At 64.6% G+C, this 57671-nt stretch carries 47 protein-coding genes, 2 CRISPR repeat arrays and 1 riboswitch (1 of these 50 running past the window's edge); of the genes, 33 read left to right on the top strand and 14 right to left on the bottom strand.

The window, feature by feature from the left end; all coding sequences use genetic code 11:
- From IE158_RS06315 to IE158_RS06305, 3 genes are all read right to left on the bottom strand, one after another.
- A protein-coding gene (locus tag IE158_RS06315; RefSeq protein WP_229838948.1) for a GGDEF domain-containing protein crosses the window boundary here: on the bottom strand, nucleotides 1-77 show its 5' portion. 1039 nt of this gene lie to the left of the window's left edge; only the first 77 of its 1116 coding nucleotides appear in the window; its start codon is at nucleotides 75-77; the stop codon falls past the left edge of the window.
- A 142-nt stretch (nucleotides 78-219) separates the two neighbouring features.
- Nucleotides 220-2592, bottom strand: a complete 2373-nt coding sequence (gene treY / locus IE158_RS06310) for a malto-oligosyltrehalose synthase (RefSeq protein WP_189642817.1) — start codon at nucleotides 2590-2592, stop codon at nucleotides 220-222.
- A gap of 63 nt (nucleotides 2593-2655) precedes the next feature.
- Nucleotides 2656-2883, bottom strand: a complete 228-nt coding sequence (locus IE158_RS06305; protein WP_189642816.1) for a hypothetical protein — start codon at nucleotides 2881-2883, stop codon at nucleotides 2656-2658.
- A 253-nt stretch (nucleotides 2884-3136) separates the two neighbouring features.
- Here IE158_RS06305 and hpaE point away from each other — a divergent pair, with 253 nt between their 5' ends.
- The 16 genes from hpaE (at nucleotide 3137) to IE158_RS06225 (ending at nucleotide 21575) form a co-directional block, all read left to right on the top strand.
- Nucleotides 3137-4699, top strand: a complete 1563-nt coding sequence (hpaE, locus tag IE158_RS06300; protein ID WP_189642815.1) for a 5-carboxymethyl-2-hydroxymuconate semialdehyde dehydrogenase — start codon at nucleotides 3137-3139, stop codon at nucleotides 4697-4699.
- Nucleotides 4696-5217 carry an SMI1/KNR4 family protein gene (locus tag IE158_RS06295; RefSeq protein ID WP_189642814.1) on the top strand — a complete coding sequence of 174 codons (522 nt, stop codon included), beginning with the start codon at nucleotides 4696-4698 and terminating at the stop codon, nucleotides 5215-5217. The genes hpaE and IE158_RS06295 overlap by 4 nt, the downstream gene beginning before the upstream one ends.
- The gene (locus IE158_RS06290) at nucleotides 5214-6029 is read left to right on the top strand and encodes an NAD-dependent epimerase/dehydratase family protein (protein WP_189642813.1); all 816 of its coding nucleotides are present in this window, start codon (nucleotides 5214-5216) and stop codon (nucleotides 6027-6029) included. The genes IE158_RS06295 and IE158_RS06290 overlap by 4 nt, the downstream gene beginning before the upstream one ends.
- Complete coding sequence (locus tag IE158_RS06285; RefSeq protein WP_189642812.1) at nucleotides 6026-6415, top strand: nuclear transport factor 2 family protein; 390 nt, start codon at nucleotides 6026-6028, stop codon at nucleotides 6413-6415. Before IE158_RS06290 ends, IE158_RS06285 begins: the two co-directional genes overlap by 4 nt.
- Entirely contained in the window at nucleotides 6412-7923 is a 1512-nt protein-coding gene (gene hpaB / locus IE158_RS06280) for a 4-hydroxyphenylacetate 3-monooxygenase, oxygenase component (RefSeq protein WP_189642811.1), read from the top strand. Before IE158_RS06285 ends, hpaB begins: the two co-directional genes overlap by 4 nt.
- A gap of 164 nt (nucleotides 7924-8087) precedes the next feature.
- Nucleotides 8088-8423 (top strand): hypothetical protein, encoded by a 336-nt coding sequence (locus tag IE158_RS06275; protein ID WP_189642810.1) that lies wholly within the window; start codon nucleotides 8088-8090, stop codon nucleotides 8421-8423.
- Between the two features lie 166 nt (nucleotides 8424-8589).
- Nucleotides 8590-9570: a 3,4-dihydroxyphenylacetate 2,3-dioxygenase gene (gene hpaD / locus IE158_RS06270; RefSeq protein WP_189642809.1), complete on the top strand. Its 981-nt coding sequence runs from the start codon at nucleotides 8590-8592 to the stop codon at nucleotides 9568-9570.
- A 402-nt stretch (nucleotides 9571-9972) separates the two neighbouring features.
- Entirely contained in the window at nucleotides 9973-12735 is a 2763-nt protein-coding gene (locus IE158_RS06265; RefSeq protein ID WP_189642808.1) for a G8 domain-containing protein, read from the top strand.
- 163 nt (nucleotides 12736-12898) lie between these two features.
- Nucleotides 12899-14182 (top strand): SWIM zinc finger family protein, encoded by a 1284-nt coding sequence (locus IE158_RS06260; protein WP_189642807.1) that lies wholly within the window; start codon nucleotides 12899-12901, stop codon nucleotides 14180-14182.
- Nucleotides 14179-15495, top strand: a complete 1317-nt coding sequence (locus IE158_RS06255) for a DUF5691 domain-containing protein (protein ID WP_189642806.1) — start codon at nucleotides 14179-14181, stop codon at nucleotides 15493-15495. Before IE158_RS06260 ends, IE158_RS06255 begins: the two co-directional genes overlap by 4 nt.
- Nucleotides 15492-15659 (top strand): hypothetical protein, encoded by a 168-nt coding sequence (locus IE158_RS06250; RefSeq protein ID WP_189642805.1) that lies wholly within the window; start codon nucleotides 15492-15494, stop codon nucleotides 15657-15659. The genes IE158_RS06255 and IE158_RS06250 overlap by 4 nt, the downstream gene beginning before the upstream one ends.
- Nucleotides 15656-16768 carry an ATP-binding protein gene (locus IE158_RS06245; protein ID WP_189642804.1) on the top strand — a complete coding sequence of 371 codons (1113 nt, stop codon included), beginning with the start codon at nucleotides 15656-15658 and terminating at the stop codon, nucleotides 16766-16768. Before IE158_RS06250 ends, IE158_RS06245 begins: the two co-directional genes overlap by 4 nt.
- A 34-nt stretch (nucleotides 16769-16802) precedes the next feature.
- Nucleotides 16803-17612: a hypothetical protein gene (locus IE158_RS06240; protein ID WP_189642803.1), complete on the top strand. Its 810-nt coding sequence runs from the start codon at nucleotides 16803-16805 to the stop codon at nucleotides 17610-17612.
- Nucleotides 17609-19855, top strand: coding sequence for a DUF5682 family protein (locus IE158_RS06235; RefSeq protein WP_189642802.1), 2247 nt, complete (start codon nucleotides 17609-17611; stop codon nucleotides 19853-19855). Before IE158_RS06240 ends, IE158_RS06235 begins: the two co-directional genes overlap by 4 nt.
- Nucleotides 19852-20361 carry a hypothetical protein gene (locus IE158_RS06230; protein WP_229838947.1) on the top strand — a complete coding sequence of 170 codons (510 nt, stop codon included), beginning with the start codon at nucleotides 19852-19854 and terminating at the stop codon, nucleotides 20359-20361. The genes IE158_RS06235 and IE158_RS06230 overlap by 4 nt, the downstream gene beginning before the upstream one ends.
- Nucleotides 20358-21575 (top strand): VWA domain-containing protein, encoded by a 1218-nt coding sequence (locus IE158_RS06225; protein WP_189642801.1) that lies wholly within the window; start codon nucleotides 20358-20360, stop codon nucleotides 21573-21575. Before IE158_RS06230 ends, IE158_RS06225 begins: the two co-directional genes overlap by 4 nt.
- 59 nt (nucleotides 21576-21634) lie before the next feature.
- Here the strand turns inward: IE158_RS06225 and IE158_RS06220 are convergent, their stop codons facing one another.
- The 6 genes from IE158_RS06220 to IE158_RS06200 all read right to left on the bottom strand — a co-directional run bounded on the left by IE158_RS06220 (nucleotide 21635) and on the right by IE158_RS06200 (nucleotide 27894).
- Nucleotides 21635-22819 (bottom strand): mechanosensitive ion channel family protein, encoded by a 1185-nt coding sequence (locus IE158_RS06220; protein WP_189642800.1) that lies wholly within the window; start codon nucleotides 22817-22819, stop codon nucleotides 21635-21637.
- Between the two features lie 150 nt (nucleotides 22820-22969).
- The gene (locus IE158_RS06215; RefSeq protein WP_189642799.1) at nucleotides 22970-23263 is read right to left on the bottom strand and encodes a hypothetical protein; all 294 of its coding nucleotides are present in this window, start codon (nucleotides 23261-23263) and stop codon (nucleotides 22970-22972) included.
- Between the two features lies 1 nt (nucleotide 23264).
- Entirely contained in the window at nucleotides 23265-23696 is a 432-nt protein-coding gene (locus IE158_RS13690) for an alkaline phosphatase PhoX (protein WP_268248062.1), read from the bottom strand.
- A complete protein-coding gene (locus IE158_RS06210; protein WP_268248061.1) occupies nucleotides 23672-25003 on the bottom strand; it encodes a PhoX family protein in 1332 nt (443 codons plus the stop codon). The genes IE158_RS13690 and IE158_RS06210 overlap by 25 nt, the downstream gene beginning before the upstream one ends.
- Nucleotides 25004-25102: 99 nt before the next feature.
- Nucleotides 25103-26710, bottom strand: a complete 1608-nt coding sequence (gene serA, locus IE158_RS06205; protein ID WP_189642798.1) for a phosphoglycerate dehydrogenase — start codon at nucleotides 26708-26710, stop codon at nucleotides 25103-25105.
- A 35-nt stretch (nucleotides 26711-26745) separates the two neighbouring features.
- Nucleotides 26746-27894 carry a phosphoserine transaminase gene (locus IE158_RS06200; RefSeq protein ID WP_189642797.1) on the bottom strand — a complete coding sequence of 383 codons (1149 nt, stop codon included), beginning with the start codon at nucleotides 27892-27894 and terminating at the stop codon, nucleotides 26746-26748.
- Between the two features lie 130 nt (nucleotides 27895-28024).
- Between IE158_RS06200 and serB the strand changes: the two genes are divergently transcribed.
- The 4 genes from serB (at nucleotide 28025) to IE158_RS06180 (ending at nucleotide 33240) form a co-directional block, all read left to right on the top strand.
- The gene (serB, locus tag IE158_RS06195; protein ID WP_189642796.1) at nucleotides 28025-28903 is read left to right on the top strand and encodes a phosphoserine phosphatase SerB; all 879 of its coding nucleotides are present in this window, start codon (nucleotides 28025-28027) and stop codon (nucleotides 28901-28903) included.
- Between the two features lie 13 nt (nucleotides 28904-28916).
- A CRISPR array of direct repeats spans nucleotides 28917-29860; the repeat unit is 29 nt; unit sequence CGGAACATCCCCGCCTACACGGGGAACAC.
- 163 nt (nucleotides 29861-30023) lie between these two features.
- The gene (locus tag IE158_RS06190; protein WP_189642795.1) at nucleotides 30024-30344 is read left to right on the top strand and encodes a hypothetical protein; all 321 of its coding nucleotides are present in this window, start codon (nucleotides 30024-30026) and stop codon (nucleotides 30342-30344) included.
- Between the two features lie 75 nt (nucleotides 30345-30419).
- Complete coding sequence (locus tag IE158_RS06185; RefSeq protein ID WP_189642794.1) at nucleotides 30420-32129, top strand: tetratricopeptide repeat protein; 1710 nt, start codon at nucleotides 30420-30422, stop codon at nucleotides 32127-32129.
- A 58-nt stretch (nucleotides 32130-32187) separates the two neighbouring features.
- The gene (locus IE158_RS06180; RefSeq protein ID WP_189642793.1) at nucleotides 32188-33240 is read left to right on the top strand and encodes a helix-turn-helix transcriptional regulator; all 1053 of its coding nucleotides are present in this window, start codon (nucleotides 32188-32190) and stop codon (nucleotides 33238-33240) included.
- Here IE158_RS06180 and cas3 read toward each other — a convergent pair.
- On the bottom strand, nucleotides 33222-36125 hold the full coding sequence (gene cas3, locus IE158_RS06175; protein ID WP_189642792.1) for a CRISPR-associated helicase Cas3': 2904 nt from the start codon (nucleotides 36123-36125) through the stop codon (nucleotides 33222-33224). The two genes, IE158_RS06180 and cas3, sit on opposite strands and share 19 nt — an antisense overlap.
- Nucleotides 36126-36889: 764 nt before the next feature.
- Between cas3 and casA the strand changes: the two genes are divergently transcribed.
- From casA to IE158_RS06135, 8 genes are all read left to right on the top strand, one after another.
- Entirely contained in the window at nucleotides 36890-38602 is a 1713-nt protein-coding gene (gene casA / locus IE158_RS06170; RefSeq protein ID WP_189642827.1) for a type I-E CRISPR-associated protein Cse1/CasA, read from the top strand.
- Nucleotides 38589-39224 carry a type I-E CRISPR-associated protein Cse2/CasB gene (gene casB / locus IE158_RS06165; RefSeq protein WP_229838945.1) on the top strand — a complete coding sequence of 212 codons (636 nt, stop codon included), beginning with the start codon at nucleotides 38589-38591 and terminating at the stop codon, nucleotides 39222-39224. Before casA ends, casB begins: the two co-directional genes overlap by 14 nt.
- Nucleotides 39221-40378, top strand: a complete 1158-nt coding sequence (cas7e, locus tag IE158_RS06160; RefSeq protein ID WP_189642790.1) for a type I-E CRISPR-associated protein Cas7/Cse4/CasC — start codon at nucleotides 39221-39223, stop codon at nucleotides 40376-40378. The genes casB and cas7e overlap by 4 nt, the downstream gene beginning before the upstream one ends.
- Complete coding sequence (cas5e, locus tag IE158_RS06155) at nucleotides 40379-41086, top strand: type I-E CRISPR-associated protein Cas5/CasD (protein ID WP_189642789.1); 708 nt, start codon at nucleotides 40379-40381, stop codon at nucleotides 41084-41086. It begins immediately after the preceding gene.
- Nucleotides 41083-41739 carry a type I-E CRISPR-associated protein Cas6/Cse3/CasE gene (cas6e, locus tag IE158_RS06150; RefSeq protein ID WP_189642788.1) on the top strand — a complete coding sequence of 219 codons (657 nt, stop codon included), beginning with the start codon at nucleotides 41083-41085 and terminating at the stop codon, nucleotides 41737-41739. The genes cas5e and cas6e overlap by 4 nt, the downstream gene beginning before the upstream one ends.
- A gap of 3 nt (nucleotides 41740-41742) precedes the next feature.
- A complete protein-coding gene (gene cas1e, locus IE158_RS06145; RefSeq protein WP_189642787.1) occupies nucleotides 41743-42675 on the top strand; it encodes a type I-E CRISPR-associated endonuclease Cas1e in 933 nt (310 codons plus the stop codon).
- Nucleotides 42676-42687: 12 nt separating this feature from the next.
- Nucleotides 42688-43026 carry a type I-E CRISPR-associated endoribonuclease Cas2e gene (gene cas2e, locus IE158_RS06140; protein ID WP_189642786.1) on the top strand — a complete coding sequence of 113 codons (339 nt, stop codon included), beginning with the start codon at nucleotides 42688-42690 and terminating at the stop codon, nucleotides 43024-43026.
- A 66-nt stretch (nucleotides 43027-43092) separates the two neighbouring features.
- Nucleotides 43093-45012: a CRISPR direct-repeat array (repeat unit 29 nt; unit sequence GTTTTCCCCGTGCAGGCGGGGATGTTCCG).
- A 96-nt stretch (nucleotides 45013-45108) separates the two neighbouring features.
- Nucleotides 45109-46590, top strand: a complete 1482-nt coding sequence (locus IE158_RS06135; RefSeq protein WP_229838944.1) for a glucose/sorbosone family PQQ-dependent dehydrogenase — start codon at nucleotides 45109-45111, stop codon at nucleotides 46588-46590.
- 214 nt (nucleotides 46591-46804) lie between these two features.
- Here IE158_RS06135 and IE158_RS06130 read toward each other — a convergent pair whose 3' ends face one another.
- From IE158_RS06130 to IE158_RS06120, 3 genes are all read right to left on the bottom strand, one after another.
- A complete protein-coding gene (locus IE158_RS06130) occupies nucleotides 46805-48067 on the bottom strand; it encodes a glycoside hydrolase 5 family protein (RefSeq protein WP_189642785.1) in 1263 nt (420 codons plus the stop codon).
- Between the two features lie 10 nt (nucleotides 48068-48077).
- Nucleotides 48078-48180, bottom strand: a riboswitch (cyclic di-GMP riboswitch).
- A 158-nt stretch (nucleotides 48181-48338) separates the two neighbouring features.
- A complete protein-coding gene (locus IE158_RS06125) occupies nucleotides 48339-49526 on the bottom strand; it encodes a YdgH/BhsA/McbA family protein (RefSeq protein ID WP_189642784.1) in 1188 nt (395 codons plus the stop codon).
- Between the two features lie 104 nt (nucleotides 49527-49630).
- Nucleotides 49631-50758: an LCP family protein gene (locus tag IE158_RS06120; RefSeq protein WP_189642783.1), complete on the bottom strand. Its 1128-nt coding sequence runs from the start codon at nucleotides 50756-50758 to the stop codon at nucleotides 49631-49633.
- 162 nt (nucleotides 50759-50920) lie between these two features.
- Here IE158_RS06120 and IE158_RS06115 point away from each other — a divergent pair, with 162 nt between their 5' ends.
- From IE158_RS06115 to IE158_RS06095, 5 genes are read left to right on the top strand one after another with little or no spacing between them, the layout of a single operon-like run.
- A complete protein-coding gene (locus IE158_RS06115; protein WP_189642782.1) occupies nucleotides 50921-52240 on the top strand; it encodes a lipopolysaccharide biosynthesis protein in 1320 nt (439 codons plus the stop codon).
- Nucleotides 52241-53404, top strand: coding sequence for a glycosyltransferase (locus IE158_RS06110; protein ID WP_189642781.1), 1164 nt, complete (start codon nucleotides 52241-52243; stop codon nucleotides 53402-53404).
- The gene (locus IE158_RS06105; protein WP_229838943.1) at nucleotides 53401-54789 is read left to right on the top strand and encodes an O-antigen ligase family protein; all 1389 of its coding nucleotides are present in this window, start codon (nucleotides 53401-53403) and stop codon (nucleotides 54787-54789) included. The genes IE158_RS06110 and IE158_RS06105 overlap by 4 nt, the downstream gene beginning before the upstream one ends.
- Nucleotides 54790-54792: 3 nt before the next feature.
- Nucleotides 54793-55974: a glycosyltransferase gene (locus tag IE158_RS06100; protein ID WP_189642780.1), complete on the top strand. Its 1182-nt coding sequence runs from the start codon at nucleotides 54793-54795 to the stop codon at nucleotides 55972-55974.
- Entirely contained in the window at nucleotides 55974-57239 is a 1266-nt protein-coding gene (locus IE158_RS06095) for a glycosyltransferase family 4 protein (protein WP_229838942.1), read from the top strand. The genes IE158_RS06100 and IE158_RS06095 overlap by 1 nt, the downstream gene beginning before the upstream one ends.
- A gap of 76 nt (nucleotides 57240-57315) precedes the next feature.
- Here the strand turns inward: IE158_RS06095 and IE158_RS06090 are convergent, their stop codons facing one another.
- Entirely contained in the window at nucleotides 57316-57666 is a 351-nt protein-coding gene (locus IE158_RS06090; RefSeq protein ID WP_268248063.1) for a transposase, read from the bottom strand.
- Between the last annotated feature and the right edge of the window lie 5 nt (nucleotides 57667-57671).

The following is a 57671-nucleotide window of genomic DNA, read 5'->3' as shown; positions in this document are numbered from 1 at the left end:
CGCTGCACTTCAGTTTTGGGCGGCGCTGCGGTTTCACGCTGCGCTGTGATTTTGATACCAGCTTTGTTTTGGGACAACGGGCTTCTCCTGTCCCCCCCATTCGCAAGAGTGTGCCCTACAGCGTCACTCCAAACCTGAACATACCCCGCCGCCGCCTTGAAGATTCACTTATTTGAGGGGGGTATTTCGCTGTTCAGGAGAGTGCTTTTGTGTCCTCGCTCAGGCTGGCGTGGTGGAGTCTCCTTCTTGCCGTCGCAGCAGCGCGGCAGGGTAGACGGCCAGCAGGTCCGCCAGTGGCACTGCTCCCCTGAAGGACCGGCGGGTCAGGACCTCTTCCCACTCACCGGCAGGCAGGGTCAGGGCCGTCTCGCCCCAGCCTCCTGCCCGCTCCAGCCCCAGCGGCAGCCGGGTGACGGCAGCCACCACGCCGCCCCGGCTCAGGGCGAAGGCGTGCTCAGCGTGCTCACCCTGCGCCCACAGGGGCTGATACTCGCCAAACAGCTCCGGCTGGTCGCGCCGCAGCCGCAGCGCCCGTGAGGTGAGCAGCAATTTGGCGTCACCGCGTGAATCTACTGGCGGCTGGCCCCCGGCGTGTCCAGGGTCCGCCGCGTCCAGGGCCCGCAGGCGCTCTGCCAGCTCGGCGTAGTCCACTGGGCGGCGGTTGTCGGGATCGACCAGTGCGGGGGACCAGACTTCAGACCCCTGATACACATCCGGCACGCCAGGCATGGTCAGTTGCAGCAGTTTCTGGGCTAGCGCATTGCTGTAGCCCGCGCTCTCGGTGCGGGCCACGAACTCGGCCAGCCGTGCCCGCTGACTTCCTTCAGTGAGCGCCCCTGCCAGCCGGGCCAGCCGCGTTTCAAACTCCGCGTTGTTGTCCAACCAAGAGGTCTGCATCCCGGCCTCGCGGGCGGCCTTGACGGCGTAGTCGCGGGCACGCTCGGCGCTCAGCGGCCAGGCTCCCACCACCGCTTGCAAGACCAGATTCAGCAGGGGGCCGTCCTGCACGTCGGCGCCCGTGCCGCGCAGGTCCTGCTGCACTGCCCGGACCAGCTCGGCCCACTCCTGCGGAAGCTCGGCCAGCACGGCGATGCGGGCCCGCACGCCTTCAGACCGCTTGGTGTCGTGGGTAGAAAGCGCGGTCAGGCCATGCGGCCATTCACGCTCCCGGCGAGCGAAAGCCTCGTGCGCCTGCTCCGGCGTGAGCGCGAACTGCGACGGGTCGCCGCCCACTTCGTTCAGCGAGGTGAGGCGGGTATAGCGGTAAAAAGCCGAGTCCTCTACCCCTTTCGCCATCACCATGCCCGACGTCTGCTGAAAGCGCTGTGCCGTTTCGCCCAGGTCCTGCGCCCACTTCGCCTCCAGGCCCAGCAGCGGCCCCAGCTCACGCAGGGCTAGTTCCAGGTCGGGGCGTCGGCGGGCTGCCTCTGCCAGCGCCGCCGCCAGGTACTCGCGGCCCTGCGGCAGGTAAGAGCGGTACACACCGAAACAGGCCAGCACTTCACTGAGGGCGTCCACAGTCAACGCGTGGTCCAGCGTCAGTCCCTCTTGCTCAGCGCTGCGGGCCAGGCGCTGCACCTCGGCGTGCAGGGTGGTGTCGGTCACGGCCCGTTTGGTGTCATGGATCAGGTCGTGCCAGTCGGGGGCCGCGCCGCCGCGCAGATCGGTGTCCAGGGCGGTCAGGGGCGCTTCGCCCGCCGGGTCGGTCAGCAGGCGGTCAATCTCACCCAGCGCGTCGTAGCCGGTGGTGCCCTGGGTGGCCCAGTCGCGGGGCAGCGCTTCGCCGGGTTCCAGAATCTTTTCCACCACGGTGTACACGCCGCCGCTGAGCTGCTGCAAATCCGCCAGGTAGCCGCCGGGGTCGCGCAGGCCGTCGGGGTGGTCAATCCGCAGGCCATCCACCAGCCCTTCGCGCACCCAGCGCAGAATCTCGGCGTGCGACTCCTCCAGTACCGCGCGGTCTTCTACCCGCACACCCGCCAGCGTGGCGATGGTAAAAAAGCGCCGGTAGTTCAGCTCGCTGTCGCCGCGCCGCCAGTCCATCAGGCGGTAGTGCTGCCGCCCATGCACGTCGCGGGGGTCATCGCCCTCCTGCCAGCTGCCGGGAGCCAGGGGAAACCGCTGCTCGTAGTAGCGCAGCTCGCCGTCCTCTATCCTCAGTTCTCCCAGGTCGTCCTCGCTGCCCAGCACCGGGAGCAGCAGCTTGCCGCCGCCCGCCGCCCAGTCAATGTCAAAAGCGTGGGCGTAGGGGGAGTCCTGACCTTCACGCAGCACCGACCACCACCAGGGATTGCGGGCGGGCTCGGCCACCCCCTGGTGGTTGGGCACGATGTCCACCATGACGCCCATGCCGCGCGCGTGGGCCTGCCGCGCCAGTTGCTCCAGCCCCTCTGCGCCCCCGCGCGCTGCGTCAATCACGCTGGGGTCGGCCACGTCGTAGCCGTGCTGTGACCCTTCGCCCGCTTGCAGGATGGGGGAGAGGTACACCCAGTCCGCCCCCAACTGGTGCAGGTACTCCAGCGTTTGGGCAGCGTGGCCCAGGTGGGCTCCGGGGGTCAGTTGCAGGCGGTAGGTCGAAGCTGGAATCTTCACCCACTCAGTCTGGAGCATGCTGGGGTGAGCTGCCAGCGCAGAAGTCTCAAGAGAAGTGGGAGGTCAGCGCCCCTTCTCATTGCCGCGCTTGAAATTGCCCGTGACCCGCGCCATCACCAATTGAGCGGCGTGCGTGTCCAGGCCTTCTATTTTTGTCAGAAACCGCTGGGCCTCCTGGCCTGCCAGGGTGGTCACAGGCTTCCCGTACCACGTCACGACCACACAGCCGTTTTTCTGTTGGCGGTAGTCGAAATGTCCATCCTGCAGCTCTCCACGTGCATCCTCTGGCATGGGCCGAGCCTACAGCGGGGAAATGGTCCAGGCAAAGGCCAAATCATCTGATTTGCTTGTACGCGACGCCTCCTTACGCAGTGTCTCGCTTCTCCCGGAGGCCAGCGGCTGCGCTGAGCGCTGCGTCCTCTTGGCTGCATCTCAGCGCCGCTAGAGATGCCGTAAAATAACGTGTACACGACATCAACATTCGGGCCTCCACCGTGCCGCGCTCCAGCGTGACGCAGGTGCGGGCCGACCTGTAGGAGACTTTATGACCCAGGCCAATGCTGCTGCGGCAGCCAACCATGATCTCGTCCAGCAACTCAGAGACAGCCGCCTGAACAACGGCCTCAAGCACTTCATCGGCGGGCAGTGGGTGGACGGGCAGGCGGGCAAGACCTTCGACACGCACTCGCCGGTAGACAACGCATTTTTGGCGAAAGTGGCCGAGGGCGACGCACAAGACATCGACCGGGCCGCGCGGGCTGCCCACGATGCTTTCCAAACTTGGCGCGAAGTGAGCGGGGCCGAGCGCCGCAAGATTCTGCACCGGGTGGCCGACCTGATTGAGAAACGCAGCCAGGAAATCGCCGTGCTGGAAAGCACCGACACGGGGCAGGCCATCCGCTTCATGAAGTCGGCGGCGGCACGCGGGGCCGAGAACTTCCGCTTCTACGCCGACCGCGCCCCCGCTGCGCAGGACGGCCAGAGCCTGCCCGCGCCCGGCTTCATCAACTACTCCATGCGCCAGCCCATCGGCCCGGTCGGGGTGATTACGCCCTGGAACACGCCATTCATGCTGTCCACCTGGAAGATCGCGCCCGCTCTGGCCGCAGGCTGCACCGTCGTCCACAAGCCCGCCGAGTGGTCGCCCGTGAGCGCCACGCTGCTGGCCGAAATCATGGACGAGGCGGGGCTGCCGAAAGGGGTGCATAACCTCGTGCACGGCTTCGGCGAAAGCGCGGGCAAGGCGCTGACCGAGCACCCGCTCATCAAGGCCATCGCCTTCGTGGGAGAAACCACCACCGGCAGCCACATCATGCGGCAGGGGGCGGACACCCTCAAGCGCGTGCATTTTGAGCTGGGCGGCAAAAATCCTGTCGTGGTGTTCGACGATGCCGACCTTGACAAAGCGCTGGATGCCGTCGTCTTCATGATTTACAGCCTCAACGGGGAGCGCTGCACCAGCTCCAGCCGCGTGCTGATTCAGGAAGGCATCTACGACGAGTTCACCCGCCGCATTGCCGAACGCGCCGCGAAGATCCGCGTGGGCGATCCCCTCGACCCCGACACCGAAATCGGGCCGCTGGCTCACCCGCGCCACTTCGACAAGGTGATGTCCTACTTCGACAAGGCGAAGGAAGAAGGCGCGACGATTGCCGAGGGCGGCGTGCGCGTGGGCGACAGCGGCAATTTCGTGCGTCCCACACTGTTTACCGGGGCGCGCAACGACATGCGGATTGCCCAGGAAGAAATCTTCGGCCCGGTGCTGACCGCCATTCCCTTTGCCGACGAAGCCGACGCGCTGGCCCTCGCCAACGATGTGAAGTACGGGCTGGCGGGCTACCTGTGGACGAACGACGTGACCCGCGCCCACCGTTTCGCGCACGGGCTGGAAGCGGGCATGATTTGGGTCAACAGTGAAAACGTGCGGCACCTGCCCACCCCTTTTGGCGGCGTGAAAAACAGCGGCATCGGGCGCGACGGCGGCGATTACAGTTTCGAGTTCTACATGGAAACCAAGAACATCGCCATTTCGCTGGGCACGCACAAGACGGCGCGGCTGGGCGTGGGGCAGGCTCCGGCGGTGGGCCAGAAGGAGGCGGGAGAATGAGCGAGATTTCTGCTGTCTGGGAGCGCATCGAGGTGTGGTACGAGGCGCAGGGGCAGACCGAAACCTTGAAGCCGGGTGCGTCGCCCGAGGCCATTGCCCAGGCCGAAAAGGATATGGGACTGACCTTTCCGCCCGAGCTGCGCGAATCGTTGCTGCGACACGACGGCAGCGCGGACGGCGGTTGGCCCACCGGCGAACTGCTCTCGCTGGAGCGTATGGTCGATGAACGCAAAGTCTGGATGGATTTGCTTCAGGACGGCACGTTCGATGACAACGCCGACCACAACGAAGGCTCGGAAGCGTTGCAGCCCGGTTGGTGGAACCCCGCCTGGATTCCGCTGGATGCCGACGGCGGCGGCAACGGCGCGGTGATTGACCTGAATCCGGGGCCGCAGGGAACCGTGGGGCAAGTGATTGACATGGACCACGAAGTCGGCCCCAGCGGGCCGGAATATCCATCGCTGGCCGCCTATCTGGAAGCAATGCTTGGGCAGTTTTCGGAAGGGGACGAAGAATGACCCCCCAACGCCTTCTCATCACCGGCGCAGCAGGCGAAGTCGGCTCCGCACTGCGCTCGCTCCTGCGTGAGCATCTGCAAGGGCAATTTCCCGTCATCCGCCTGACGGACAACCGTGACCTGGGCGAGGCACAGCCCGGCGAGGAACCCATGCCCGCCGATCTGACTGACTTTGACGCCGTTTTGAACGTCATGCAGGGCGTAGACGCGGTGATTCACCTGGGCGGCATTGCCGATGAGGACACTTACGCCAACATCAGCAAAGTGAACATGGACGGCACTTACCACGTGCTGGAAGCGGCGCGGCAGGCGGGGGTGAAGCGTATAGCATTCGCGTCCAGCATTCATACCGTGGGCTTTTACCCGCGCTCCGAGACCATCTCGCCCACCGTGCCTGTACGCCCCGACACCTACTACGGTGTCAGCAAAGTGCTTGGCGAGGCGCTGGGCCGGATGTACTGGGAGCGCTACGGCCTGGAGTTCGTGGGTGTGCGGATTTGTTCGTTTCAGCCGCGCCCGAAAGACCGCCGCCACCTCTCCACCTGGCTTTCCCCGCGTGACGCCTCGCAACTGTTCGCCCGCGCTGTGACCACGCCGGACGTGGGCTTTCTGGTCGTGGCGGGCATCAGTGGCAACACCCGCCGCTGGATGAGTTCCGAAGGCTGGGATGTGCTGGGCTATGCGCCGCAGGACGACGCCGAAAGCTTCGCTGCCGAGGTGGAACACCTTCACGGTGACGAGAACGACATCACCGAGCAGCGGCAGGGTGGGGTTTTTGTGAATTCGGCGTATGTGGGGAGGGCGAGGAAATGAGTGAAACGGCACAGAAATATGTCACTGCCCTTGACCGACGGGACTGGGAAGGGCTTGCAGCGCTGCTCTCAGAGGATGTGGAATACGTGGTCGCCCAGACTGGTGAGCGGGTGTCGGGGCGGGCCAACGTGGTCAGTTTTAATCGGAGATTCCCTGGAGATTGGTCGCTTGAACTTGTTCGTTCGGTAGGTGACGCAGGGCAGACAGCGCTGGAAATGGATTTTACCGACGCTGGCGACACCCAGAGGGCGGTTGTCTGGTTGGAACATCCCGGTGGCGTCATCTTCCACATCACCGACTACTGGCCTGATCCCTATGATCCGCCCGCCTTCCGTGCGGATTGGCCGGAAATTACGCGCGCTTCTCTCCCCAAGGAGGCACCATGACCACCCACCACGCCAAATCCATCCCCCCCATGCACACGAATGGCACCGGAGCCGTCACGGGCGCACAGTTCCTTGACCGCCTGCGCCAGAACCCGCCGCGCCTCTATGTGGACGGGCAAGAAATCACCGACCCGACCACGCACCCGGCCACCAAAAACATGTGCAGGTCGCTGGCGGGCCTATACGACCTGCAATTTGCCGAGGAGTACAAGGACACGCTGACCTATGAGGAAGGCGGCAAACGCTACGCCCGCTCGTTCATGGTGCCGCGCACGAAGGACGACCTGCGGCTGATTGCCGAGTCGCACCGCATCCGCGCCAATTACGGGCTGGGCTTTCTGGGCCGCGCGCCTGACTACATGAACGCCAACGTGATGGCGGCGGGCGCGGGGGCCGAATACTTCAACCAATGCAGTGCGGCGATTCCGGGCGACCCCAAGCGCGATTTTGCTGCCAACATGCGGAAATACTATGAGTTCATCCGCGACAACGACCTGTGCCTGACGCACGCGCTGACCAACCCGCAGGTCAACCGCGCCAAGCTGGCCTCCGAGCTGCCCGACCCGTACATCGCGCTGGGCATCGTGGAGGAAACGGAAGAAGGCGTGATCGTGCGCGGCGCCCGCATGATGGCGACCCTGCCGATTGCCGACGAAATCCTGATTTTCCCCTCCACCGTGCTGAAGGAAAACGCCGACAAGAGCCGCTACGCGATGGGCTTCGGCATCCCCACCAACACCCCCGGCCTCAGCTTCCAGTGCCGCGAGCCGATTGACGTGGGCCGTGACCGCGAAGACCATCCGCTCAGCAGCCGCTTTGACGAGCAGGACGCCTTCGTGATTTTTGACGACGTGCTGGTGCCTTGGGAGCGCGTGTTCCTGCTGTACGACGTGGAACTCGCCAACAAAGCCTACGCGGGCACCGACGCCGTGCTGCACATGGCCTATCAGGTGGTCAACCTCAAGATTGCCAAGACCGAAGCGTTTCTGGGCACCGCGCAGAGCATCGTCAACGCGATTGGCAGCGGGCAGTTTCAGCACGTGCAGAGCAAGGTCGCCGAAATCATCATCATGCTGGAAATCATGAAGGCGCTGGAAGTCGCCGCCCGTGAGCAGGCCCAGGTCAACGAATACGGCGTGATGACGCCCGCCCGCGCCCCGCTCGACGCTGCCCGCAACTACTACCCCGCCAACCACGCCCGCCTGCCCGAGCTTTTGCAACTGCTGGGTGCCTCGGGAATCATCATGATGCCCAGCAAGGCCGACCGCGAAGGCCCACTGGGGCCACAAATCGCCAAGTACCTACAAACGGGCAACGCCAGTGCCGAAGACCGCCTCAAGCTCTTCCGCCTCGCCTGGGACATGTCCATGAGCAGCTTTGCGGGCCGCCAGGAACTGTACGAGCGCTTCTTCTTCGGTGATCCCGTGCGGATGCACTCGGCGCTGTACGAGGTGTACGACAGCAGCGAGGCGGTGGGGCGGATTCAGGAATTCTTGAAGAGGGGCTGAAAGCTAGGAACAGAAGGCTCAGCTTCGGCTGTGGAGGTTATCCGGAATTTCAGGAAGTGACTGAAGACAGTGATGTGCCGACTGGTATAGAGCTTCGTTGATTTGTTGCAATGCGGGGAGACTCCAAGCTGCTGGGATATTTTGAATATCTTTGAGGGATTTAAATGAAGAAACATTGGTATGCCATATACGGATCAGGAGAACCGAGAATACTTTCCATTGGTGAGAAGTTGCATAAAGCATTGGACTGTGAATTTCAAGAGCGTGATAGTAGTTATATTGGCGTATATCTTAAGGCGAATGTTGATTTATCAGGTAAGAGTGTTGCTTATGAGATCAAAATTCGCAGCAACTCTGATCCACAATTTGGGGGTTTGGAAGAGCCTGAATACCCTCAATTCCAGACTCTGGTGTACGTGAACCGCATTACTGATATTGCCTATTTTGAGCTGAAAGTAAAAGCAGTTGGTTTGGAACGTATATCACTACGTGAAATCTAAGCCTCCTGTTGCCGCTTAGCCGATTTTTCTTTAAGAAATCTCTATAAGTAAATGATTTGCTTTGTAAGCCTTCTCGAAGCCAATTGGTCTTCGCAACCGTACTATCGCCTTTGGGCACCATATGCCACCCGCTTTCTACCAATCGCCGGATTAGGAGAAATCAAACATGACCCACAAACCCGACATCATCCGCATCGCCCAGGCGATATTTACCGTCTCAGACCTGAACGCCAGCCGCGAGTTCTATGTTGACCTGCTCGGCATGAACGTGCTGCACGAGGAAAATAACGCCCTGTACCTGCGCGGCGTGGAAGACCGCGAGTGGACGCTCAAGCTGGAGCAGTGCGGTGAAGGCGAAACGCCCCGCGTGCGTCACCTCGGCTACCGCGTGCGCGACGAAGCCGCGCTGGACGCCCTCGTGGGGCTGGCCGACGAGCAGAAGCTGCCGCACCGCTGGGAGGAGGAACTTGACCGCCCCAGAATGCTGCGAATGCAAGACCCCTTCGGCATTCCGGTGGTCTTCTACCACGACGTGAAAACGCACCCCTGGCTCTTGCAGGAGTACCACCAGCACCGGGGGCCGGGTTTGCAGCGCGTGGACCACTGCAACGTGCGCGTGCCCGACGTGAAGGCCACGCTCGACTGGTACTGCGCCGAACTCGGCTTCCGCGTCAGCGAGTACACGGTGGACGAGCAAGGCGGGTACTGGGCCGCCTGGATTCAGCGGCGCGGCGGTGTGCACGACTTTGCGCTCACCAACGGCGCTGGCCCCTGCCTGCACCACTGGGCCTACTGGATGCCCGACGCCATGAGCATCATCAAGACCTGCGACATCCTGGCCGGGGCACGGATGCCCGAACGCATCGAGCGCGGGCCGGGGCGTCACGGCGTGTCCAACGCCTTTTTCCTGTACATCCGCGACCCGGACGGGCACCGCATTGAGCTGTATACGTCCGATTACATCACGGTTGACCCCGACTTCGAGCCGATTCGGTGGCTGCGCGACGACCCCCGCCGTCAGACGCTCTGGGGCGCAAAAACGCCGCGCAGTTGGTTTGAGGAAGCCAGCCCGATGGAAGCTTTCGGCGGTGGCATTCAAGAGGCTAAGGAAGGCCCGCTGACCGGGATTCCGGTGCACGTGATTTGAACGGCTTTCGGTGTGCTGCACGGAAGGTGGCGGATTAAGCGCCAGACATCTGTTTTGCCCCTTCCCTTGGCCCCCGCTCCACCACTTAACCCTCTCGGGGTTTGCGCCGGAACAACCTCTCTCTCAGGAAAGGGCTGGTAGCTCTTCTATCTCCGTCCTGGCCACTATTTTTCACGTGTTCTGCCTGATGATATCAAGGGACATCTTTTTGTGGCTCTCATGTGCCATCTGGCAGACATGGTGGCAGATATTGGGCCAGGTTCTGCCCTGGGGGGCGCTTTTCTGGCCCAGGACCGACTTCGGTCTGCCCCACACCACGCAGCGAATCAGATTAGTTCCAAATGAGTTCCAAATTTTGAAGTTCTTTTCTAAGTGTAGAGGGGCTTTGTTAATCTGAGCTTCATGGCCCTACGTCAACTGCTTCCCTGGTCCCTGGTGCTGCTCACGGCACTGAGTGGCTGCGGCTCACCTTCTACGCCTGCCCCCAATACTGCCGATACTGCGCCCGACCCATTCACCTTTACAGCGGTGCAGGGGAGTCCACCGAACAGCGAAGTCACCAGCAATGCTGTCAAGATCAGCGGTATCAACGCTCCCGCGCCCATTGCCGTGGCTGGGGGCACCCTGCTACTAGACGGCCAGGTCAGCACGGGCACCACCGTACGCAACGGGCAAAGTGTGGCGGTGCGGGTCCGTACGGCGGCGGCACCGGCAGCGGTGGCGAGTGCCACCGTCACCATCGGTGGCGTGAGTGGAACGTTCACTGCGGTCACGCAGTCGGGCCAAGGCACCCAGAGCGCCGCGAACTGGAGCGACCCCGCCACCTGGAACGGCAAAGTGCCCCGCGTAGGCGAGGCCGTCACGCTACCAGCGGGCAAGCACATCATTCTGGATGTCTCGCCCCCCGCCCTGGCTGGCCTCACCATTCCGGCGGGCAGCACCCTGGAATTTGCCCGCAAAGACCTGCGGTTGGAGACCGAGTGGCTGATGATTCACGGCAAGCTCCAGATCGGCACCGAAGAGCAGCCGTTTGCCCAGCAGGCCGAGATCGTGCTGACCAATACCGTCCCCGGTGAGAATGTCATGGGCATGGGTGACCGGGCTATAGGCGTGATGGACGGTGTTCTAGAACTGCACGGCGAAAAGCGCCTGCCCTGGACCCGCCTGGCTGCAACGGCTCAGGCGGGCAGCACCGTTTTGTCTCTGGAAACCGCCCCCGACTGGCAGCCCGGTGACGTGTTGACCCTTGCCAGCACCGATTTCAACTATCAGCAGACCGAGCGCGCCGTGGTGACGCAGGTCAGCGGCACGCAGGTGACCCTGGCCGAGCCCCTGAAATACATGCACTGGGGGCAGAATGTGAGCTACGCAGGCAAAACCCTGCACGAACGCGCCGAGGTTGGCCTGCTGTCACACCACATCCGCATCGGGGCCAGCGAAGATGCCAGCGCGACGGGTCTGGGCTCGCACCTGATGCTGATGGGCCAGAGTCAGGCCCGCATTGAGGGCGTAGAGTTCATGCGCGGCGGCCAGCGCAATGCCCTGCGGCGCTATCCGGTTCACTTTCACCTGCTGGGCAGCGCGGAGCACTCCTATTTCCGCAACAACAGCGTTCACGACTCGTTCAACCGCTGCGTGACGGTCCACGGCACCTCCAACCTACGCGTGCAGGACAATGTGACTTCCAATAGTGTAGGTCACTGCATTTTTCTCGAAGACGGCAACGAAACGGGCAACACCCTGAGCGGCAACCTGGTCACGCTGGTGCGCCGCCCCTCTCTAGAGCTTGGGGAAGAGCCGCTTCTGGAAAGCGACAGGACGCCCACTGGCTACTGGATCACCAACCCGGACAATACGGTGACCAACAACGTCGCGGCGGGCGTGGACGGCACGGGCTTCTGGTACGCGTTCCCGGAACATCCCACCGGCCTGGGGGCCAGCGGCGGAGCCAGCATCTGGCCGCGCCGCACTCCACTGGGTGAATTCAGCGGCAATGTCGCCCACAGCGGCCACCGGGGGCTGAATGTGGACGATGGCCCCACCAGCGACGGTAGTACCACCGAGGTGGTTCACTACAACCCGCGCAGCAACCCCGCCGACCCGGAATCTGCAGCGGTGCCAGCGGATTTCACCGATTTCGTGGCCTACAAGAATCGTGAGCACGGCGCTTGGTTCCGGGGCGAGAATCTGACACTGAGCGGCGCCATCCTGGCGGACAACGCGATTGGTGTCACCTTTGCTTCTCACAACGCTGGCCTTCAGCGCAGCCTGCTGATCGGCGAAACAAGCAATGTGGGACAGCCTGAATCCTGGGAACCCAGTGGCGAGGGTGGCCGCAGCTTGCCGCTGCCCTGGACTGCCGATTTTCCCATTCGCGGATTTCAGTTCTATGACGGCGAAGTGTTTGTGCAGGACACGGCTTTTGCGGGCTACAGGCCCAACAGCATGCGCAAAGCCAGCGGCCTGGGCTATCTGCTGGACAACGCCTTTGCCCTAGCTCCCACCAACAGGGCGCAGCGCCTGACCTGGCTGGATGACAGTCAGCGCGTGTACTTCCCCCCGGCTCAGCCGCAGCGCGACGGTGACCTGGCCGCCACCTTCCTTGACGCGGACGGCAGTGTGACCGGCAAAGCAGGCCAATCGGTGACGGTCAGTCCGCTGCTGCGCGGCCAACCCGGCTGCACTGTGCGCGGTGATTGGAACGCCAGCATCTGCCAGGGCCAATACACCCGGCTCTATATCGAGGCAGTGGACGGCATGCAGATAGCTCCGCTCACTATCCGGCAGTCGGGCGGCCCCGCAGTCGCGCTGACGGGCACGCCGGAAGACTTCACCGCTTTCTATACCAGCGTAGAGATTGGCAAGACCTATGCCCTGTCAGCCGCCGCCCTGCCCAGAGACCTGCGGGTGAGTTTTACGGCGCGCCAACCTGGCGACGTGCTCAATATCCAGTTGCCGTACTCCCGCGCAGCCAAGCCCGCCCTGTACCGCGACTGGTGGATTGACGAGCGCAACCGCCTCAAGCAAGTGCCGCTTTCGGAGCTGCCGCGTACCACCGGGGACAGCTACGCCCTGGAAAATGGCACCCTCCACCTGCGGCTGGTGGTTAGGCCCAATCAGGCCTACGCCACTGTGAATGTCTGCGCTGCAGCGCTCTGTGAGTAGGAGAGAGCAACCTGGGGCCTGGTGTGGATGGAAACGTCCACACCATTTTTTGTTGTGTTTCAGGGGGCATACTTCACCCTGCTCGCTCAGTCAGTTGGGGGGCTTCCATACCAAAAGTGAATATGCTACGATTATGTATATAACATAAAAAGGAAGCCGACCTATGTCTATTACTCCCGAAGCCGCCGCTGCTCTGGCCCCTGATTCGGCCAGTCTGAAGGCGGCCCAGAAACTGGCCACGCCCGGCAAGTGGCCCACCTTGTCGCAAGTGGGCGGCGTGCTTTGGGGCGAGGCCCAGGGCAGCGGAGCGCACCCCTATCTGGTCGCTGCCGACCTGCGGACCTCTGAGCTGGCCACCAAGTGCAGCTGCCCCAGCCGCAAGTTTCCCTGCAAGCACGCGCTGGCTCTGCTGCTGCTGCACGCTTCGGAGGCCGGTGACTGGAAAGCCCTCGCCGTGCCCGAGGAGCTGAGCAAGTGGCTGGAAGGTCGCCAGGCCCGCGCCGAGAAGCCGAAAACCGAGCCGAAGGAGGCCGACGCCGCGCAACATGCCAAAACGTGGGCCAAGCGCGAAAAAAAGATGGGGGCGGGCCTGGAAGCGCTGGAACTGTGGCTCACCGACCTGGTCCGCGAGGGCCTGTTGGCGGCCCGTGGACGCCCTTATAGCGAGTGGGACGCCCAAGCCGCCCGCCTGGTGGACGCGCAGCTTCCGGGCGTGGCGCGGCTGATTCGCCAGATTCCCGGGCTGCTGCATGAGGACAGCGGCGAGGCCCTGACGGCGCACCTGGGCCGTCTGTACCTGCTGACCCAGGCGTGGCAGGGCCGCGAGGCTCTCAGCAAAGGCGAACGCGCTGACTTGCTGGCAGTGCTGGGGGTGCCTCTGGACAGAGCCGCTTGCCAGCCCGCAGAAGGCGAAGAATGGCTGTGTGTGGGCAGTGTTATGGAAGAAGAGGGCCGCCTGTCTGTGCGCCGCACCTGGTTGCTGGGCCGTGCCGGTGAAGTGGCCCTGCTGCTGGACTTTTTTACCAAAGCGGCGGCGCAGGGCCAGGAGTTCTTGCCCCTTCACCAGTTGCGTGGGGCGCTGGCTTATGCGCCTGCGGCTTTTGCTCAGCGGGCGGTGTTCGATCTGGTGGAGCAACTGGGGCCTATGCCCCTACCGGCTCACCTCGCCCTGTCGCTCGCTGATCTGCCTGCCCACTGGGCAGCGGCCCTGGCGCTCAATCCCTGGCTGGAGCGCACCGGGGTTCTGCTGGGGCCGGTGTACTTTGCGCCGGGGCAACTGTGTAGCCCTGAGGGCAGCGCCCTCCCGCTGGCAGACGAGATACGGGGCAGTTATCTGTGGTATCTGAAAGCTCAGGCCAATACCGAACTCGCCTATGTGTTTGGCGAGTGGAATGGCGAGACGTTTTATCCACTCAGCCTCTCCCCAGCCAGTGAGGCCCGCCCGTGACCCTGAAGTCGTTGGCTGCTGCAGCTCTGCGCGGAACCGCCCGCTCCCCGCTCCCGGCGCTGCCCCCGTCCCCGCTTGGTGAGGCACTGGGCCGCATTCAGACCGCTTCTCCCGAGGCCACGCTGCTTGCCCGCGCCGCCCTGAGTGGACTGCACGCCCGCGCCGGTCTGGTGCTGGACGCCGCCACAGTCCTCCCGCCAGTCCAGCTGCCGCCGCCTGCCTGTCCACTGCCGCCTCAGCTGTGGGCCTTGCTACCTGCTCTGCTGGGCACGCCGCTCAGATCGGCGGTGCTGGACGACCTTGAGTTGGGGCGCTGGACGCTGAGTGCCGCACAGCTGCTGAGCCTCAAAAACAGTGGCGTCAGGAACCTTCAGGAGCTGTGGCCGCTGCTGGATGAACGCGGCCAAGCGGTGCTGGACGGACATCCTCTGCAGGTGGAGTGGCAAAAGGCCGACGCGCAGGCGCAGTGGCAAGCCCGCCTTCACGAACTGCAAGCGGTGCGCACCGCTGACCCCAGCGCGGGCGCGGCCCAGACCCTGGAACTGTGGCAGGCCGCGGATGCCAATGGGCGGCGCGACCTACTGGACCTGCTTGAAAAGGGGCTATTGGCCGACGACCTGCCGCTCTTGCAGCACGCTGAGACAGACCGCTCGGCGGAGGTGCAGCGGCGGGTGCGGATGCTACAGGGCCACTTGCCGGGGCCGCTGCAAGATGAACTGCTGGCGCTGGTGCCGCAGGTGGTGACGACCAAAGGCGACCAACTCAAATTCAGGCCCTTCCAGTTGCCTGAGGCACTCGGCACGCCCAACGTGGGCGCTGTAGATGATTCCGACCTTCACCGGCTGCTGGGAGCCTTGCCTTTTTCAGTGCTGCTTGGAGCGCTGGATGTGCGTGGCGAGCAGCTCGTGCAGGCCGCAGAGAAAAAATCCAGGTCTTTGGGGCAGCAACTCAGGGCGCAGCGTGAGCGCGAACGACCTGAGCGCAGCGCCGAAGCGCAGGCCCCCGTGACCGCAGCAGATGCGGCGGAGTGGCTTGCGTCTATCCAGCAACGGGGCCAACGCGACCCGGCCACCTTTGGTCGCTTGGCCCGGCAACTTGACCCTACCGCCGACATCGCCGTCCCCCAGCCGTTGCCCTTTGTCATGCCCGCCCGACCTGCCAGCCTCTCTGCGCGGCAACTTGCACTCTGGGAGGAACGTCAGCCCGCAGTCCACCACGAACGTCAGGCCGAAGCTGAGGCTGCGTGGCGCTCGCTCATGGAAGTTTTGCGCCTGCGGCGTGAGTGGGCGCGGGCGCTGGAGGAAGTGATATGACCGACCTCGCCGCCCTCAAGCGCGAAGCCCGCGCGGCTTTGGCCTTTGCTAGACATCCGAACCCTAACCTCCGCCAAGCCCTACTCCAAAACGCCAACAAAATTGATGCATCCGTCCGCCCTCAAATTCTCGCGCAACTTTCGACAGAAGGAGAGACTTCATGACCCAGAAAACCGTCCAGACCACCGACGCCACCCAACCTGAAGTCCTGCGCCAGCACGCCGAGCAGCAGTACGCGCACGAACTTGCCGCGCTTGCCGAGGCTGACAGTCATCCCCGTCCGCCCAGGTGGAACCTCTCGCCCCGCGCCGTGCTGACCTACCTGCTGGGCGGCATGGCAGGCGACACCGAAATCACGCCCAAGTACGTGGGCGAGCGCCGCTTGATGGAAATCGCGGTGGCGACGCTGGCGACTGACCGCGCCCTGCTGCTCATCGGCGTGCCGGGGACGGCCAAAAGCTGGGTCAGTGAGCATCTGGCGGCGGCCATTTCGGGCGACTCCACGCTGCTGGTGCAGGGCACGGCGGGCACCGACGAGCAGGCCATCCGCTACGGCTGGAACTACGCCCGCCTGCTGGCCGAGGGGCCGAGTGAAGCCGCGCTGGTCGAAAGCCCCGTGATGCACGCCATGCGCGAGGGAAAAATCGCCCGCCTGGAGGAACTGACCCGCGTGCAGAGCGACGTGCAGGACACGCTGATTACGGTGCTGTCCGAAAAGACTTTGCCCGTCCCCGAACTGAACACCGAGGTGCAGGCGGTGCGCGGCTTCAACCTGATTGCCACCGCCAACAACCGCGACAAGGGCGTGAATGAGTTGTCCAGTGCGCTGAAACGCCGCTTCAATACCGTCGTGCTGCCTGTGCCCGACAGCCTCGAAGACGAACTGAGCATCGTCATCCGCCGCGTGGACGCGCTGGGCCGCAGCCTCGGCCTCCCCGAAGTCCCGCCCGCGCTGGACGAACTGCGCCGCGTGGTCACAGTCTTCCGGGAGTTGCGCTCCGGCGTCACCGAGGACGGCAAGACCAAGCTGAAGTCCCCCAGCGGCAGCCTCAGCGTGGCCGAGGCCATCAGCGTGGCGGTGGGCGGCCTGACACTGGCCGCGCACTTTGGCGACGGCGAACTGACCAGCCGCGACATCGCCGCCAGCCTTGTCGGGGCGGTGGTCAAAGACCCCGTGCAAGACCAGCAAGTTTGGAACGAGTATCTGGAAACGGCGATTAAAAAGCGCGAGGGGTGGAAAGAGTTTTATCTGGCGTGCCGGGAGGTGAGTTGAGGTGATAGGCCGCCCACTTTCCGAACTGGGAAAGGTGGATTGGGCCAATTTGGAGCACGCTTACGGCAGCGCCGAGGACGTGCCCGCGCAACTTGAGGCCATTGCCGCAGGCGACGAGGAAGCCTATACCGACGCTTTCGGCAACCTCTGGCATCAGTGGACGACCTACAGCGCCACGCCGCACGCGATTCCATTTCTGATTGGGATTTTGGAGAAGGGCCAAAGTGGACTGGACATTCTCAGTTTGCTTTCGGTTATGGGTGGTGGCGATGGAGACGCGCAGGAAGCTGTACTGGCGGCGCTCCTCAAAGGCTTGCCCGTCTACTTGCCTTATCTGCACAGTCAGCAGCCTGAAGTCATTACTTCGGCGGCCCGCCTTTGCCGTGACCTGATTCTGGAAAAGAAGGACGCCGCCGCACTTGAGGCCATGCAGGCCGCCCTTCTAGCCCAGCCTGACCCAGATTTGCAGGCCGCCCTGCTCTACTTTCTGGGATGTGCGGCTCCGCTGAGTTCGGAGGCCGAAGCCTTCGCTATGGCGCAACTTGAGCGGGAAGATGCGCCCCTCCTATCGCTCTCAGCGGCGTTGGCGCTGGCTCATCACTTGGGAAAAGACGCGCCGCCCGAGGTTACGGAAGTCATCCTCTCCGCCCTTGCCGACGAAGAAATCGAGGAACGTGGTGAGGCTCTTTTCCTCGACCCAGACAACATTTTTGATGAGATAGCGAAGGCTGGCAAAGCCCTTGGGCAAGCTCAGGCTTTTGCGACAGCTTTCGGGAAACAAGCTGAAGTGACAGGCGACGAGCATTTGCTGGAATACTTGGACGAGTTGGAGGACTGGGAATGACCCTCCATCTCCTCCCCATCCGTCACCACGGCCCCGGCAGCGCCCGCAGCGTGCTGACCGCGCTCGAAGCCTTGGCCCCTGCCACGTTGCTCGTCGAAGGCCCGCCCGATGCCGACCCTCTGATTCCCTTTCTGGCGCACCAAGGCACCGTGCCGCCCGTCGCGGTGCTGGCGCATGTGCACCTGTCTCCCGAACAGTCCGTGTTCTACCCGCTGGCCGGGTTCTCGCCCGAATGGGTGGCGATTCGCTGGGCGCTGGAACGGGGCGTGCCCGTGGGGTTTATGGATTTGCCCGCTGCGGTGACGCTGGCGCAGGAACCCTCACCCCTTGCTTCGCAAGGCCCTCTCCCAGAGGTAGAGGGTCAGGCTCCCGCCGAGCCGCCAGCCACCGACGCCGAAGCAGCCCCCAACCCCGTCCGTGCCGACCCCCTCGCCCTGCTCGCTCAGGCGGCGGGCTACAGCGACTTCGAGCGCTGGTGGGACGCGCTGGTCGAGTCACGCGGCGAGGGCATTTTTGGCGCAGTGAACGAAGTCATGGCCGCATTGCGCGAAGAGGATGAAGGCCACACCTCAGAGCGCGACCTGCTGCGCGAGGCCCAGATGCGCGAAATCATCCGCGCGGCCCTGAAACGTGTTGGTCAGACGGGAGGCGACGTGGCGGTGGTCTGCGGCGCATGGCACGCCCCCGCGCTGACGCCCGAAATGCTGGAACGCGAGAAGAAGGCCGACCCTGTTCGCCTCAAGGGGCTGCCCAAAGTCAAAACCAGCCTCACCGTCACGCCCTGGACGCACGGACGGCTCACGCAGGCCAGCGGCTACGGCGCGGGCATCACCTCGCCGGGGTGGTACGCGCACCTCTTCCGCACGACCGCGCACGTTTCCGAAAGCTGGCTGACCCGTTCGGCGCGGCTGCTGCGCGAAAAGGGGCTGGACGCTTCGAGCGCACAGGTGATTGACGCGACCCGTCTGGCGGACGCTCTGGCTGCCTTGCGCGGGCGCAGCCTCGCGGGGCTGGACGAACTCACCGACGCGACGCAGGCCGTCTTCGCGTGGGACAGCGACACGCCGCTACGCCTGCTGTCCGAGCAGCTTTTTGTGGGTGAGGTGCTGGGCAGTGTTCCCGCCGAGGTGCCCGCCGTGCCCCTGGCGCAAGACCTCGCGGCAACGCTCAAAACATTGCGGCTCAAGCAAGAAGCGACCATTCGCGAAATCTCCCTCGACCTGCGCGAGGACGCGGGACTGAACAAGTCGCAATTGTTCCACCGCCTGAACCTCCTCGGCATCCCGTGGGCGCGAGAAAGTTACGCGAGCGGCACCGGCACCTTCAAGGAAGAATGGACGCTGCGCTGGGAACCCGAGTACGCCGTGCGCCTGATTGAGGCGAGTCGCTTCGGCAACACGCTGGTGCGGGCCGCCAACACCGCCGCCATTTCGCGTGCCCGCCGCGCCGACCTCGCGGAACTCTCCAAGCTGCTCGAAGTCACCCGCCTGTCGGGGCTGCCAGACGCCGCCCGTTTCACCCTCCAAAAACTGGACGAACGCGCCGCGAGTGCCGACACGCCCGCGCTGCTGGACGCCCTGCCGCCGCTGGCCCGTCTCGCCCGCTACGGCGACGTGCGCAGCCGCGAGGGAGACGACCCGCGCCCCGTCTTCCGCACGCTGACCGCCCGCGCCGCCGCTGGGCTACCGAACGCCGCCCACGCCCTGAAAGACGACGCCGCGCAGGACTTGCAAAAGCAGGTGGCCGAGGCTGACCGCGCCGTGCGGCTGCTCGACGACGCCGAAGCGACGGCGGAATGGGTGCTGGCCCTGCACGCCCTCGACGCCGAAGGCACCGCCCCGCTGCTGCGCGGGGACGTGGTGGCGCGGCTGCGTGACCGCTCACTGCTGGACGATGACACCGTGCGGGGACGCCTCGGCGCGGCGCTGGCCCCCGGTCAGGACGTGCCCACCGTGGCCGCATGGCTGGACGGGTTTCTGGGCGAAGGCGGCGTGACCCTGCTGCACGACTCCGCTGCATTGGGGCTGCTGGACGACTGGGTGGTGGCGCTGGACGAGGAGCAATTTGGCGAAGTGCTGCCCGCGCTGCGGCGTTCGCTGTCGCGCATCAGCCCGCCGGAGCGTCGGCGCTTGGGCGAAGATTTGCGTGGTCTGGAGCGGGAAACTGCGAGCGCCGAGGTGAATGAAGAACTGGGGATGCTGGCCGTGGCGATTGGGCTGCGGATGCTGGGGGTGGGGGAGTGAAGGAGATGCTACAGGAGTTTTTGAGGATAGCTGGTGCTTTAAATAGAGAAGGGATTGTACCTACACTGCTGGGTTCGTTGGGCCTTAGCCTAGTCACAGATAAGGATTGGAAACCTTCCGATATAGATATTCATGTTCCCGGTGACCCGCGAGGCTGGGAAGCTCCCGACGAAGCTCGCATCTACAACTGGGAAAAGATTTATGGCGTTATGGGTGGGCTGGGTTATGATCTAGTAGACCTGCACGAACACGAATTCAGAAAAGAGTTTTCAGTAGAGTTCGGAACCATTGATGCCTTGCCAGAGTTCGCAGATATTGAGCTTGGAGCATTGCAAATTAGAGGACAAGCAGCGGCTCTTTTTTACCTGCCTTCTGCTGAGCAGTTTTTGAAGATTTACGAGGCTTCCTCAAGAGATAGTTATAGGGCGGGAAATAACAATGCCAAAGACCTTGAAAAAATTAAGTTTTTAGAGACCTTTGTAAAGGCTTCTGGCGGTGTGAAATGACTGTTCCTCCCCAACCCCAAGAACGCCTCCGCCGCTGGCGACTCCTCCTCGGTGGCCCTGCCCGCAGCGGCCAGAGCGCCGACGGCATCGGCTGCGAACTGAATGCCCAGGATGCCCGCCTGGACGCCGCTTTAGCCGCCCTCTACGACGGCGCGGGTTTCAAGGTGCAGGGCGACAAGCCCACCAAGAAGGAAAGCAAAGGCGTGGGCCTGGGCCAATCCGCCCCCACCGTTGCCGCGTGGCTGGGCGAGGTGCGCGACCTGTTTCCGCAGTCCACCGTGCAGGTGTTGCAACGTGACGCCGTAGAGCGCCTCAATCTGCGTCATCTCCTGCTGGAACCCGAACTGCTGGACACGGTGGAGCCTGACGTGAACATGGCCGCCACCCTCATCAGCCTCAAGGACGCGATGCCAAGCGAAGCCAAAGCAGTGGCGCGGCAAGTCGTCCGCAAGGTGGTGGACGACCTCTCGGCACGGCTGGCCGAACCCCTGCGCAGCGCTGTGACGGGCAGCCTCAACCGCTCGCAGCGCAACCTTCGCCCCCGCCAGAACGAAATCGACTGGGGCAAGACGGTGCTGAAAAACCTGAAGACCTACGACCCCGAGCGCAAAACCGTCATCCCCGAAAAGTTGGTCGGCTACGGGCGGGCGCGGCGGCACCTCAAGTCGGTCACGCTCTGCCTCGACCAGTCGGGGAGTATGGCGAGCAGCGTGGTCTACGCGGGTATTTTCGGTGCGGTGCTGGCGAGTTTGCCGAGTCTCAAGACGAATGTGGTGGTCTACGACACGTCCGTCGTCGACCTCACCGAGCAGCTGTCCGACCCGGTGGACGTGCTGTTCGGCGTGCAACTCGGCGGCGGCACGGACACTTCACCTGCGCTGGAGTATTGCAAGACCTTCCTGAAATCGCCCGAAGACCACGTGTTCATCCTGATTTCCGACCTCTACGACTCGGACGGCCCGCAGATGATTCGCCGCCTCGCCGAGTTCCGGGAAGCGGGTGTGCGCGTTATCGTGCTTCCTGCGCTGGACGACGACGGCACGCCGAGCTATCACCACGAGTACGCCGCGCAGATTGCTGCCCACGACATTCCCGTGTTCGCCTGCACACCCGAACATTTCCCAGGGCTGATGGCGGCGGCTCTCAGCGGGCAGGACGTGGCCGCGTGGGCGTCAGCGCAGGGACTGGTGGCAGCCCGCGAAGCAGGTGAGTAGAGCGGGCCTGGGGGTAGCGCGGCGGGCACCGGATTCCACTCCGCCTGCTACCGTCTCTTTCAGCGCGATGGGTCCGGGTCGTGGGTCAACCCGGGCTCAACCGGCAGAGTGCGCCGGTCCTGTTCGGCGGGTGTGGTGGGCCGCTGGCCTGTGGGGGCGTCCTGCATCAGCCGGATTTCCAGGGGGCCGTCGCCAAAGCTCATGCGGCGCTGCGGATAGGGAATGCTGATGCCTGCCGTATCCATCGCAATCTTGATGCGGCGGTTGAACTCGCGGCCTACCGAATACTGGCTCTTGGGAGCGACTTTGAACAGGGCGCGCAGGGTAATGGCGTCGGTGCCCAGGGCTGTGACGCCCTGCACGTCGGGCTCGTCCAGAAAGTGGCCGCGCCATTTCTCGTCGCTGTACAGTTCACGGCTGACCTGTTCCAGCACGCGGATCGCCTGGTCCACATCGGCCTCGTAGGCCACGTCCACAGTAGCCACCACCCGCGCCCAGTCCTTGCTCTTGACGCTGATGGCGGTGATTTGGCCGTTTTGCATGATGTGCAGCGAGCCGCTGAGGTCGCGCAGCGAGGTGGTCCGCAGGTCAATGGCCTCCACCGTGCCCGACACCGCACCCAGATTCAGCTCAATGTCGTCGCCCACGCCGTACTGGTCGGAGAGCAGAATAAAAAACCCGTTGAAGATGTCCTTGATCAGGTTCTGTGCCCCAAAGCTGACCGCCAGGCCCAGCACCGAGGCGCTGGCCAGCAGACTGGTGGCATTGACCCCGATGGTCTGAAGTAGGGCAATCAGCGCAGTAAACAGCACCACTGCCTTGAGGGTGCTTTCCACCACGCTTTTGAGCGTCCGTACCCGGACCGTGCGGCGGTTGAACTCGTCGCTGGGCACGATACGCCCGGCGGCTTCCCCAATCAGCGACCAGGCGACCAGCGCCAGCGCCACGATCAGCAGCAGTTGCCCGCCGGTGGCCTGGAGGGCCTCAATCACCGATCTGCCCAGGCCAAACAGCGGGCTGGAGGTCAGATAGAAAGCCTGGGTGCTCAGTGCCAGCAACAGCAGCAAGGTGCTCAGCAGCAGCAAGGCGTGCAGCGCTGGATAAAAGCCCGCGCTCATGCGGGGCCGCAGCAGCCGCAGTACAGTCAGGCCCAGGCGGTACAGCGCTACGGCGACAATCAGGCTCAGCCCGAACTTGAACCAGGCCGCCGGTTTAACAATCTGAAGTTGAAGTTCTTCCCACATCCCGTCTTCCTTCGCGGCGCACCCCTGCGGAGCAGTGCAGCGCATTTTATCTTAGCGGCCAGATGCGGCTCAGGGCCAATGGGGAGGGGAAACGGCGCAACAAACAACCGGGCCCACTGGTGGCCCGGTTGACTGATAAGTGGAAACTTTTTAGACCCAGTGCCACTCACGCAGGTAGTCGTTGAACGCCCCCAGCGCTTCGGCCAGCAGTTCTTGCCCGGGCAGGGCGGCCAGCAGCGCGGCTGGGTCGGTGCTCAGGTAAGCGCTCAGCGTGGCGGGAGTGTCTGCGCTTAGCAGGTCATCCACGGCCTCCAGGGCTTCTTCGTAGCGGGCCTTGAGCCAGGGGCGCTGGCGGGTCAGCTCACCCACAAAGTCTTCCAGGGCGTGAATCATCAGCGGCTCGCCCTGCACAATGTGCTCCGCGCGGTAGGTCGGCAGCGTCATCTCAGGCCTTCCAACCGGGGAAGCCCTGAATGGCGACCAGGGTGGGGCGGGGCGTGCGGCTGCCGGGCGCGGCGGCAAAGTTGGAGGTCAGCTTGTCCAGGCTTTCGGAGTCCTCGCCGGGGTGCTGGATAGACACGAACAGCGTCTTGCCGTCGGGCGACCAGACCGGGCCGGTCATCTCGGCTTCGACTGGGCCCACAGCGAAGCGGTACGCCTTGCCCGCGTTGGGGCCTTCGGTGGGCATGAAGAACATGGCGTTGTTGCCGTGGAAGTCCTTGATGGGGTTGCTGCCCAGGTCGGAGTTGTCGGTCACCATCCACAGGTTGCCGTAAGGGTCAAAGACCAGGTTGTCGGGGCTGGCAAAGCCGGCGCTGGGGCCGCCGTAGGCGAACACGTCCCACTTGAAGCTCACGGCGGCGTGGTCACTGCCCACTTGAAGCTCACGGCGGCGTGGTCACTGCCCGCTTCGGTCAGGCGCACGATATGGCCGAAGTAGTTGCCGTGCTTGGAGTTGTTGGTCAGGGCAATGTACACGTCGCCGTTCAGCGGGTGAATCTCGATGTCTTCGGGGCGGTCCACCGGGGTACCGCCCACAGCCAGCGCGGCGGCGCGGGCGTCGGCCAGCACTTCGGCCTGGCTGCTGAACAGCGGCTTGTCGTCCTTCTTGGCTTCCTGCAGCTTCTTGTTCTTGTCGTAGTCCAGCAGAATCCAGCTGCCGTTGCCGAAGTTGGCGACATACAGGTCACCTTCGGCCAGCAGGTCACGGTCAGCGTTGCGGTCCCCGCTGATGGGGTTGCGGCTCACGAACTTGTACACACACGAATCCTGCATGTCGTCGCCCATGTAGCCCACGAAGCGGCCATCGGCGGTGCGGCCAGGAGCCACGTTCTCATGGCGGAAGCGGCCCATGCCGGTGCGCTTTTTGGGGGTCCAGGCGGGGTCAAAGGGATCGATTTCGGTGACCCAGCCCTGGTGCATGGCTTCGTAGCCACTGTCAGGCCAGGCTTTGGTGTAGCCGTCCACGTTTTCTTCGCAGGTGAGCAGGGTGCCCCAGGGCGTCTGGCCGCCCGAGCAGTTGCCCACGGTGCCCTTGACCGTGGTGGCTCCCTTCACGGCCTCCGAGCCGCGTACCGGGCCGGTCAGTTCGATGTCGGCCAGGCCGTCCACGGCGCGGTTTTTGGCGTCCTTGACCACTTTCCACTCGCCGCCCTGCTGGCGCACGCGCACCACGCTGACACCCATGGCCCGCTTTTCCTTTTCGATGTTGGCGGGGGTGCGCTCCTCGGTGCCCAGAAACAGCGAGTTCACGTACTCGTGGTTGATGGTGAGGTAAGCGTCGGTGCTGCTGTGGCCGCCTTCGAGCATGTCTGCCGGGAAGTAGCCGATAAAGTCATGGTTAAAGCCGATGGTGCGGCCATCTTCGGTAAATTCTTCGCCCCAGGGGGCCAGAATCTGGTAGCGGAAACCCGGCGGCAAGGTGATGGCGTCGGCGCGGGTCGGCTCGATGGGGCGGAAGGGCGGGTAGGAGCGGGCATTTTCGCGGGGCGTCACGCCCAGCGGTGCGCCGTTGTTGGCAGTGGTCACACCGCTTTGCTGGGCCTGCGCGAAGCTGACCGGCAGGCTGGCCGCAGCAGCGGTGGCCGCTGCACCCGCAATCGCCGTGCGGCGGCTGATTCGGGTCTCCAGCAACTGGTGCCAGAACGAGCGCTTTTCGTGGGGCTGCTCAGGGTGATGAGACATGCGCTTAGCCTGCGGGAACCCTGTCAGGCTGTGGTCAGCTGGCCGCCGCGCAAGAGGTGCGGGGGTTCAGCTGCCTCAGCCGGGGGGCCGCTGCCGCTGCTAAACCTCGAACGTCAGGGGCCGGACCTGCAAAAACTTGCCACTTTCCCGCAGAGCCTGGGCTGCCGCTTCGGGCAGGGGTGCGTCCAGATAGATGATGGCAATCGCGTCGTCCCCCTGCGCCGAGCGTCCCAGCGTGAAGTTGGCGATGTTCACGCCCAGGTCGCCCAGTGATGTGCCCAGCGACCCGATCACGCCCGGCACGTCGCGGTTGCGGGTGTAGAGCATGTGCTGGCCCACTTCAGCGTCCAGGTTGATGCCGCGAATCTGAATAAAGCGCGGTTTGCCGTCGCTGAACACGGTCCCGGCCACCGAGCGCTCGCCGCTCTCTGTGGTCACGTCCAGCCGGATGAAGCCCCCCAGGCTGCCTGCTTGCTGCGCGCCTGCCTGGTCCTGGGTGGTGGTGGCGACCTGGATGCCTTTCTCGCGGGCCATCAGTGGGGCAGAAACCATGTTGGCGTCAGGGTTGCTGGGCTTCATCAGGCCCGAAATCAGCGCGGCATTCAGTGCGCCCGTGTTCATGCCAGCCGCGACTCCGTCGTAGGTGATGTGGAGCGCAGACATCGGCTCCGCCACCATTTGCCCCACAAAGGCCCCCAGGTGACGTGCCAGATGAATCCACGGTCCCATCCGCGCCGCTTCCTCGGCGGTCACCGAGGGCATGTTCAGCGCGTTATGGACTGCGCCGCTCAGCAGGTAGTCGGACATCTGTTCGGCCACTTGCAGCGCCACGTTTTCCTGCGCTTCGGTGGTGGCTGCGCCCAGGTGCGGCGTCACGACCACGCCCGGCAGCCCGAACAGGGGCGACTCGGTGGCTGGCTCCTGCGCGAACACGTCCAGCGCCGCGCCAGCAATGTGGCCCGACCCAATCAGCTCGGCCAGGGCGTCTTCGTCAATCAGGCCGCCCCGCGCCGCGTTGATGATCCGCACGCCTGGCTTGGTGCGCTGCAAGTTCTCACGCGACAGCAGGTTGCGGGTTTTGTCGGTCAGCGGCACATGCAGCGTGATGAAATCGGCGCGGGCCAGCAGCTCATCCAGCTCTACCTTGCGCACGCCCAGTTCCAGCGCCCGCTCCTCGGACAGGAAGGGGTCATAGGCGATGACTTTCATGTGCAGCCCCCGCGCCCGGTCCGCCACAATGGAGCCGATGTTGCCCGCACCGATCAGGCCCAGCGTCTTGGCGGTCAGCTCCACGCCCATAAAGCGGTTTTTTTCCCAGCGCCCCGCGTGGGTCGAGGCACTCGCTTCGGGCAGTTGCCGCGCCACGGCGAACATCAGCGCGATGGCGTGTTCGGCGGTGGTCACGCTGTTGCCAAAGGGCGTATTCATCACGATGATGCCTCGCCTGGACGCCGCCGCGATATCCACATTGTCCACCCCGATTCCGGCGCGGCCAATCACCTTGAGCCGGGCCGCCCGTTCGAGCAATTCCGGGGTCACGCGGGTGGCCGAGCGAATCGCCAGGCCGTCATATTCACCGATGATTTCGGCCAGGCGGGCGGGGTCCTTGCCTAGCTCGGGCTGGTAGTCCACTTCTACGCCACGGTCACGGAAAATCTGAACAGCAGTTTCCGACAGGGCGTCGGATACAAGAACTCTGGGGGTCATAAGCACTCCTTTGGATGGGGAAGAGGGGCGCAGGCTCAGGCCTGGGCAGCCAGCTCGGTATGAAAGGCGTAGTCAATCCAGGGCAGCAGGGCCTGGACGTCTGACGTGTCTACCGTCGCCCCACACCAGATGCGCAGGCCCGCTGGGGCGTCGCGGTAAGACCCCAGGTCGTGGCCCACGCCTTCTGCGTCCAGCCGCTTGGCGATGGCCGCTGCAAAAGCGTCCGCGTCCCGGATGCGCTCATCGGTAAAGCGCAGGCACACCGAAGTGGTGGAGGCGGTGGCCGGGTCGGCGGCGAGATTGGCGACCCAGTCGCGCTCGGCGGCCCAGTCCGCCACAGCCTGCGCGTTGGCCTGGGAGCGGGCGATCAGCGCGGGTAGCCCGCCCACCGACTGCGCCCAGCGCAGCGCAGCCAGATAGTCCTCGACGCACAACATGGAGGGGGTGTTGATGGTTTCGCCCCGGAAAATGCCTTCTATCAGGCGGCCCCCCTGGGTCAGACGGAAGATTTTGGGCAGCGGCCAGGCGGGGGTATAGCTTTCCAGCCGCTCCACAGCCCGTGGTGACAGCACCAAGATGCCGTGTCCACCTTCGCCGCCCAGCACTTTCTGCCAGGAAAAAGTCACAGCGTCCAGCCGCTCCCAGGGAAGGTCCACCGCAAAAGCCGCTGAGGTGGCGTCGCAGATGGTGAGGCCCTCCCGGTCCGCAGGGATCAGGTCGCCATCCGGCACCCGCACGCCGGACGTGGTGCCGTTCCAGGCAAAGACCACGTCGTTGCTGAAATCCACGGCTGCAAAGTCCACGATTTCGCCGTAAGGGGCGCGGCGTATGGTGGCGTTCAGGCCCAGTTGCTCGGTCACGTCCGCCGCCCAGCCTTCACCGAAGCTCTCCCAGGTCAGCACCTCTACGCCGCGTGCGCCCAGCAAGGACCACAGCGCCATCTCGACAGCTCCCGTGTCCGACGCAGGCACGATGCCGATGCGGTAGTCCGGCGGCACGTGCAGCACGTTACGGGTAAGCTCTATCGCCTCGGCCAGCCGGGCCTTGCCAGGGGCCGAGCGGTGCGAACGGCCCAGTGGGGCACCGCTCAGCAGGCCCAGATGGAAACCTGGAAACTTGGCGCAGGGGCCAGAAGAGAAGTTGGGATTGGCGGGCCGCACGGCTGGGCGTAAAGGGTCTTCCATAGTCAGTTATAAACATACGCTCGCTATACGCGCAACCTGTCTCGTGGCCGGGTGACACCCTGTCAGGGTTGACAGAAGTTTGTTGCAGCCGGGACTTGTCTGACCGTCAGGCAGTAGGCTGGGCAGACTTATGTATACGGCCACCCTGCTGACCGCGCCTTCCCATCCTTCTTTGAGTGCCGAGCGGGCCGGGGCACTGCTGGACCGCTGGCAGGGCCACGGGCTGCGCTGGCTATCCCCTGGCGAGGCCGCCGAATTCGAGCTGGCGCATTTGCCAGGGGACTTCTGGGCGGTGTGGGCCGAGTTACAGGCCCAGGGCATAGACCTGGCCGCTCAGCCCAGTGAAGGCCGGCGCAAGCGCGTGCTGCTGGCCGATATGGACTCCACCATGATTGCCCAGGAGTGTATTGATGAGCTGGCCGCGGCAGCGGGTGTGGGACCGCAGGTCGCCGAGATTACGGCCCGCGCCATGAACGGCGAACTGGACTTTGGCGGGGCCCTGCTGGCGCGGGTGGGGCTGCTGCGCGGCTTGCCCGAAAGCACCGTGGCGCAGGTGCTGACAGAGCGGATTACCCTCACACCGGGCGGACGCGAGCTGGTCGCCACCATGCGGGCACACGGAGCTTATGCGGCGCTGGTATCGGGGGGCTTTGCGGCCTTTGCTGAGGGGGTTGCGGCGCAGCTGGGCTTCGATGAGTACCGGGCCAACACCCTGCTGACACAGTCTGGGCGGCTGACGGGCGAAGTGGCCCACCCCATTCTGGGCCGCCAGGCCAAAGTGGAGGCCCTGCTGGACATCACCGCCCGGCTGGGGCTGAGGCCGCAGGACGTGCTGGCCGTCGGTGACGGGGCCAACGACCTGGACATGTTGGGGCTGGCCGGCGCTGGTGTGGCCCTGCATGCCAAACCCGCCGTGGCGGCGCAGTGTGATCTCCGCATCCACCACGGCGACCTGACGGCGCTGCTGTACCTTCAGGGCTACGCCAAGAGCGAGTTTGTCTTTTCGTAAGTTGCACTTGATGGGGAAGACCCCCGCCTGCACGGGGAACACGCCTCCATTACGGTTTTGAATGCCCCGCTCAGCGGAACATCCCCGCCTACACGGGGAACACGGACAGCACCGGGTGGGGCACTCACTCGACACCGGAACATCCCCGCCTACACGGGGAACACACTTCCGGTGGAGTGGTTCTCTCGTGGTTGTACGGAACATCCCCGCCTACACGGGGAACACGGGGCGTGCCCTGGCGGCGGGCGGCACGGCCACGGAACATCCCCGCCTACACGGGGAACACCTCAGATTGCGCGAGGATTTCGCCGCCCGCCTCGGAACATCCCCGCCTACACGGGGAACACCCGTGACCCTGCGCTGGGCGAAATCGTCTCCACGGAACATCCCCGCCTACACGGGGAACACGTGCCAGGGATGTCTCCGCACCTGCCTAGGCCCGGAACATCCCCGCCTACACGGGGAACACGCCAGCGCACCGGGTAGCGCCGACAGCGCCGATGGAACATCCCCGCCTACACGGGGAACACATACCCTGGTGAGTCTGTAACTCACACCTGGTCGGAACATCCCCGCCTACACGGGGAACACCGCGACGCGGCGTTCGATCGCCTCATGTGTCTCGGAACATCCCCGCCTACACGGGGAACACTCTAGCTTCGGGGGCCCAGGGGATGGTGTGTGCGGAACATCCCCGCCTACACGGGGAACACCGTATCGAAATTCATCACGCGGGCGCGGACGCCGGAACATCCCCGCCTACACGGGGAACACGGACTGCTCACCGTGCACCTGGCCCTGCGTGACGGAACATCCCCGCCTACACGGGGAACACTTCTAGCTGGTCGGCTATCCAGTGGCGCTGCTCGGAACATCCCCGCCTACACGGGGAACACCGAGAAATCAGAACGATTGCCCGCAGCGTGGACGGAACATCCCCGCCTACACGGGGAACACACTTCACCAGCACGCACTTCTGGCCAGTTCTGGCCCTTCTGGTCTGACCGCAGGGCCTGGATATAGCACACATTTTCATAGAGCGCAGGCCTGGGCCTGAGGCGCAGTGTAGCGCCTTTGGTGCGGATGTCATGTTTAGACGCGGTGCGCCTCCAGAGTAACGGTGTCGCGAGAGAAAACCCCCACCACAGCGGGGTTTCAGCCCTCACCGGCTGCGCGGCTTACGCCACGACACCGTTTCGTCCTGGCCTTCCTCAGCGCAGTGCCGAGTGTCCTGCACGCTCCACACACCCCGGCGGGTGCGTGGGAGGGCGGCCTATGCGCGGCCACCGTGCCGCTGACCTCTGGAGGTCCACCCATGTTCCATGCCCTGTTCCGTTTTGCCCTGCTCGCCCTGTGCCTTTCCAGCTTGCCCGCTTCGGCGGCGGGAGACGCTGTTGCCCTGGGCGACGATGTCAAGATTACCGGCGGCGGCACCGGCTGAAGTTTGGTCGGCCCGCAGCGGCTCCCAAGTCCGGCGGTGTGCTGGGCGGGGGAGCCGCCGCTTTATGCTGAGCGTATGTCAGGGACAGAGGGGGAGCGGGACGCGGGCGTCAGCGCTGCGGAATGGGAAGCGTCGGTACAGGGGCTGCTGGAGGTAGGCCGGGCAGAAGAAGCGCTGCGGACCCTGACGCGCGCCGCCCGGCAGGTGCAGGGGTCCGCCCGAATCACGGCGCTGCTCGACTTGCTGGGGCAATTTCCCGATCAGGTTCGCCAGCAGCCCGAAGCCCAGAGCGTGCGGCTGCGGCTGCTGGGGAACCTGCCGGGTGGGGCCGGAAAGGTGCGCTGTGAGGTGCAAGCGGCGCTGGATCAAGGCCTGGACTGGCCCTGCCTGCACGCTTATCTGGCCTGGTCCCTCAGCCAGCACGAAGAAGACGGCGCGGCTCTGGCGGCCTCCGAAGCGGCGCTGGCACGGCAAGGCGAGCTGACCGAGTTCGAGCAGCTGCTGGTCTGGCGCTCACGCGGGCAGTCGCTGGCGCGGCTGGACCGGCCCGGCTGGGCCGAGGCGTTTGCTCAGGCCCTGACGCGCTGCACGGGCCGGGCCCGGGGCATCACCCTGATGGAATGGGGCGCCGTGCTGTCGCGGACCGGCGACCAGGCCGGAGCCATGACCGCCTTTGCCCAGGCGCACGAGCTGCTGCGCCATGATCCCTTGTGCCCCTGGCCACTGAACAGCATGGGCCTGATCTGCCTGCACGCCGCCCGGCTGGACGAGGCCGAGCGGTATTTTGCGGACATGGCGCGGGCGCAAAAGGGGAGCGCCGTCTTTCTGAGCCGCGCCCTGTCTGGGCAGGCAGCGGTGCGGCGGGTGCGCGGCGAGTGGGCGGCGGCCCGGCATCTGTACAGCCAGGCTGAAGAGGCGGCCCTAAGGGCCAGTGATGAGGATGATCTGCGTCAGGCGCGGCGTGGGCGGGGGCACACCTGGCGGCTGAGCGGCCACCCGCTGACCGCATTGGATGACCTGACCCGCGCCGCGCAGAGTGTAGAGCAGGAGCGGGAGCAGGAAGAATCTTGGGTGTACGCCGACATCGCCGCCGCCCTGGTCGCGCTCCCCTCCCTGGACAGTGCCAGGGTGCTGGACGCCCTGAGCCGCACCGGACCGCTGGGCCGGGAAGACCGCGACCGGGTCACGTTGGTCCGCGCCGAGTTGGCCCGGCGGCAGGGCGACGAGGGAGAAGCCCTGGCGCTGCTGGGCACGCTGGACCGGAGTCTGCTGTGGGTGCGCGAAGAAGCCCACGCCTTCCCGGACCTGTTTGGCCTCCTGGCGCTGGATCAGCGGCCTGCCCCGCTGCGCGACACAGGGCGGCTGCAGGTCAGCGTGCGGGCGCTGGGCCGCCCCGAAGTGCGCGTGGGGGCCAGACGCACCGAAGTGCCTCCCCAGGCCCTGTTGGTGTTGGTCGCCTTGCTCGAAGGCCGGGGCGAGTGCAGCAGCGACCTGCTGACCGAAGTGCTCGATGACCAGCGTCCCCGCTCACTGCGGCAGGCCAAGCAGCGGGCGTCCAAAGCGGTGGCGGCCCTCCGAACGGCGCTGGGCTGGCCGGACAGTGTGCTCTCGGCGCAGCGGGGCTACCGCCTCTCGCCGGATGTGGACTGGCACTACGACGTGGCGCAGGCCCAGGCGGCTGGGGAGTCGCTGGCCGACGCCGAGTTCCTCAGTGGCCTAGACTTTGCCTGGGTGACGGACCGTGAGCAGGAGTTGCGCCAGAAAGACGCAGATTTTCTGGCCTGAGTGGCCTGTGCGCTGTGGGGTGACAGCCGGGCGTCACCCGGCAGGCAAAGTGGCTGGCATGGGCGATCCACTCCCGACGCAGCTTCCCCCTGTTTCCGACAGCTGGGGTGATCCCGATCTGAGCCCCAAGCGCGCCAACCGCCAGGCCAAGACCTGGGATAAGGCCCGCCGCCTGACCGAAATCCCACGCGAGCTGGCGTCGCGGCACCGCACGGCGGCCCAGCTGGCTGAGCAGTTCGGGGTGGGTATCCGCAGTATTCAGCGCGATTTGGAAGCCCTGGAAGAAATGGGCCATGCCATCACCTTCAAGCCTCACAGCTCGCCACGCGCCTACTGCATTGAGGAGCGCGGCCAGGGGCTGACCCCACCCGAAGCGTTGGCCGCATTTACGGCGCTGCGGCTCGCCTACCATCAGTCGCCGGGCCAGAACCGGCACGTGCGCGAAACCCTGGACAAAATTGCGCGGATGTTGCCTGCTGAGCTGCGGCACACCCTGAATGATTCGGTGGTGGACAACGGCGCGGCCCAGCTCGGTGAGCGCGACTTGGAGCGGGTGTCACAGGCCTGGCTGGAGCGGCGGGTCCTGCGCTTTGACTATCAGCGGCCCAGCGGTGAACTGGAACGCGAGAACGAACTGTGCGTGTACTTTATCGAGATCAGCCGGACCAATCTGGCCCCCTACGTGATCGGATTGGAGCAAAAACGGCGGCGGGCAGTGCGCACTTTCAAGCTCTCGCGGATGCTGAATTTGCAGGTGCTAGACAGCGATTACCAGCCTGATCCCTGTTTTGACCCCCGCACTTTTCTGAGCGATGCTTGGGGCGTGATCGGGGGCGGAGCGCCCATCACGGTGCGCGTGCGCTTTACACCAGACGCCGCTTACCGGGTGCTGGAAGGTGGCTACCCCAACATGCAGTACTGGCAGCTGGCAGACGGCAGTGTCGAGGCTGAGTTCTGCGCCGGGGCCGATGCCAGCGGCCTTCCCCGCGAGCTGATGCCCTTCTTGCTGGGCTGGGGACCACGCGCCGAGGTGCTGTCGCCCCCGCATGTGCGCGAGCACTGGCTCGCGGAGCTGCGCGAGGCCGTGCGGCGCTACGGCAGCGACTCGTAGACCAGGCCGAGCTCGGGGTCAAGGCGCACACGCACTTTGCCGAAGTCGCGGTGCCCGGCGGTCAGGTCGAGCGGCTGCACATCACGCAGGAGGGGGTGCGTCTGCCAGCCCCTATGGCCGCTGCCCAGCCCGTGCGGCCACAGGTCGCCGCGTTCGGCGGCAGCCACCAGCTCCCAGCGCGCCACACCCAGTGAGCGCTGGTAGATGCGCTTGGCCGTTTCCGTGTCTCCCTTTTGAAGAGTCTGGTGCTGGGTGACCAGTTCCGTCCAGGGTTCATTTTTCGGCTGCATGGCCCCCGGCGGTGGGCACACCACCCAGACCCCATCGGCCCGCTGCCTGACCGGAACCAGTCGCACGCTCTTGTCGCCCAGCCGGGTGCGCGGGAAGTCATCTTCTCCGGCCAGGGCGTCGTCGTTCACGCTCTCGGTGTCGGGTTCTTCCGGGTGGCGGTGCAGGGGCGTGGACCAGAATTCGTCCGGCAGGCCGATGTGGGCAGACCGGCCCTTGGACTCCAGCCCCTCACGCACGCTGCGGAGTTGGGCCTCGGCGCGTTCAACCGCTTCGCGGCGCTCGTCAGGCAGGTCGTGCACCGAACCGGGCGCTCCGTACACCTCCTGCACCAGCGGGTCCAACTCGTCCGGGAGGGTGAGCCCAGCGCGGCCCTGAAGCGTGCGCCAGGTGCGGTACAGCAGCGCGGGGGCATAGACGCGGCCCCACGCTTCGGCCTGCATCGCTTCGGCGGGCCACGCATCCAGGCCGGAGACATACAGCACAGGCTGGGTGTGCCCACGCCGACTTTCGGGCGGGCGGGCATGTCGGTGCAGCCGCCCGGCCCGCTGGAGCAACAGGTCCACTGGGGCCAGGTCGGAAATCATCACGTCGGCGTCAAAATCCAGGCTTTGCTCGGCCACCTGCGTGGCAATCAGGATGAAGCGCTCCGGGCGCAGGCCGCCCTTGCCCAGGTACTTGAGCACGGCTTTTTCCCGGTGCTGCCGCTCGTCGGCGGGATAGCGGGCGTGGTAGAGCAGCACGCCCAGCTTCTCTGCGCCCTTCGGCCCGCCTGCTGTGCAGGTTTGTGCCGCAATTCCCTGTTCCCGGAGCAGCCGCACCACTTCGCGCTGCACCTGTTGTGCCCGCTGCACCGTGTTGACGATGATTGCCGCGCAGCCGCCCCCTACAGTGAGGTCCACCGCTTGCCGCGCCACCGCCTCGGTGCTGCTGGCAAGGGGCCGCAGAGCAATCTGCTGCGCAGGGCGGCTGCGGTTGCCTGCCGCGTCGGTGGCCGGGACAGTGCCTGACGTGACCGCGCCCGCCTGCGTCGCCACCATCTGCGTCGCCACCGTCCAGCGCGGGTAGGTCGCGGCGTCAGGAATATCTGCTGCGCCCCAGGCGGCCAGCAGTCGGCGGCGGCTTTCGTCCGGCAGGGTGGCCGACATGATGACCACGCTGGACCCCAGCGCCCGCAGCCAGGCCACCAGCGCGGCAATCAGTTCGGAGGTGTAGGTGTCGTAGGCGTGAACCTCGTCCAGCACCACCACACGGTTGCCCAGGCCCCACAGCCGCACGAACTGGTGCGACACCCCCAGTACCCCCAGCAGCGCCTGGTCCACTGTGCCCACGCCAAATTCGTCCAGCAGCGCCCGCTTGCGTGAGGTGAACCATTCCTCCACGCGAACGGCGGCCACCGAGTCGGCGCTCTCCGAGTCGGTATTGGTGCGGTAAAACAGCTGCGTATTTGTCACACGCTCCTGAAATTCGTCGTTCAGCAATGTGCCCCCGTGCGCGAGCTGGATGCTCACGGCTTTTTCGGACCCCTGCGCCCGCAGGAACTCCACCAGCCGCCCGAACATGGCGCTGCCGGTGGCCTGGGTCGGCAAGGCCACATACAGCCCCCGGTGCTGCGCTGCGTGCTGAAGCTGAAGGTAGGCGTACAGCGCCGCTTCGGTTTTGCCCTCGCCCATCGGCGCTTCGACCAGCACCAGTGCGGGGCCGCTGGCCTGCGCCAGAGCCCCGGCCAGTGCGGTTTGCAGCGGGCGCGGCCTGAAGTCGCCTCCCGCCAGATACCCGAAGGCCTCCTCCAGCGGCGGCAAGTGTGGGTGCAGGGTAGAGAACTGCGGCCAGTGGACCTGTTCGCGCAGCACTTCGCGGGCCTGCGCCCTGGCCCTGGCAAAGTAGGCGGCTGGGTCCACGTAGGCAGAAAAGTCCGTCTGTGTGGGCAGGGGAAAGCTGCTGCCCAGCCAGTCGGCAAAGCTGGTCAGACCTGCCAGGCGCATAAAGGCGGGGGCGGAGAGTTCGGTCACGGTGGGCACGGCAGTGTACTCGGCCCCGACGGCCCGGCACACCAGGCGGCACAGTTCGCGGCGAACTTTTTCCCAGCCCACACTGCCCTTTTGGGCTTCAGCCAGGTCAAGTTGCCGGGTATCTTCCACCCGGAACCCGTGGTGGCAGCCCACCGCATCGGCCACCTGTTTGGTCAGTGCTGCACTCCACCCGAGGGACTGGAGGAACGCGGGCAGCAGGGCCTCCGTTGCCACACCGTGCGGCGTATACGGCTCCCGGAGCAGTTCAGAAAAGTTTAGCCGTGTGTCTACCTCCGCCTTGCCGCCGGGCCAGAGCACCTGAAAGGCCGGACTCGCCTTGCCCAGGTCATGCAGCGCGATGAGTGCCAGCACCCAGGGCAGCCCCTGCTCCCGGCTCAGGCCCAGGTCGGCGGCCATCTGTGCGCCCACCTGCGGCGGTTCCAGTTCCAGAATCTCGGCGGCGCAGGCGGCCACATTCAGCAGATGTTCCAGCACGCCGAGCTTGACCTCGCCGGGCTGGCGCGGACTTTTGGCCCACAGAGAAGCGGTGACCTGCGTCACGGGCGGCAAATTGGAGAGGGTCATGCCGCCAGCCTAGACCGGAGCTGTCGTCAGGCTGTCACCGGATAATTGCTGGACAAAAGAGACTCATATAATTTGCGCTTCTCTAGCATCCGTCTGGAGGAATTGCTAGGGTGGAAGCTCCTCGCCAAGCGGGGATGACCCGTACCATAGCGGAGAACATAGCGCTGTGTATGATTTCCCCTTGCTGGAGGGGATTTTTTGCTTTATCCCAATCTCAAGGCCTAGGCGAGCTTTACTACTCACATAGTAGGACCAAGTACCAAAGCGCTGAACACAGCGCTTAACTTCTAGTGAGATTGTGCTTTTAATGTAGATGTAAGAAAGCCCTGCCCCGCGAGTACCAGTCGGGGGGCGATTAGGGGCCTTACGGCAACCGAATTGTGATTGGATTGCTCCGTCAGTTTATCGCATGGCGGGGGGTCCTACTCTCTAGAGCTTATGAGGTCAAAAGAGTGAGTGACATAGATGACTACGAGTTGAGACAGATGTTCACCTCTGCAACTCGCCGTGCGCGTTTACGCAAACCCAGATCTGTGGATGAGTTCATGGACTTCTTTGCAGAAGAAATGAACCTTGAATTTGCCGAGTTATGGGGTAGAAGACACGGATACTGCTGAAGTTCAGGACCAGGGAGGCTCGGAGTATATGGGCTTCCTTGAGTTCCATACACTCAAAAAATCCGCAAAACTTCCTTGCATAGGCAGTTGCGCGACGTACAGACGACACCCAGTTCCAATAATCCATCCCATAGGAGGTGATGGTTTCTGGCACATTTTTCTATACTGGATGAACCCTGGATTCCTGTCTTGAAGGCAGACGGCACGCAGGCAGAAGTGTCCCTGCGCGACACGCTGCTCCGGCCTACGCTGTACCGACGCATTGACGCGGGCCACCCGCTGCATACGGCGGCGCTATACCGCCTGCATCTGGCAATCCTGCACCGCGCCCTGGCTGGGCCAGCCGATGCCAAAGGGGCGGCGGAGTGGTATCTGCATGGCTTTCCCGCGGACAGGGTGGAAGCGTATCTCAGCCGGTATGCGGGCCGCTTCGATCTGTTCGGGCCGCAGCCGTTCATGCAGATGGCGGGCCTGAATCCCGCCGAGGTGGGCGAAAACTTCCGCAGCCACTGGACGCGCCTGAGCACGGAGGAAGGCAGTCCGAATACCACGGCGCTGTTCAACGTGGAAGCCCGGCCCGGCGGTGACCGCAGCGACACGCTCACGCCCGCGCAGGCGGCGCGGCAATTGCTGGCGCACCAGTCGTTTGCGCTCGGTGGGCTGATTAAACGGTTTACGACCTCAGCGCGGGCGGCCCCTGTCGCCACCGCTGCCCTCTTTCTGGCGGAGGGGAGCGACCTGCAGCAGACGCTGGCGCTGAATCTGACGCCCTACACGCCGTCCATGCAGGCCAAAGACCTGCCGGTGTGGGAGCAGCCGCCGCTCAGCGTGGCCGATATTCAGCGCATTTATGCAGGCAAGGAACCGTTGGCCCGCCCTGCCGAGGGGTACGCTAGCCGCTATGGGTGGCCCAGCCGCAGCGTGTTGCTGCTTCCCGAAGAGACGCCGGAAGGGGTGCGTGTGCGCAGCATCGGCTTTGGCGCGGGTGTGCCGCTGGCGGGCGCAGGTGAAGGCAGTGGCAGCAACACCGACCCGATGGTCACGCTGCGCCCCAGCCGCGATGACAAGAGCGAGCCTTACCCGTACAAGCTCAGCCGGGACCGCCTGCTGTGGCGTGACCTGACCGCCCTGCTGCCGGACCCCGCCGCTGCCGTCACCGAAGGCAAAAAGGGCAAGGTCAAGACCAAGCCCGGACGCGCCCCGGAAGTGCTGCTCCACGCTGCAGAGGTGATGGAGCTGGCCCACGCGCAGGCCCAACTCTCCCTCTCTGGGCGTCCCAGTCAGGACGAAGCCGAGGACTGGGACGCCCCCCTGCCCGATGCCCACGCCCGGCATCCGGTCATTCCGGTGCAGGTGTTCGGGCAACTGACCGACCAGGGCAAGGCGTTCGCCATGCGGCAGGAGTCGTACACGCTGCCACAGGCGTTCATCGAAAACCCGGACAAGTTCAGGAATTACGTCAGGCAGTCGCTGGACGACGCCACTACGGTGGGCGAGGCCCTGCGCCGCTCGGTGTTCGTGATGGCGCAGGAACTGCTGAGTAAAGGCGGTGACCGCAGCCCCGACCGCGCCGATATCACCAAGTTGGCTGACCAGATTCCCGCCACCCCGACCTACTGGCAGTCGCTGGAAACGCCTTTCCGCGCCTATCTGCTGGAGCTGGACCGTGACCCGGTGCAGGCCACGCGGCGCTGGCACGCGGCCCTGCGGCGCTCGGCCCTGCGCGGCTGGAATGTGGCCGAGGAAGCCGCTGGCCTGAATGCTGCCGGACTGCGGGCGGTGCAAAAGTCGCAGGGGCTGCTGCTTAAAGCGCTGGGCACGCTGCTCGGAGAAGAAGGAGGTCAAAGTGACCCAAATTAAAGAGAACAGGGCGGCGGATGACCGGGTTGCCCGCTTCGTAAATGAACTGGCGCGGCTGGAACGCGGCCCACTGGCGCAGCTCCGGCGCGGCCTGGGCGGTGACGAGCGCAGCGTGTACTGGCTGGAAGGACTGTACGCCCGTACCGGCTACGGCGCAGCGCCCAAGCACACCAAAGATGCGCTGCAACTGCTGGCCGGGCTGTACGCCCTCAAACCCCAGGCCCGCGACGAAGGTGAAGAACCGGACATCTCTGGCGAAGCCGAAGCTGCCGCCAAAGCCGAACAGGCCCCCAGCATTGGCCGATTGATGGGCCGCCTGTATGTGGCCCAAGGAGCAAGGCCCAGCACCGAAAAGCGCTTTCTGGCCCTGCTGGACGCTGACCGTGACGGTCTGAATTACCAGATGCGCCAGGCGGTGATGTTGCTCGCCACCGAAGACCTAACGCCCGACTGGGTGCGTCTGGCAAGCGACCTGCTGCACTGGGGCGATCCGGTCCGCCGCCGCTGGGCCAGGGAGTTTTACAGCGAGATTCACCGCGAACCGCCGCAAGGCAGCGCCGCCCCCACTGACGAACCCACCGAACCCGCCCAACCCTCTGCCCCGGAAGGAGCCACCGCATGAAAGCCATCCTCGAACTGCACTACCTCCAGAATTTCGCCCCCAGCAACCTCAACCGTGACGACACCGGCAGCCCCAAGGACGCTTTTTTCGGGGGTACGCGCCGCCTGCGGATTTCGTCGCAGTCGTTCAAGCGGGCGATGCGGCAGGATTTTGCCCAGCGCCAGATTCTGAGCGAAGCCGAACTGGGCCAGCGCACCAAGCGTGCCCACGAGGAGATTGCCCGCCGCATTCAGGCCCAAGGCAGCACCGACGCCGAGCGCCTGGCCGCCGCAGAACTGGCGCTGGGCGGTCTGGGTCTGCCTATCAAGGAAGGCAAGAGCCAGTACCTGCTGTTTCTGGGCCGCGACGAATTGCAGCGTGTGGCCGACATTGTCAGCAACAACTGGAGCGAGTTTCAGGCGGCTGCGCCCGAGCCTGAACCCGAGGGCGGCAAGAAGAAGAAAGCCAGCAAAAAAGCGGCGCTCAGCGGCGACCTCAACGCACAGCTCAAGGGTGCCCTGAACGGCTCCAAGGCGGTAGATGTGGCCCTGTTCGGGCGGATGCTGGCCGACCTGCCCGACAAAAATGCCGACGCTGCGGCGCAGGTGGCGCACCCCATCTCCACCCACGCGCTGCGCGAGCGGCAGTACGACTTTTACACGGCGGTGGACGACCTCAAGCCGCAGGACAATGCCGGGGCCGACATGCTGGGCACGGTAGAATTCGCCAGCGCGACGATGTACCGCTACGCCGCCATTGACCTGCAAAAGCTGCTGGACAACCTGCAAGGCGACCGCGAACTGCTAGAAAAGGGGCTGCGGGCCTTCCTGTACGCCAGCATTTTCGCTGCGCCGACGGGCAAGCAAAACACCTTCGCCGCGCACAACCTGCCCGCACTGATGGTGCAAGTCGTTCGCACCAACGCTTCGCCGCGCAACCTTGCCAATGCTTTTGAAAAAGGCGTGGTGGCCGAGCGGGGCAGCGGTTATCTGAAGCCCAGTACCGAGGCGCTGGCCGACGAGATGAAATGGCAAAACAGCGTTTTCGGGGATGCAGGACAGGCCCGGTTCATCGCCCGTGAGGGGGCGGCTGAAGTGTTCGGCACCGAGATGCCGTCGGTGGACGCGCTGATTGAGGGCACGGTTGCCGCAGCCATGAGTGCGCTGGAGCAGTAAATGGCGACCCTGCTTCTGAGGCTGGTGGCTCCCATGCAGGCGTGGGGCAGCCGCAGCCGCTTTGACGACCGCGACACCGAGGCCGAACCGACCCGCAGCGGTGTGCTGGGCCTGTGTGCGGCGGCCCTGGGCATCGACCGTGCCGCGCCGATAGACGACCTCACGCGCCTACGCTTCGGCGTGCGGGTGGACCGGGAGGGCGGCGCGGGCCGCGATTACCACACCGCGCAGCTTCACCCCGGCCACCCCAAGACCAAGACGGACGTGACCACCCGCTTTTATCTGTCGGACGCAGCCTTCTGGGCGGGGCTGGAGGGGCAGGACACCGAGTTTCTGCACCGCCTGTACGCGGCTTTGCAGGCCCCTCACTGGCCGCTTTCGCTGGGGCGCAAGGCTTTTCAGGCGAGCTTGCCGATTTTTGCGAAGCCGCCGCTGGAGTTACCGCTCTGGGACGCACTTCAGCAAGCGCCCAGCCTGCGCCGCCGCCAGGACGGGGAGCCGTACCGTTTCGTGCTGGACCGGGACGCGGTGCCACAGGCCCTGCATAAAGCGGCGTCTCCCTCGCGGCGGCAGGACGTACCGGACGGCCCCTTCGCGCAGCGCCGCTACCGCTCGCGGGAAGTGCTGACCGTCACGGGCGCTTTGGACGTTCCCGCCGACCCCTTCGTTCTCCGGAACTGGCCCGCACCAGAGGAGGCCAGCGCATGAGCCTTTATCTCTCCCGCCTCTTTCTGAACCCCCGTGACCGGCAAGCGTCAAACGACCTCCGCAGCGCCTACAGCCTGCACCAGACCCTGCGCTGGGCTTTCCCGAATGCGGGCGAAGTTCCCGGCCCGTTGCCCGAGGGCGAACGCCTGCTGTGGCGTGACGACGGCCCGCAGGGTCTGCTGGTGCAGAGCGTGTCCCGGCCCGACTGGGACGCCATTGCTGCGCGTTCGCCCGACTACTTTCAGGCCGAGCCGCATGTCAAACCCTTTGACCTGTCCGGCCTCCAAGCGGGCCAGACGCTGGCTTTCCGTCTGCGGGCCAACGTGACTGCGAACCGCTGGCGCGATGGGCAGGACAAGACCGCCGAACCGCGCACCAAACGCGAGGCCCTGCGCGGCGCGAAGGAGCAGGTGGACTGGCTCGAACGCCAGGGCGAACGCGGCGGCTTTTCGCTCATTGGGGCCGACATCGCCCAGAGCGGCAACGTGCGGCTGTACAAGGCGCGGGGTGGCCCGCCCATGACGTTCTTCGCGGTCACCTTTGAAGGACTCCTGCGGGTAGAAGACCCCGCCGAACTGGCTGCCACGGTTCAGGGAGGCATCGGCAAGGCCAAGGCACTGGGCTTCGGCCTGCTGAGCCTCGCGCGGGGGTAGCCCATGACCGAAGGCACCCCCATCATCTGGAAGCGGCAGAACCTGCGCGAGTTGCCCAAGTTCCGCGACGGCACATCGTACCTATACCTCGAACACACGGTGCTGGAGCAGAATGACCGCTCCATTCAGGCGTTTCACCCCGAAGGCATGATTTCCATTCCGTGTGCCAGCCTGGGCGTGCTGCTGCTCGGCCCTGGCAGCAGCGTGTCACACAGCGCGATGACCGCCCTTTCCCGCACAGGTTGCTCGGTGGTCTGGGTGGGCGAACAGGGCGTGCGCTTCTACGCAGCGGGCGTGGGCGAGGCGAGCAAATCACACCGCCTGATGCGCCAGGCCCGGCTGTGGGCCAATGAAAAGAGCCGCATGCGGATCATCCGCCAGATGTACACCATGCGTTTTCCCGAAGGGCTGCCGGATGACCTGAGCCTGCAACAGATTCGCGGGCGCGAGGGGGCGCGGGTCAAGGCGCTGTACTCGCGCTACAGCAGCACTTACGGCGTGCGGTGGGAGGAGCGCAAGTACAACCGCGCCAACTGGGACGACGCAACCCCTATCAACAAGGCCATCAGTGCCGGGAACACCTGCCTGAACGGGCTGGCGCACGCTGCCATCCTGAGCTGTGGGTACACGCCCGCGCTGGGCTTTGTCCACACCGGCAAGCAGCTGAGCCTGGTCTACGACATCACCGACCTGTACAAGATGGAAATCGTCTCGCCCATCGCCTTTCAGGAAGCGGCCAAAGGCGGCGAGGACATTGACCGCCGGGTACGCCTCGCCCTACGCGACCACATCCGGCAGTCGCGCCTGCTGGAGCGTATGGCGAACGACCTGCTCACCCTCTTTGACGACGAGTACAAGGACGACCCACAGGGAGAAGACGTGGGCGACCTCTACGACCCGGACGGCGACGTCGCTGGGGGTAAAAACTATGCCTGAGCAGGTGGGCGCATGGTGGTAATGACCCTGGAAAAGGTGCCGGACTCGCTGCGCGGCGAGCTTTCGCGCTGGCTGATTGAGGTGCAGACCGGCGTGTATGTCGGCGCGGTAAGTGCCACTGTCCGCGACCTGTTGTGGGACAAGGTCGTGCAGCACGCCCGCGCTGGCCGCTGCACCCAGCTGTTTCGCAGCAATGGCGAGCAGGGTTTCACCATCCGGATGCACGGCGAGGCTCGGCGGCAACTGGTGAACATAGAAGGCTACCAACTGGTGGCCGTGAAAGACGCCCGCTACGAGAAGCTTCTGCCCGACTTCATGGCACAGGACGAGGAGGAGTGGGAAACATTGTGATCTGTATCCAGGGTGTGTGAGGATACCAAACGGCTCCTTTGGGCCGAGAAGCATGACAGGAGAAGTGTTTTCCCCGTGCAGGCGGGGATGTTCCGTTGCGTATTCCATATTTACTCCTGCCACCTTAGTTTTCCCCGTGCAGGCGGGGATGTTCCGGCGACCGCGTGCCCCTGGAGGCCCTGGTGCCGGTTTTCCCCGTGCAGGCGGGGATGTTCCGGCGGGGCAAAAAGCGTCACCCCCGCCGGGTGAGTTTTCCCCGTGCAGGCGGGGATGTTCCGCTGTAGGCGTGGGTGTCAGCAACGGCATGACCGTTTTCCCCGTGCAGGCGGGGATGTTCCGCACCTGGCCCCGCTCCAGCTGGAGGTCATCCGGTTTTCCCCGTGCAGGCGGGGATGTTCCGTGGGACCGGGCTTTCGCGGCCCTGAGTCGGCTGTTTTCCCCGTGCAGGCGGGGATGTTCCGCAGCCGCGCTCAGCAGCAGCTCATCACACAGAGTTTTCCCCGTGCAGGCGGGGATGTTCCGGCCCTGGAGGTGAGTGAGGAGCTGAACGCGGCGTTTTCCCCGTGCAGGCGGGGATGTTCCGAGCGCCTGGTGGCCGTGAAGGGTGTAGGGGACGTTTTCCCCGTGCAGGCGGGGATGTTCCGGCCCACTTCACCATCTGGGGCCAGGATGCCCAGTTTTCCCCGTGCAGGCGGGGATGTTCCGCAAAAAATGAGCTTATGAGACATGGCTTATGGGTTTTCCCCGTGCAGGCGGGGATGTTCCGCCCGTGTGGTGCCGCCCACGCCGGAGGACCGGGTTTTCCCCGTGCAGGCGGGGATGTTCCGAGCACCCAAACCGCTGAACTGGTGTGGGTGCGGTTTTCCCCGTGCAGGCGGGGATGTTCCGTTTCTGACCCGGCAGACAGACCGCCCGGTGGCGTTTTCCCCGTGCAGGCGGGGATGTTCCGGCGCGGATTGAAACCGACTGGGCAGACCGGGTGTTTTCCCCGTGCAGGCGGGGATGTTCCGTGCGGGCGCTCTGGGGCGTCCATGTGGACCGGGTTTTCCCCGTGCAGGCGGGGATGTTCCGACCCCCAGTGCCCCCGCCGTCAGCATTGGCAGGTTTTCCCCGTGCAGGCGGGGATGTTCCGTGCTTTTCGTCATCGTCAGCGCGGGCGATTTTGTTTTCCCCGTGCAGGCGGGGATGTTCCGAAGGCCGTTCGGGAGCTGGATTATTCTGCAGGGTTTTCCCCGTGCAGGCGGGGATGTTCCGACGCCTCTGCTCCGTGATGTGCTGGTGCCACTGTTTTCCCCGTGCAGGCGGGGATGTTCCTATGTCCCCCTCACCACGGCCATGCTGGCAGGCGTTTTCCCCGTGCAGGCGGGGATGTTCCGGTGCTGAACGCGAATGCAGCCGGGGCGCAGTGGTTTTCCCCGTGCAGGCGGGGATGTTCCGGCCCCGACGAGGGCACCCAAGCCGCATGATTCGTTTTCCCCGTGCAGGCGGGGATGTTCCGCCCCGCTGTGCCGGATAGGCGGGCGGGGCGTGGTTTTCCCCGTGCAGGCGGGGATGTTCCGCGCTCGAACATCCCCGGCTCGGTGCGGAGGACGTTTTCCCCGTGCAGGCGGGGATGTTCCGCCCAGGGGCGGCCACGCGGGTTGTTCCTCCGGGTTTTCCCCGTGCAGGCGGGGATGTTCCGTCTGGGCATAGACTCACGTCATAGATCACCGTGTTTTCCCCGTGCAGGCGGGGATGTTCCGCGGATGAGTTCCGCCAGGACTTGCATCTGTGCGTTTTCCCCGTGCAGGCGGGGATGTTCCTGTCTCAATCAGAGACATCTACAGACATTGCTAGTTTTCCCCGTGCAGGCGGGGATGTTCCGCGGAGCGCAAGGAACTAGAGGATGAACGCCTGGTTTTCCCCGTGCAGGCGGGGATGTTCCACGCTGGCACAGGCTCAGGCTGAGAACGATGACGTTTTCCCCGTGCAGGCGGGGATGTTCCAGCCACAGTATCACTCAGCAATCTGGGTCAAATTGGTATGCCCTTTAAAAACCAAAGTACTTTTGAAAATCGAGAACCTTTAAGTTAGACTCCTGTCGTGAAACAAAAATTATTCGGCAGTTCCCTCCTCGCCTTGACCCTGCTGGCCTCGGCCAGTGCAGGCGGCGCAGGTCAGCCAGCTCGGCCTATCGTGGTTCCTTCTGCTCCGGCGCAACCAGGCGTACATGCGGCGCCCAATGCTGCCAAGCCCGTGTCCAGCGGCTACAGCATGCGCGTGGTCAGCACCGGCTTCGAAATGCCCTGGGAAATTTCTACGGGGCCGGACGGCTGGCTGTGGGTGACGGAGCGCCTCGGCAAGCGTGTTGTTCGGGTGAATCCTCAGACGGGCACCAAGCAAGTTGCCGTGAATATTCCCGAAGCCCTCGCTGGTGGGCAGCACCTGGGTGTGCTGGGCATGGCGCTGCATCCTGATCTGCTGCGTGGCGTGGGCCGGGACTGGGTCTATGTGACCTACACCTACGGCTCGGATGCCGATGAGAAACTGGTTCACAAGCGTATCGTGCGCTACACCTTTGACAAGGCGGCGGGCAAGCTGACCCAGCCCACCACCGTCATTGAGAACCTGCCTGGCGGTCTGGACCACAACGGGGGCCGTCTCAAGTTTGGGCCGGATGGCAAGCTGTACCTCAGCTTTGGCGAGCTTGGTCACAACCAGCTGGCCCACGTCTGCAAGCCCATTCGCGCGCAGGAAATGCCCAGCGCCGCGGATATCGCTGCGGGCAACTACGACCTGTATGTCGGCAAGACGCTGCGCCTGAATGTTGATGGCAGCATTCCCACTGACAACCCCAGCTTTGACGGTGTCCGGAGCCACATCTACACCGTGGGACACCGCAACACGCAGGGCCTGGCCTTCGGGCAAAATGGGCTGCTGTACTCCAGCGAACAAGGCCCCAACACCGACGACGAAATCAACATTCTCGCGGGCGGAAAGAACTATGGCTGGCCCCACATTGCGGGCTATCAGGATGACCAGGCCTACGCCTACGCCAACTGGTCGGCGGCCCCCAACTGCGAGACGCTCGAGTTCAACTACTCCAATCCGCCTGCCGAAGTGCCGGTGGTCAAGGAAAGCGAGTATGATGGGGCCGACTACACTGACCCCCTGATGACCTTCTGGACGCGCCCCAAGACCCACGATTTCAGTGACGTGGCCTGCGAAGGCTGGACAGGTTACCTGTGCAACCCCACCACTGCGCCCAGCAGCATTGACATCTACGAAAAGAGCTTTGCGGGAATTCCCCACCTTCAGAACTCGCTGCTGATGACCAGCCTCAAAGATGGCGCGGTCTACCAGATTCCTCTTAGCCCCAGTGGGCAGAATGCACGCGGTCAGGCTGTACCGCTGCCGGGCGTGACCACGGTCAACCGCTACCGCGACCTGGCCTTCTCGCCCGACCAGCGCACCATTTATGTGGCCACCGATAGCAGCGGCAGCATGCTGATGCCCAATGGTCAGCCCAGCAAGGCCCTCGCTAACCCTGGAGCCATTCTGGCCTTTACCTACACCGGCAACTGAGCTGAGCTGATATAGCAGCAACGCCATGAGCGTAGGGGGAGCTCCCCTTGCTCATGGCGGCTTCTTGATGTTGTGCGCTGCCAGGTAGACCAGGACAGAACTGCACCAGGACACAACTGGATCAGCGCACAGTGAGGGCCAGCCGGGGCAGGAGCTTTCTTTCTCCTGTTCATGGCTGGCCCTCAGGTGATCCCGGAGGTGGGGATGCTCTGACTCAGCGCAGTTCGTACCATTGGCTGGACAGCGGAGCCAGGGTGCCAGCGGCGGTGGTGCCCTGCAGGGTCAGGGTGTTCCTGCGCTCTGCAAACAGAGGCTGGAGGCTGCCCACGGTGCCGGGCAGCTGCACCTTGACCGACTGGCTCACGGTGTCGTCGAGACTCACGACCTGCACGTAGCGGCGGCTGCCGTAGGTCCACATGTGCGCTTTGACCTGGCGGTTGCTGGCGGCGGCGGGCAATTCGGTGCGCTGCCCTTCGGTCAGGGCGGGGGCCAGCACCTTCACTTCGCTGGCGAGGCGGCGCAGTTCGTCGTTCAGGCCAGTGTAGCTGGCGAGGTCGTTGGTGCGGTCCAGGTAGGTGTAGTACAGGATGCCCTTGACCCCAGCGGCAATCGCCTGGTTGGTCATGTTGTTCAGCTCGGCAGGCGTGGGGTAGCGGCCATTTTCCCAGCGGAAGCTTTGCAGGTTGGCGATGGGCAAGGTGCCTTTGGCGCTGGCCTCAGCCACCAGGCGGGTCATCATCGGGTACACCACGTTCAGGGGATCGCCGCCGTCCACAGGGTAGCTCTGGTTGCCCACGGCATCGGCGCGGCCAAAGTACTCGGTGTGGCTGCTGGCGTACGAAATCGCCATGCTGGTGTAGGTCAGGTGGTTGGGGTCCAGCTGCTTGACGCTTTCGCTGCGGCGTTGCAGCTCTTCAGGGCTGACGAGGCGGTTGCAGTCGTCGGCCACCATCCAGCCCAGCAGCGCGGGGTGGTCCTTGAACGTCCGGATGGAGGTCTCATTGAAGTCTTCGACCAGCATCTTCATGCCGCGGGCCTGCGCAGCGTCCAGCAGCTTGCGGTAGCCTTCCAGGTCGCCTTCCGGGTCAAACATGGTGGAGTTCATGGTATTGAATCCCAGGTCGGCAATGGCGTGCATGTCGCGCATCCGCCGCTCGGCGTCGCCAGCCCAGGAGACATGATAAAAGCCCATCGGGAACATGGCCTGGCCGTTCACCGTCAAGGTGCCGTCAGCGCGGACCTGGGCCGTGCTAGGACCGACGGGCGCAGTGGGTGCCGGCGCGGGAGTGGGCGCAGGGGCCGGTGCGGGCGCTGGAGCTGGGGCCGGAGCCGGTGCTGTAGGGCTTTTCGGAGTTTTGCGGGCCAGCGATTCCAGACTGTCTGCAGGGGCAGCGTCAGGAGTGGGCGCAGCGGGACTGGTGGAGCAACCGGCCATAAGCAAGCCTACCAGAGCGTAAGTCAAACCACGTTTTTTCATAGGACCTTCCTTCGGTGGCCCGGCCAACTCTGATGCAAGTCCCCAAGGGGCTGAGCATGAAAGTTCCGTAGGCTTTGCGTCCCCTCTTCACAGAGGGTTTGCCTTTATCGAGAAGCGATGGATGAAACTAAGCGGACAAGAGGGCAGGAACTGTAATGATTCGGAAATCAAGCGGACACAATTCCTCCGCGCTAACCGAAAAAATAAAGGTTCTTTAATAACCACTTTCATACAAACCTTCAGGGTGAATTCTGCGGGCGTCGCTGGGGGGTCAGCGTACACGGACCACAGCGACCTGAAGCGGTGCCAGCTGACCATGCACGCTGCTGCCGTCTTGGCGGAGGGTGGCGCTTTCGGGACCGCCTATGGGTTGCCAGAGGGTGGGCGCTTCAGGCAGCTCTAGATCGAGTGTCTGGGTGTCTTTGCGGCTGGTGTTGATGGCCACCACGTAGCCTTGCCACTCCCCGCCAGGAGTCTGGCCACGCAAATAGGCGGTCAGCGGTCCCTGGGGAGCCGTGTCCAGAGAAATCAGTTCGCCGTCCAGCAGCAGTGGGGCCAGCAACGACACTTCTTTGGACAGACTTTGCAGGCTTTTCCACACGAAAGGCTCGGCGTTCAGATCCACTTCGGGAGCGCGGTAAGCGTAATACACGACGCCTTTGACTCCGGCCAGCAGCGACTGATAGGTCATGTTGCGGATTTCGCCGGGTGTGGGTTTGGCCACTCCCCAAAAGGCACTTTGCAAGTTGGCGATGGGCACGTTGCCCTGCGCCTGCGCGCTCTGGACAGCGCTGCGCATCATGCGGTAGGTGACGCCGATATCGTCGTTGCCGATGGGGTAGCTCTGGTTGCCAATCAGGTCCGCCGCCGCGAAGTAGGGCGTTTCGGGTCTGTGTTGCCCCACGGCCAGACTCAGGTAGGTCAGCTTGGCCGGGTTCAGCGCCTTGAACTGGGCGCTGCGCTCCGCCGCCTGCTCAGGGGTGTAGTTGACATTGACATCGTCGGCCACCTTGAAGCCCAGCAGCGCCGGATGCTGCAAGACGCGCTGCTGATTCTCTGCAGAAAGCCCGTAAGGAATGACGAACATCCCCGCTTGCTGCGCCTGATCCAGCAGTGCTGTGAAGTTGGCGCTGTCCCGGTCATTGACCGGCTCCGTGATCATCAGATTAAACCCAGCCTGCGCCAGCCGTTCAAGGTCCTGGGCACGCCGTTCGGGTGTGCCTTGCCACGCCCATGAGACGTGGTAAAAGCCGAAAGGAAAAAAAGGGTGGCCGTTGACCAGCACGGTGCCGTCGGGCCGGTGGGTGACCGCAGTGCTCTGCATGCCCTGGAGGCCCAAGGAAGCTGGCGCTGGAGCGGGCGAAGGTTGCAGGAGCTGGCACCCGGTGAGCAGCGCTGTGAGCAGTGGAGCCACCAAAAGGCCCCGTCGCTGCCACGCAGGCTGAAGAATAGGTCGCATGCCCTGACTCTAGGCGGACCTCATGAGACTCCCCGTGCGGCGGACTCATGCCCTGCGCTCCTCGGACTCAGTCCACTCTTATGTTTGGACCGCGCCGGAACGACTTACCGCAGAGCCAAATGGAGCCGCTGGCGCTCCTGATCGGCCACCACATAGAACCACTGCCCGTCTATGCGCACATTCTTGCCCGCAGGCCGCAGCACGCTTTGCTGCTCTAGGGCGTAGTTATGCGTGCGGCGCAGCGCCACAACTTCCGAGGGCGAGAAGTTGGTCCGGACCTGCGAGCGCAGTTGCTGGAGCAGGGCGCTGAGCTCCTCAGGGGAGCGCTTGCCCAGAGACTGCATCAGGCTGCGGATGACCTCCTGTTGCCGTTCGTTGCGGCCCAAATCACCCTTTGGGTCATCTTTGCGCATGCGGGTATAGGCCAGGGCCTGCTCCCCGTTCAGGGTCACCCGGCCAGGGCGGAACTGCTGTCCGTCCAGCTCAAAGGCAAAAGGCGGACTAACCTCCACGCCCCCCACCAGGTCAATGACGCGCTGGAACCCGTCCATGCTCACTTCCACGAACTTGTCCATCGGGATGCCCAGGAACCGCTCTACCGCGAGGGTCTGCAGTGTTGGGCCGCCCAGGGCGTAGGCCGCATTGATTTTCGCCATTCCGTCGCGCTCGGGGATCTGCACGCGGGTGTCACGCGGAATGCTCAAAAAGGTCAGCTTCTGCGCCACCGGGTCAAAGGTCAGCACCACCAGCACGTCACCCCGGCCCCTGCCCAGCTGCGGTTGATCATTGCCGATCAGGAGGATGTGCAGCCGCGTCTGGGTCGTTAGCCGCTCGGAAAAGCGGGTCGGCGCAGTCTGTGGCGCTGCACTGTGACCTGAATTGGTCTGAGGGCCTGCATTGGTTTGCGCCGTAGAACCGCTGGCGCTGGTTGGAGCCCTGGGCTTGGGCTGGGCGTCCGCTGCTGGCGCGCTGGCCTGACTGGACGCAACGGGCGACCTTTGTTCGGCTGGCTTGTAGCGCCCCCATGACACAGGCTGGTCGGGGGAGGGGGGAGGCAGCTCGGCAAAGACCGGGTCATCCAGCACGCCGGGCAGGGGCGGGAGGCTGTCGCCTTCCAGTTCGTAATAGACGTCCTGGCCTAGCTCCTGTACCTGCTGGCGCTGGTAGGTCAGTCCCCCCAGGGCCAGGGCCACCGCCAAGACGAGTCCTGCCCATTTGTGCCGCGCCTGCATCCGCCAACTATAGCGGGCCGTCACGGTCAGCCCGTGTGCCTTTTTTTCTTTTGCACAAATGCACCGCAGCGGCCGGTGCAAGCTAATGCTGGCTCAAGGTGCAGTCAGCCGCGCTGTGGGAGCAGAGGCTATGCTGAACAGCACTATGGTGGACCTGCTCCGATGACTGGACCTTCTCGCGCCACTCCTGCTCCCGCTCCCAGCCCGCCGCCAGGACTGCGGACGGGCATGCTGTGGACCGTGGCCGGGCAGGGCATCTACTCCGCCGCCCAGTGGCTGATGGTGATCATCTTGGCCCGCAGTGGCGGCGCTGTAGACGTCGGCCTCTATTCGCTGGGCCTTGCGCTGACGGCCCCGCTGTTCTTGCTGCTGGGGCTTCAGCTGCGGGCGGTGCAGGCCACGGACGCCCAGCACCGTTTCGAATTCCGTGATTACGCAGCGCTGCGTGTGCCCAGCATGATCTTGGGGTTGGGGGTCACCGCTGCGCTGGCCTGGCTTTATCCGCACGCCAGCGGCCCGGTGTGGTGGCTGGGCGTCGCCAAGGCCCTAGAGGGCGGCAGCGACCTGGTATACGGCTTGATGCAGCAGCGTGAGCGCCTGGACTGGATTGCGCAGTCCACCCTGCTGCGGGGCCTGCTGGGACTGGCGCTGCTGGCCGGGGTCTATCAGCTGACCGGCGACCTCACGCTGGCGGCAATGGGGGTGGCCGCTGCCGGGCTGATCACGCTGCTGCTGTTTGATGTGCCCCGTGCGCGCCGCCTGGTCACTGGGCACTGGTGGACCTGGCCGCCCAGCAGCACCCTGCTGCGCTTGGCGTTGCCGCTGGGCGTGGTGATTGGGTTGGTGTCGCTGGGCACCAACTTGCCCCGGCTCTTTGTTGAGCGGCTGCTGGGCGGCGAGGCACTGGGCATCTACGCGGCGCTCAGCTATGTCACGGTGGCCGGCAGTGTCTTTGTGGTCGCCCTGGGTACGGCCCTGACCACCCGGCTGTCTCAGATGTTCGCCCGTGGTGACCGGGCCGGGTTCATGCGCCTGACCCTGATGCTCATGGCCGGAGCGGGCGGCGTAGGGCTGCTGCTCACACTCCTGAGTGCGGTGGCGGGTGCGCCACTGCTGTCGCTGCTCTACGGCCCCGCCTACGCTGAGCATGCCCGCACCTTTTTCTGGCTGACACTGGCGGGGGCCGCCGGTTATCTGTCCTCGTCGCTGGGCTTTGCGGTGACCGCCGCGCGGCGGTTCCGCGAGCAGTTGCCCCTGTTTGCCGGGGTGACGGCTGTGCTGGCCCTGGCCTGCTGGTGGTTTATTCCGCGCTTTGGCCTGCTGGGTGCGGCGGCAGCCACCCTGACCGGGGCCATCACCCAGTTGCTGGGCAGTTGGCTTATCGTGGGGCAAGCGCTGGCTGCTCCGGCAGCCGAACAATCCGCCCCTTTTCCAGATGAATCTGGCCCGTCCTCTCCCGATTCCCTGTCAGGAGCCCCATAAATGCCTGTTTCCGACCTTTCTTCTCTCTCCCTTGAGCGTCCAGTGCGTGTCCTACACGTGACGGGCAACCTTGACCGCGGCGGCATCGAAACCTGGCTGGTCAATGTGTTTCGCCGCATTGACCCAGACCTGGTCAAGATGGATATCTTGATCGCCAGCCCCTCACCGCATATCGGTGAATATGAGCCTGAACTGCGTTCCCTGGGGGTCAGGATGATTCATGCTCCCGCCAGCAACCAGCTGCCGCAGTTTGTGCGGGCCTACCGCCAGGCGCTCCAGCTGTACGGGCCGTACGACGTGGTTCACAGCCATGTGCATCATTTCAGCGGCCTGTTGCTGCTGCTGGCACGCCTGGCTGGGGTGCCGGTCCGCGTGGCGACCAGCCACACCGATACCAGAAATGCAGACGCCCAGGCCAGCCGGGGCCGCGCTGCCTACATCCAGGCGATGCGGGCCGCCCTACAGCAGTCGGTGACGCACCGCACCGCCGTCAGTCAGGCCGCTGCAGAAGCACTGTTTGGCGCAGACTGGACTTCTCAAAAGGTCCAGATCATCACTCTGGGGATAGACCTGGCGGGCCTGCAAACTCCGCGTTCGGTTGGGGGCCTGCGTGAAGAACTCGGGCTAGAGCCGGGCGTGCCGGTCCTGGGCTGTGTGGCACAGCTGCGGCCCGAAAAAAACCATGCCTTCTTGCTGGACGTGTTGGCCGAGCATGTTCGGAACTCTGGCCCCGCCTATCTGCTGCTGGTGGGGGAAGGCGGCGAACGTCAGGCCATTGAGGCGCAGGTGGCCCGACTGGGCCTCCAGCAGTGGGTCAAGTTGCTGGGCTCCCGGCCCGATGTGGCTGACCTGCTGTGGCTGATGGACGCCTTTGTTCTGACTTCGCGCTTTGAGGGCCTCAGCCTGGCTTTTATTGAGGCGCAGGCAGTTGGTCTGCCGTGCATCGTGTCTACCGGAGTGCCTGTCACCTCGGATGACCGGCGCTTTCCGCTGATCGATGTGCAGCGGTTGCCGCTGGACAGTGGTGCTGCGGCCTGGGCCGAAGTGGTGGCGGGTGCGCTGGAGAGGGGGCGTCATGATCCACCCCGCATGGATTTTGAAGTGGCTGAGACCACGCAGGACCTGACCGAGTTTTATATTCGGGCCAGCCGGGGCGAAGTGTGAGCCTCCCGTGGTCAGGCCCGCAGGTGCAGGTGCTGCCCACCGCTGGTCGGCGCGCCGCACCTGCCTTGGAGCGGGCGGTCATCTGGTTGCTGGGCGCTTTTGTTGCTGCGCAGTGTTTCGGGTTGCCGCTGCTGGGGGCTGGTCCCTGGGCACTGTGGCCTACGCTGGCCGATGCCCTGCTGTGGCTGGCGCTGCTGCTGTCGGTGCTGTACCGCGCTCCGCTGCGGCCTGACCTGCGGCCCCTGGGGCAGGGATTGGCGGCCATCACCGCGCTGTCGGCACTGTCGGTGCTGCTGCTGCTCGTGATGGGGGACGGCCGTCTGAATGTGGCGCTTCCCTTTGGGGTATTTCAGCTGTTCAAGCTGATTCAGTTGCTCGGCGTGTTCTGGATGGCGGCGCGCTTGCCGCTGTCTCAGCCAGTCCTGGACAGCTGGGAAAAGGCTGCCCGCTTTGGCTTTCTGGTGATGGTCGTGACCGTCACTTGGACCTATTTCTCGCCTGCCATCCCCAACTTCCTGGGCCAGTTCCTGCCGCGCGGGCTGGGGGTGTCGGGGCCGTGGGAGTCGTACTACCTCCACAATGAGCGGGGGCTGGGCACCCTGGGTTACAACCATGCCCACGTGGCGGCGATGGTGTTGCTGCAGGGCGCACTGCTGATGATGCTGCGTCCGCTCAAGTCCAATACCTGGGTGCTGCTGTGCATCGTGCTGGCGTGCTTCCTGTCGGGGGCGCGGGCGGGCCTGGTGGGGGCGCTGCTGTTCGTGCTGCTCGAAGGGCTGCGCACGCCGCTGCGCTCTACCCTGATGGTTCTGCTGGCGGGTGTGTTGGCGCTGGCGGCCATGCCTTACCTTCAGACTGAGCTGGACAGCTTGATTGCCCGGCAAGCCACGATTCTAGAAGCTGGCAATGTCGAAAATCTGGCCGGGCGCGGCGACATCTGGCAGACCTACGTGAAGAATCTGGCTGCCGACCCGCTGCGGTTGCTGCTGGGCAGCGGCATGGGCTCTGGCATCGCCAACAATGGCTCGAACGCTCACATGATGGTGCTTCAGGTGCTCTACGAAACTGGAATTGCTGGGCTGAGCGTCATGCTGATGCTGTTCGGGTGGTTGATGTCCCGCCTCTACGCCCTGCGAGACCACCGGGCGGGCATCGCGCTGAATGTCCTGATCGGGCTCTGGGCCACGACCTTCGCCACTGAGACGCTCTATCCCAACTCGGCGTTTGGTTCTTTCTTGCCGCTGCTGGCGCTCGTCACCGTGGTGGCGCTGACTCCGGCCAGCGCAGCCGTACTGGCTCCGAATCCAGGCAGTGAATATTCCCCAACCCTTCAGGAACCTGCCGCCGCGCTGGCCTCATCCCGTACCCTGGGCTGGGAGGACTGAACTGTGCGTGTCAGCGTGGTCTTAGAACAGAGATTTATACATACGGCAGACGGAGCGACCTACGACAACGGGCATGCCACCTACGCCCACTGGGAGCGCTACCTGAATACCTTTGAAGAAGTGCAGGTGGTGGGCCGCTCACAGCTGGTCACGGCGGTCCCGCCTGGGTACCGCCGCGTGGACGGGACTGGAGTCAGCGTACTGCACGTTCCCTACTATCAGGGGCCAGTGGGGCTGCTGCGGCGCTTGCCGGGCGTCCTGCGGACCCTACGGCGCGGCCTAGAGCCGCAGGACGCAGTCATCGTGCGGCTCTCTGGGTTGCTTGGTCACCTGGCTGCTGGCGTGCGGAAGGCGCAGGGGCGTCCTTTTGCTGCCGAAGTGGTCAATGATCCCTACATGGCCTACGGCCCCGATGGCACCCGTCATCCCCTGCGGCCCCTGTTCCGCGTCATCTTGACCCGGCTCACCCAGATGCAGTGCCGTGAAGCTGACGCAGTGCAGTACGTGACCCGTGAAGCGTTGCAGCGCCGCTATCCGCCGCGCCGGGGGGGTGCCTCCTTTGGCGTTTCGGACGTCTACTTGCCCCCGGAGGCATTCAGCGCCGGGCCACGCCACTACAGTCAACCGGCCCAGCTTGCCGTGCTGGTGGGCAGTCTAGAACAGCCACACAAAGCGGTGGATGTGGCCATTGAAGCGCTGGCCCAGCTGCGCCGCGCCGGTCAGAACGTGCGGCTGCGGGTGGTGGGCGACGGTCCGCTGCGCCCCGCTCTGGAAGCCCAGGCCGAGCAAGCTGGCGTGGCGCAGGACGTGGAATTCGTAGGGCAGCGCAGTACGCCGCAGGCGGTGCGCGCTGACCTGGACGCCGCCGAATTGCTGCTGATGCCTTCGCGTACGGAGGGCCTGCCCCGTGCGCTGCTCGAAGCCCAGGCGCGGGCACTGCCTGCGATTGGCTCATCGGTGGGCGGCATTCCCGAACTGATTCCAGACGAGTATCTGGTCCCGGCGGGTGACGCTGCGGCCCTGGCCCGCGTGTGGGGCGCACTGGCCGCCGATCCAGAGGCGCTGAGCCGCGCCAGCGCCCGCAACTTGAACCTGGCCCACGAGTACGCTGACGACGTCCTTGACCGCGGGCGCGAAGCTTTTCGGCAAGTGGTCCGCGCTCAGACCGCCGTGAGGGAGAACTGATGAAAGATAAGCCACACACCATTTTGTACACGACCACCACCGCCATCGCTTCGCTGGCCTTTTTCTCGGAGCATTTCGGGCATCTGCGCCGTCAGGGCTGGGACGTTCACTTTGTGACGCCTGCCGAACCGGCGGATCAGGTGCAGCGGGCTGTGGCGGCCAGCGGAGCCACCCATCACGCGGTCCCATTCGCACGCGAAATCTCACCGCGCCGTGATCTGGTCGCCCTGGGACAACTGCTGGCTGTTGCCGCGCGGGTACGCCCCGATGTGATCAACTTCTCCACTCCCAAAGCCGGGCTGCTTGGCGGTCTGGTGGGGGCCGCTCTGGGCGTGCCGCTGCGGGTGTATTTCATTCACGGCCTGCGCAGCGAAACTGCCGCCACGGGCCGGCTGGCCCTGCTGCGTCCTGTGCTGCTGATGATGGAGCGGCTGACGGCAGCCTGTGCCCACGAGGTGCTGTGCGTCAGCGCTTCCAACCGCGATGAAGCGGTGGCGCTGGGGCTGGTGCCTGCGTCCAAGATTCGGGTGCTGGGAGCGGGCAGCCCAGCTGGAATTCCGGTAGAACGCTACGCCCATCCCGATTCGGAGGCCGTAGCCGCCGCCCGTGAGGAACTGAACCTGCCCGAAGGGACTCCTGTGGTGGGTTTTGTGGCCCGCATGGCTCCCCAAAAGGGCACCGAAGAGCTGCTGCTGGCCTGGCCGCAGGTGCATGCACAGGTGCCGCAGGCCCGGCTGCTGCTGGTGGGCGTGCCTGACCCGGCCAACCCGCTGTCGGATGAAGCCATGCAGGCTTTCCGTGAAGCGCCGGGCCTGGTCCAAGTGGAGTTCGAGTCGGATATGAGCCGCCTCTATCCGCTGATGACGGTCAACACGCTGCCCAGCCGCCACGAGGGCCTGGGCATGGTGGTGCTGGAAGCTGGGGCCTACGGGGTGCCGAGTGTCCTGACCGAGGCTTCCGGTGTACGTGACGCTGGCGTGCCCAACGAAACCTGCTTGCAGGTGCCTGCTGGCGACGTTCCCGCCCTGGCAGACGCGCTGGTGCAGATGCTCACCGACACCCCTTTGCGGGAGCGATTGGGCCGCCAGAGCCAGGCGTGGGTCAGCGAGAACTTCGCCCAGGAAAAAGTCTGGGCGCTGTGGGATGACTTTTACGCAGAGGCCTGGGAGAAACGTCAGCGGGCAGTGCAGGCAGCGCGGCCCTGGAAGTGGGCTGCCGCTGGTATTGGCGTGGCTGCACTGGCGCTGAGATTGGCCCGGCGTTAGGCGGCGCGGGAAAGACACTAAGAAAACCACAAGGAACCACAAGGAAGAGAAGGCCTTAGAGCGTGTTTGAAAAGGTTCAAACAGACCGCTCCAGTCGTCGCAACATGAGTCGAATATTCGCCAAGTAAAACCAGGCTTCGGTGGTCTGTGGCAATATTTCATAGTCCCTCGATAAGCGTCTAGAACGGGTCAGCCAAGCCAAACTCCGTTCGACAACCCAGCGACGTGGTTGGACAACGAACCCTCGTTGTCCAACCACTCCTTTGACAATGTCCATCGTCCAACCCAGCGTCTCTCTGGCCCAACGGACCAACTGTCCCGTATAGCCCGCATCTGCCCACACATGCCGAATACGTGGGAACCGGTTGTAAGTCTGTTCAAGCAGGGGAAAGCCCCCTGACCGATCTTGAATATTGGCCGCAGTCACCCGCA

The organism is Deinococcus piscis (assembly GCF_014653275.1).
Classification (GTDB): Bacteria; Deinococcota; Deinococci; order Deinococcales; family Deinococcaceae; genus Deinococcus; species Deinococcus piscis.
The sequence above is the reverse complement of the archived record's forward strand: the minus strand, read 5'-3'. Positions and strand labels throughout refer to the sequence as shown.

Bases quoted from the DNA above. Each gene is read 5' to 3' on its own strand.
- IE158_RS06185 (WP_189642794.1), top strand. From the start codon at position 30,420: ATGTCAGGGACAGAGGGGGAGCGGGACGCGGGCGTCAGCGCTGCGGAA.
- IE158_RS06275 (WP_189642810.1), top strand. From the start codon at position 8,088: ATGAAGAAACATTGGTATGCCATATACGGATCAGGAGAACCGAGAATA.
- IE158_RS06250 (WP_189642805.1), top strand. From the start codon at position 15,492: ATGACCGACCTCGCCGCCCTCAAGCGCGAAGCCCGCGCGGCTTTGGCC.
- IE158_RS06180 (WP_189642793.1), top strand. From the start codon at position 32,188: ATGGGCGATCCACTCCCGACGCAGCTTCCCCCTGTTTCCGACAGCTGG.
- cas6e (WP_189642788.1), top strand. From the start codon at position 41,083: ATGAGCCTTTATCTCTCCCGCCTCTTTCTGAACCCCCGTGACCGGCAA.
- IE158_RS06245 (WP_189642804.1), top strand. From the start codon at position 15,656: ATGACCCAGAAAACCGTCCAGACCACCGACGCCACCCAACCTGAAGTC.
- serA (WP_189642798.1), bottom strand. From the start codon at position 26,710: ATGACCCCCAGAGTTCTTGTATCCGACGCCCTGTCGGAAACTGCTGTT.
- IE158_RS06295 (WP_189642814.1), top strand. From the start codon at position 4,696: ATGAGCGAGATTTCTGCTGTCTGGGAGCGCATCGAGGTGTGGTACGAG.
- cas7e (WP_189642790.1), top strand. From the start codon at position 39,221: ATGAAAGCCATCCTCGAACTGCACTACCTCCAGAATTTCGCCCCCAGC.
- IE158_RS06130 (WP_189642785.1), bottom strand. From the start codon at position 48,067: ATGAAAAAACGTGGTTTGACTTACGCTCTGGTAGGCTTGCTTATGGCC.
- IE158_RS06265 (WP_189642808.1), top strand. From the start codon at position 9,973: ATGGCCCTACGTCAACTGCTTCCCTGGTCCCTGGTGCTGCTCACGGCA.
- IE158_RS06210 (WP_268248061.1), bottom strand. From the start codon at position 25,003: ATGTCTCATCACCCTGAGCAGCCCCACGAAAAGCGCTCGTTCTGGCAC.
- IE158_RS06200 (WP_189642797.1), bottom strand. From the start codon at position 27,894: ATGGAAGACCCTTTACGCCCAGCCGTGCGGCCCGCCAATCCCAACTTC.
- IE158_RS06115 (WP_189642782.1), top strand. From the start codon at position 50,921: ATGACTGGACCTTCTCGCGCCACTCCTGCTCCCGCTCCCAGCCCGCCG.
- IE158_RS06235 (WP_189642802.1), top strand. From the start codon at position 17,609: ATGACCCTCCATCTCCTCCCCATCCGTCACCACGGCCCCGGCAGCGCC.
- IE158_RS06095 (WP_229838942.1), top strand. From the start codon at position 55,974: ATGAAAGATAAGCCACACACCATTTTGTACACGACCACCACCGCCATC.
- IE158_RS06290 (WP_189642813.1), top strand. From the start codon at position 5,214: ATGACCCCCCAACGCCTTCTCATCACCGGCGCAGCAGGCGAAGTCGGC.
- cas2e (WP_189642786.1), top strand. From the start codon at position 42,688: ATGGTGGTAATGACCCTGGAAAAGGTGCCGGACTCGCTGCGCGGCGAG.
- IE158_RS06220 (WP_189642800.1), bottom strand. From the start codon at position 22,819: ATGTGGGAAGAACTTCAACTTCAGATTGTTAAACCGGCGGCCTGGTTC.
- IE158_RS06260 (WP_189642807.1), top strand. From the start codon at position 12,899: ATGTCTATTACTCCCGAAGCCGCCGCTGCTCTGGCCCCTGATTCGGCC.
- IE158_RS06110 (WP_189642781.1), top strand. From the start codon at position 52,241: ATGCCTGTTTCCGACCTTTCTTCTCTCTCCCTTGAGCGTCCAGTGCGT.
- hpaE (WP_189642815.1), top strand. From the start codon at position 3,137: ATGACCCAGGCCAATGCTGCTGCGGCAGCCAACCATGATCTCGTCCAG.
- cas3 (WP_189642792.1), bottom strand. From the start codon at position 36,125: ATGACCCTCTCCAATTTGCCGCCCGTGACGCAGGTCACCGCTTCTCTG.
- IE158_RS06305 (WP_189642816.1), bottom strand. From the start codon at position 2,883: ATGCCAGAGGATGCACGTGGAGAGCTGCAGGATGGACATTTCGACTAC.
- hpaB (WP_189642811.1), top strand. From the start codon at position 6,412: ATGACCACCCACCACGCCAAATCCATCCCCCCCATGCACACGAATGGC.
- IE158_RS06215 (WP_189642799.1), bottom strand. From the start codon at position 23,263: ATGACGCTGCCGACCTACCGCGCGGAGCACATTGTGCAGGGCGAGCCG.
- serB (WP_189642796.1), top strand. From the start codon at position 28,025: ATGTATACGGCCACCCTGCTGACCGCGCCTTCCCATCCTTCTTTGAGT.
- cas1e (WP_189642787.1), top strand. From the start codon at position 41,743: ATGACCGAAGGCACCCCCATCATCTGGAAGCGGCAGAACCTGCGCGAG.
- hpaD (WP_189642809.1), top strand. From the start codon at position 8,590: ATGACCCACAAACCCGACATCATCCGCATCGCCCAGGCGATATTTACC.
- IE158_RS06125 (WP_189642784.1), bottom strand. From the start codon at position 49,526: ATGCGACCTATTCTTCAGCCTGCGTGGCAGCGACGGGGCCTTTTGGTG.
- IE158_RS06120 (WP_189642783.1), bottom strand. From the start codon at position 50,758: ATGCAGGCGCGGCACAAATGGGCAGGACTCGTCTTGGCGGTGGCCCTG.
- cas5e (WP_189642789.1), top strand. From the start codon at position 40,379: ATGGCGACCCTGCTTCTGAGGCTGGTGGCTCCCATGCAGGCGTGGGGC.
- IE158_RS06225 (WP_189642801.1), top strand. From the start codon at position 20,358: ATGACTGTTCCTCCCCAACCCCAAGAACGCCTCCGCCGCTGGCGACTC.
- IE158_RS06285 (WP_189642812.1), top strand. From the start codon at position 6,026: ATGAGTGAAACGGCACAGAAATATGTCACTGCCCTTGACCGACGGGAC.